Source organism: Actinoplanes sp. NPDC026623, assembly GCF_040638275.1.
Classification (GTDB): domain Bacteria; phylum Actinomycetota; class Actinomycetes; order Mycobacteriales; family Micromonosporaceae; genus Actinoplanes.
Map to the genome: position 1 here is coordinate 1 of NZ_JBEZXZ010000048.1, position 49,436 is coordinate 49,436.

The following is a 49,436-nucleotide window of genomic DNA, read 5'->3' on the forward strand; positions in this document are numbered from 1 at the left end:
GGCCGCCGCAGCCGCGACGACGACTCCACCCCGGCGCCGCGCCGGGCCGCGAGCCTCGACGATGCCGGCGAGGCACCCGGCGGCCGGCGGGCGGCCCGCGCCGCCGACCCCGACCCGGCCGAGACCCCGCTGCGCCCCGGCGACGTGCACGAGACCTCGATCACCTTCTGGGACGAGCCCGCGAGCGAGCAGTTCCGCGCCGAGTGGCACGAGATCAAGGCGCAGTTCGTCGACGACCCGGTTGCCGCGCTGACCAGGGCTCACGACCTGCTCACCGAGGCCGTGCACGAGTTGACCGAGTCGATGCTGGCGGAGCGCGACGATCTCGACCCGCTGCGCGACACCCCGACGCCCGACACCGAGAGCATGCGCATGGCGATGCGCGGCTACCGCGAGTTCCTGGACCGCATCCTCGCCCTCTAACGCCTCGTAACCGCACGGAAGCCGCGATTCCCCGCTCGGGGAGCGCGGCTTCCGTCGTTTCCGGACGCCGCATCGCCGATTGCCGATTGCCTTGCGCGCGTAATTCATCTAGCGTTGAAATCATCATTCGTTGAGTTCATGGAAGGAGGCGGGATGACCAGCGCTATAGAGGTCGACGACCTCGTGGTCGAGCGGGGCAGACGCCGGGTGCTGCACGGGATCAGTTGCTCGATTCCGGCCGGCAGCGTCGTCGGCCTGCTCGGCCCCAGCGGCAGCGGCAAGACGACGCTCATCCGGGCGATCGTCGGCGTGCAGATCGTGAAGTCGGGCACGGTCACCGTGCTCGGCGAGCCGGCCGGGTCGGCCGCCCTGCGGCGCACGGTCGGCTATGTGACACAGGCGCCCAGCGTCTACGCCGACCTCACGGTCCGGGAGAACGCGCGGTACTTCGCGTCCCTCTACGGCCTCTCCGCGGCCGACGCGGACCGGGCGATCGCGGACGTCGGCCTGGCCGACGCGGCCGGGCAACTGGTCGGCAACCTCTCCGGCGGCCAGCGCAGCCGCGCCTCACTCGGCTGCGCGATGATCGGCAAGCCCCGGCTGCTGGTGCTCGACGAGCCCACCGTCGGCCAGGACCCGGTGCTGCGCGCCGACCTGTGGGGCAGGTTCCACGCCCTCGCCGACGAGGGCACCACCCTGCTGGTCTCCAGCCACGTCATGGACGAGGCCGGGCGGTGCGACCGGCTGCTGCTGATCCGCGAGGGCCGGCTGATCGGCGACGACTCCCCCGCCGCGATCCGCACCGCGGCGGGCACCGACGACCTGGAGGCGGCCTTCCTCCACTTGATCCACAACACCGAGCAGGTAGCGGCATGAGTGACTGCACCGAGCGCAGCGAGGGCCAGGAACGCATGCCGAAGGAGGCACCGCATGAGTGACTGCACCGAGCGCAGCGAGGGCCAGGAGCGCATGCCGAGGGGAGGCACCGCATGAGTCTTCGGATCACGTTCTCCACGGCCGCGCGCATCCTGCGGCAGCTGCGCCACGATCGGCGCACCGTCGGCCTGCTGGTCGCGGTCCCGGCCGTCCTGCTCACCCTGCTCTACTACATGTTCGACAACGCGGGCGGCACCTTCGACCGGATCGCCCTGGTCATGCTCGGCGTCTTCCCGTTCGTGATCATGTTCCTGGTGACCAGCATCGCGATGCTGCGCGAACGCACCTCCGGCACGCTGGAGCGGCTGCTCACCACCCCGCTCGGCAAGCTGGACCTGCTCTTCGGCTACGGGCTCGCGTTCGGGCTCGCCGCGGCGGTGCAGGCCACGGTCGCGGTCGCGGCGGCGTACCTGCTGCTCGGGCTCGACACGGTCGGCAACGCCGGGCTGGTCGTGCTGATCGCGGTGGTCAACGCCGTGCTGGGGGTGGCGCTCGGGCTGTTCTGCAGCGCCTTCGCGCGCACCGAGTTCCAGGCCGTACAGTTCCTACCGGTGGTGGTCATTCCCCAGCTGCTGCTCTGCGGGCTGTTCGTGCCGCGGGCTCAGATGGCGGGCTGGCTGCAGGCGGTCGCCGACGTGCTGCCGCTGTCGTATGCGGTCGAGGCGCTGGCCCAGGTCGGTGCGCACCCGGACCCCACCACGACAATGTGGCGCGGCCTCACGGTCGTGGCCGGCGCGGCCGTCGTCGCGCTGGTCCTGGCCGCGGCGACGCTCCGGCGTCGCACCCCCTGATCGAGGAGCATTTTTGGTACGGCGCAGCGGGCGGCGTCCGGGAAACCAGGACACCAAGCAGTCCATCCTGGAATCCGCCCGCAGGGTCTTCGCGGAGCGGGGTTTCGACAAGGCCTCGATCCGGGCGATCGCCGGCGAGGCGCAGGTCGACCCCGCCCTGGTGCACCACTACTTCGGCACCAAGGAAAAGCTCTTCCTGGCAAGCATGAACTCGCCGATCGACCCGGCCGCGGTCATCCCGGAGGCGATGGCCGGGCCGAGCGAGGAGGCCGGCGAGCGGCTGGTGCGGCTGGTCCTCGGCATCTGGGACTCGCCGTCCGGCGCCGCCGCGGTCGCCCTGTTCCGTTCCGCACTGAGCAACGAGTGGACCGCGCGGCTGATGCGCGAGTTCGTGGTCACCCAGGTGCTGCGCCGCGCGATCGCCGAGCTCGGCATCGACGAGGCGGAGGCACCGACCCGGGCGGCCCTGGTCGCGACCCAGATCGGCGGGCTCGCGGTGGTCCGCTACGTGCTCAAGGTCGAACCCGTGGCGTCCGCGCCGACCGAGCAGCTGGTCGCCGCGATCGCCCCGACCGTGCAGCGCTACCTGACGGGTGACCTGCCGGGAGTCTTCGACACTCCTTAGGCCGCCTCGTGCGCGCCGGCGCAGCGGTGGCACAGCACCGGGTGCAGCAGGTGGGCCAGGTCGTGCCGGTCGGCCACCGGGCGCGGGAAGGACAGCCGGGCGAGCCGGGCGCCGAGGCGGACCACGAAGCCGTACCGGTCCAGGCGCACCACCCGGGGCTCGTCGCCGGCGTGGGCGGCCGGGCCCAACCGGCGGCGCAGGTAGTCGGCCATCTCGTCGACGTGGTGGTCGGCGAGGTCGGCGATCAGGTCGAACTCGATCGCCCGCAGCGGGTCCGGGGTGGCCAGCGCGTAGTCGTCGGGGTCGACGTCGACAAGCACGCCGTTGCGCTCGTAGCGCACCTCGGCCACGTCCATCCGGTGCAGGACCTGTGAGTCTCCGACGTCGAGCAGGTCGGACGCCGGGTCGGTGTCGGCGTAGTCGAGCGCGGCCGCGCGGGCCTCGTCGCCGGTGAGGGCGACGGCCCAGCCGGCGATCCAGACCCGGCCCAGCGACGGCGCGCCGGCGACCGGCGGCAGGTCACCGATGTCGAGCACGAGCGCGGTGTCGTCGACGCCCTTCTGCGGCCGCAGCGCGGTGGTCAGCGCGCCGTTGCTGGGCGCGAGGAGCAGCATCCGCCCCTGGCTGTCGGTCACGTGCCGCACCGGGTACGGGCCCTGCCGGCACGCGATGTGCGCGGTGGCGGGCAGGTGGCCGGCGGCGAGAGTGCGGGCGACCTCGGCGTGGGTGGGCTGCATGTCGGGTACCTCCGGGCACCAGTTAGGCTTGCCTTAGTAAGGTGAGGCTAACCATATAGCATCCCGAAAACGAAGTGAGATCGCCCGTGAACAACTCCCGACCCAAGGCCCGGCTGTCGAGGGCTCTCGGAATTCCACTCACGCGTAAGTGCGTCAAGTACTTCGAGCGGCGGCCGTTCCCGCCCGGCGTGCACGGCAGGGGGCGGCGCAAGGCCTCGGACTACCAGGTCCGGTTGCTCGAGAAGCAGCGGCTGCGCCACCAATACAACATCAGCGAGGCCCAGATGCGCCGGGCGTACGACGACGCGCACCGCAAGGAGGGCAAGACCGGCGAGAACATGGTCCAGCTGCTGGAGAGCCGCCTCGACGCCACCGTGCAGCGCGCCGGCCTGGCCCGCACGATCTACCAGGCCCGTCAGCTCGTCGCGCACGGCCACTTCACCGTCGACGGCAGGAAGGTCGACCGTCCGTCCTACCGGCTCAAGCCCGGTCAGGTCGTCGAGGTCCGGGAGAGCAGCCGGCAGAAGCCGCCGTTCCAGGTCGCGGCGACCGGCGCCCACCTCGACGGCCCGACGGCGCCGTATCTGTCCACCGTCGTCGAGGAGCTGCGCACCACGGTGATCCGCACGCCGCTGCGCTCCGAGGTCCCCGTCGTCTGCGACGAGCAGCTGGTCGTCGAGTTCTACGCGAGGTAATTCCTCACCTGGTCTGTTCGAGCCAGGAGGCGTAGAGCTTGGCGTAGATCGAGTCCTCGTCCAGCAGGAGCGTGGCGTGCGGGCCGCGTTGCACGACGCGGCCCGCGTCCACCACGATCACCTCGTCGGCGGACTGCGCGGTGGAGAGCCGGTGTGCGATCGCCACCGTGGTCCGGCCCCGGGTGACGGTCTCCAGGGCCCGCTGCAGGCGCACCTCGGTGGCCGGGTCGACCGCGCTCGTCGCCTCGTCCAGCACCAGCAGGTCGGGATCGGCGACGTACGCCCGTACCAGCGCGACGAGCTGGCGCTCCCCCACGCTGAGCGACTCGCCGCGCTCGCCGACCGGGGTCTGCAGGCCCTGCGGCAGGCCGGCCAGCCAGTCCGCGAGGCCGAGCCCGGCGAAGGCCAGCTCGAGATCGTCGTCGGTCAGCGACGGGTCCGCGAAGCGGACGTTCTCCGCCACTGTCGCGTCGAAGAGGAAGCCGTCCTGCGGGACCATCACCACCCGCGAACGCAGCGACGCGAACCGCACCGAGGTCAGCGGCGTGCCAGAGAGCAGCACCTCGCCGAGCGCCGGGTCCATCAGGCGGGTGAGCAGCTTCGCGAACGTGGTCTTTCCGCTGCCGGTCTCGCCGACCACGGCGACCTTGGTCCGCGCCGCGATCTCGAGGTCGACGTCGGCGAGCACGACCGGGCCGCCAGGATAGCGGTAGGAGACGCCGTCGAAGCGCACGGACAGCGGCCCCGGCGGCAGCGGCACGCCCAGCGCGTCGGGGTCGGCCACGTCGGGCTCGATGTCGAGCACGTCGAGCACCCGGCGCCAGCCCGCCACCGCGTTCTGCGCCTCGTTGAGCACCTCGGTGGCGATCTGCACCGGCTGGATGAAGAGCGTCACCAGGAACAGGAACGCGGTCAGCTCGCCGACGGTCAGGCCGCCGTCGACGCCGAACAGCACGCCGACGATCACCACCGCGGCCAGCGCCACCCCCGCCGCGATCTCGCCGGTGGAGAAGCTGATCACGCTGGTCCGCAGCGCCTTCTGCTGCGCGACCCGCAGGCTGCCGATCGACGTGTCCAGGCGCTTCTCGGTGCGCCCGGCCACGCCGTACGCCCGGATGACGGTGGCGCCGACGACGCTCTCGGCGACCGCGCCGAGCATCGTGCCGGTGCGCTCGCGCACGATCCGGTAGACGCCCGCGAGCCGCTTCTGAAACAGCCGGATGACGATCACGGCCGGCAGGAACGCGGCGAACACCACCAGCGCGAGCTGCCACGAGTAGACCATCATGACGACGGTCGTCACCACCAGCTGACCCGAGCTGAGCAGCAGCATCACGCCGCCGGTCTGCAGGAACTGGGTGATCTGGTCGACGTCGCCGGTGACCCGGGAGACCAGCGATCCGCGCCGCTCGGACTGCTGGTGCAGCATCGACAGGTCGTGGATGTGCCGGAAGGTGCGGGCGCGCAGCGCGGCCAGGGCGGTCTCGCTGACGGTGAAGAGCCGGCGCGTCATCGCGTAGCCGCAGGCGGTGGAGACCACGAGGATCACCAGGGTGAGGCCGACGATCACGGCGACGATGCCGAGGTCCGGGCCGCCGGGGGCGCGGATGCCCCGGTCGATGCCCTGCTGGACGGCGATCGGCACGGCGACCCGGCCGGCCATCGAGAGCACCGCCAGGGCCAGCGTGCCGATCAGGCCGGGACGCAGCTCGGGCGAGAGCGCGACCCCCCGCCGCACGGTCGCGAACGTCCCCGGCTCAGGCCGCTCCAACACAGCGCTGCTCATGCCGCGCTCACCTTCGGCATGCGCTCCCGGCCCTCGCTTCGCTCGGTGCCGTCACTCATGCCGTCACGCTTTCGTCCTCGCGAGCGGCGTCGGCCTGCTCGTACGCGGTGACCAGGTTGAGATAGCCGGGCTCGGTGGCCAGCAGGTCGTGGTGGGTGCCGGTCGCGACGACCCGGCCGTTTTCCAGGTAGACCACCTCGTCGGCGAGCGCGATGGTGGCCCGCCGGTACGCGACGACCAGGATCGACGCGCCGGAGTCGTGGCCGCGCAGCGAGGCCAGGATGGCCGCCTCCACGCGCGGGTCGACCGCGCTGGTGGCGTCGTCGAGCACCAGCAGCCGCGGCCGCCCGGCGAGCGCGCGGGCCAGGGTGAGGCGCTGGCGCTGGCCGCCGGAGAGCGAGGTGCCGCGCTCACCGACCGCCGTCTCCAGGCCGTCCGGCAGCTTCTCGACGAAGCCCTCGGCCTGCGCCGTGCGCAGCGCCGACCAGACCGCGTCCTCGCCGACGCCGTCCCGGTCCAGGGTCACGTTGCCGCGCACGGTGTCGTCGAAGACGAACGGGACCTGGGGCACCAGCGCCGCCGTCCCCGCGAGCGCCGCCACGGTGAGCTCCGGCAGCGGGGTGCCGTCGGCGCAGACGGTCCCCCGGTCCGGGTCGACCAGCCGGACCGCGAGCGAGGCGATCGTCGACTTGCCGGCCCCGGTCGCGCCGACCAGCGCCACGGTGCGCCCGGCCGGGACGGTGAACGAGACGTCGTGCAGCACCTCGGCGCCTTCGCCGTACGAGAAGGAGACCCGGTCGAAGGTGAGCGCCGCCGGGCCGGTGCGCTCGGGCGCGGACGAGCCGTAGGCGAGGTCGCCCTGTGCGCCGAGCACCGCCTGGACCCGCTCCCAGCCCGCCACGCTGCGCGGCAGCTCGGCGACCACCCAGCCGATCGCGCGGATCGGGAAGGCCAGCACGGTGAAGAGGAAGGCGACGCTGACCAGCTCGGCGACGCTGATCGCGCCGGATTGCAGCCGCCAGGAGCCGAGCAGCAGCACGGCGAGGGTGCCGACGCTGGGCAGGCTGTCCATCAGCGGATCGAAGAGGCCGCGCAGCCGGCCGACCGAGATCAGCGCGTCGCGCAGCTCGGACACGTGCACCGAGAAGCGCCGCGACTCGTCGGCCTCGCGGCCCATGGTCTTGACCACCAGCGCGCCGTCGAAGCTCTCGTGGGCGACCGCGCTGACCCGGGCCCGCAGCTGCTGCGCGCGGATCTGCCGCGGCGACATGCGCCGGGAGTAGACCAGGTTGAGGCCGAACAGCGTCGGGAACAGGGCGACGCCGACCAGCGCGAGCACCCAGTCGGTGAAGAAGAGCGAGACGACCGCGGCCGCGATCATGACCACGGTGCCGACCGCGAACGGCAGCGGCGCGATCGGCACGAACGCCGCCTCGACGTCGGAGTTCGCGTTGGACAGCAGGGTGCCGGTGGCGTGCCGCTGGTGCCAGGAGGGCGGCAGGGCCAGGTAGCGGCGGGTGACCGCGCTGCGGTAGCGGGCCTGCAGCCGGAACTGCATGTAGCCGGCGCCGAGGCGGCGGCCGAAGATGCTCGCCACCCGCAGCACCGAGATGCCGATGAACACGGCGGCGATCAGGCCCAGCTCGGCGGCGCCGGCCCGGTGCTCGGCGAACGCCGGCACCACGACCCGGCCGATGACCGCGCCCACCACGTAGGCGTTGGCGATGACCAGCAGGCCGAACAGGCTGCTGCCGACCGTGCCGATGATGAAGAGTCGGGGTTCGGTGCGGATCGCCCGACCGAGCACGCGCAGGCCCCGGCCCAGCACGTCCCTGCTGGCCCTCTTGGTCAAATCCCCGCCCTGACGTAAGTCCGCGCCGACGGTTCCGGCCTTACCGATCCATCCTGCCGATCCGCACGCGAAACGCCACGGGTTTATATTGTGTCCACAATTACATCGGCGCGCAGCCCCGCCACTTGACGGATCTCCCGGGTCTTGACCGATGGCGACTTGGCTCCTCCAGACAGCAGCGAATTGGCCGGGACAAGGTTCCAATCGGACCCCTAGGTTGGGCGCATGACACCCACCGGGGGCCTGACCCGCGCACAAGGCACCGCGCTCAGCGTCGGCGCGGTCCTCGGCACCGGCGTCATCTCGATGCCCGCACTCGCCGCGTCCGTCGCCGGGCCCGCGTCGCTGCTGGCCTGGCTCGCCCTCATCCTGCTCTCCGCGCCCCTGGCCTGGACCTTCGCCGCGCTCGGCGGGCGCTACCCGGACGGCGGCGGCGTGTCGACGTACGTCCGGCTGGCGTTCGGGCCGCGGGCCGCCGCGGCCGTCGGCTGGTGTTTCTACTTCGCCGTGCCGCTGGGCGCCCCGCCCGCGACCGCGTTCGCGGGCGGCTACGTCGCCGACGTCCTCGGCGGCGGCCGGGCCACCGTGATCGGCACATTCGTCTTCGTCATGGCCGTGGTCTTCGTCATGAACTGGTTCGGCCTGCGGGTCTCCGGCCGGGCGCAGCTGTACCTCGCCGCGGCGCTGGCCGCCCTGCTGGTGATCACCGTGGTGGCGGCCCTGCCGCACGCCCGGCCGGCCAACCTGACCCCGTTCGCGCCGCACGGCTGGGCCGGGGTCGGCGCCGCGGCCGCGATGCTGGTCTGGGGCTTCGCCGGCTGGGAGGCGGTGTCGTCGCTCTCCGGCGAATACCGCGATCCCCGCCGCGACGTGCCCCGGGCCACCGCGGCGGCCGTGCTGATCGTCGGCGTGCTCTACCTCGCCGTCGCCGCGACCAGCGTGCTGGTGCTCGGCCCGGCGGCCGGCTCCAGCCCGGCGCCCCTGGCCGACCTGCTCGCCGTCGGCGTCGGGGGTCCGGTCCGGCCGCTCACCGCGATCGTCGCCGTGCTGCTCACCATCGGCGCCGTCAACGCGTACCTGGCCGGGGCGTCGCGGCTCGGCGTGGCGCTGACCCGCGACGGCGCGCTGCCGGCCGGGATGGTCGGCACCCCGCGCCGGTCGCTCGCCTTCATCACGCTCGCCAGCCTGGCATCGGTGCTGCTGCCGCTCGACCTGCGCACCGCGATGCTGCTGGTCACCGGGTGCTTCACCCTGGTCTACGTGCTCGGCACCGCGGCCGCGCTCAAACTGCTGCCGCCCGGCTGGTCCCGGCGGGGTGCCGGGGTCGCGTTCGCCGCGGTGCTCGCCCTGCTGGTGCTCAACGGGCCGCCCGCGCTGCTCAGCCTCGCGGTGGCGGCGGGCGCCGTGCTCTACGTCTCACTCAGGACGGCGCCGAAGATCGACAGCCCCTCGTCGAGCAGCGCCGGGTCTATCGCTCCGAAGCCGAACACGAATCCGGTCGAGTCGCTGCCGTAGGCGCCGAGGTCATTGACCGCCACGCCCCGGCGGGCCGCCGCGGCGACGACCTCGGCGGACCGGGCGCCCAGCGCCGTCACGTGCAGGCCCGCGGCGGACGGCACGACCTCGAGCCGGTCATGGGCGCCGAGCGCGGCGACGATGCGGGCGTGGCGGTCCGCGTACGCCTTGCCGGCCCGGCGCAGGTGCCGGGCCAGCTGGCCCTCGTCGATGAAGCGCGCGAGCGCGGCCTGCACCGCCACCTGGCCGTACCCGTCGCTGAGCTGCCGGGCCGCGACCAGCGCCTCCCGCAGCGCCGCCGGGGCCAGCACGAAACCGGTCCGCATGGCCGGGAGCATGGTCTTGGAGAAGGTGCCGACATACAGCACCCGGCCGACGGTATCCAGGCTGTACAGCGGCTCGAGCGGGCGCGCCGAGAAGCGGAACTCGCTGTCGTAGTCGTCCTCGACGATCGCCGCCTGCCGCCGCCGCGCCCAGTCCAGCAGGGCGTGGCGCCGCGCCAGGCTCATCGAGACGCCGAGCGGAAACTGATGCGACGGCGTCGCATAGACCACCCGCGCGGCGGCGGGCAGGGCGTCGACCACCAGGCCGTTGCCGTCCACGGGTACGCCGACCACGCGCGCGCCCAGCGAAGCGAACAGCCGCCGGGCAGGCGGGTATCCCGGCTCCTCGACGGCGACGACGTCGCCGGGGCGCAGCAGCACCCGGCCGATCAGGTCCAGCGCGTGCTGGGTGCCGTTGGTGACGAGCACGTCCGACTCGGCGGCCCGCACCGACCGGGAGTACCCGACGTAGCGGGCGATCGCCGCGCGCAGCGCGGGATGGCCGGACGGCTCGGCGTAGCCGCCGGGGTCGTTCGCCCGCAGCCGCAACTCCGCGGCGACGAGCCGCCGCCACGAATCGAACGGGAACAGCCGCGCGTCCGGGACACCGGTCCGGAAGTCGTATCGCGGTCGCGGCGCGCTCGCCGCCGTCGGCAGCGGGGTGAAGGTCCAGCCCGCCCGCGGGCGCAGCGGGTCGGCCGGTGCCCGCGGCGGCGCCGGTTCGTCCCGTACGGGTGCGACATACGTCCCCGCGCCGACCCGCGACACCAGGTAACCCTCGGCGACCAGCCGCTCGTACGCGGTCGCGACGCTGTTGCGCGCCAGCCCGAGGTCGGCGGCGAGCGCGCGGGTGGCGGGCAGCCGGTGCCCCACCGGCAGCCGGCCGTCCACGATGGCCGCCCGCAGGGCGCTGTAGACCCGCACCGTCTTCTCACCGGTGCCGTCGAGGCTGATGACCAGGTCCACGACGCTATTCTCGGGTGTCGGACACCCAGTTCGGGTCGCCGTGGTCGGAGCGCGGGCCGATCACCACGCCGGCCAGGTCGTCGAGCAGCTTGCGCTGTCCCGCGTCGAGGGACACGCCGAGGCTCGCCACGTTCTCGTCGACCCGCGCGGCGCGCCGGGTGCCGGGGATGGGCACGACCGGCAGGCCCAGCTCCTCGCCGCGGGCCCGCAGCCACGCGAGCGCGACCTGGGCCGGGGTCGCGCCGATCTCGGCGGCGACGCCCCGCACGCCCTCAACCACCGCCTGGTTGCGGTCGAACGCCTCGCCGGTGAAGCGGGTCAGCCCGGCACGCCAGTCCGCCGCGATCGCGGCCCGGTCCAGGGTCCCGGTGAGAAAGCCGCGGCCCAGCGGCGAGTACGGCACGAAACCCACGCCCAGCTCGGCGGCGGCGGGCACCACCGCGCGCTCGACGTCCCGGCTCCACAGCGACCACTCGCTCTGCACGGCGGCGATCGGATGCACCGCGCACGCCAGGCGCAGCTCCGCCGCGGTCACCTCGGAGAGCCCCAGGTGCCGGACCTTGCCGGCGCGGACCAGCTCCGCCATCGCGCCGACGGTCTCCTCGATCGGCACCGCCACCTGGCGCCGGTGCATGTAGTAGAGGTCGATGACGTCGGTGCCGAGCCGCCCGAGGCTGGCGTCGCACGCCTGCCGGACGTACGCGGCGTCGCCGCGGGTGGTCATGGTGCTCAGGTCGCCGTCGACCGTGGTGATGCCGAACTTGGTGGCGATGGTGACCTCGTCGCGGCGGTCGGCGAGCAGCCGGGCGATCAGCCGCTCGTTGCTGCCGGCGCCGTACAGGTCGGCGGTGTCGATGAAGGTCACCCCGGCATCGACGGCGTGGTGCAGGGTGGCGAGCGACTCGTCGTCCCGCGCCGGCCCGTAGACCTCGGCGAGGCCCATCGCCCCGTAGCCGAGCGCGCTCACGGTCAGTTTGTCGCCCAGTTCGATGCTGTGCACGATGTCTCCCGGGATAGGCCTTTCCCTACTCGTATCACCGGCGCGGGCGGCGGTGCCCGGTGACACTCGTCATAGCGCCGGCGCGATCGCCGCGCGGGCCCTCGGCGGCGACCGGGAAAACGCTTGCCGCCCGCCCGGCCGCTCTGCTGTCCTGTGTGGCATGCCGATGTTCCACTATCGCGGGCACTTCGGCCGGCGCCGGGCGGCGAGTCACGACGCCGGCCGCGACCCGGCGCCCGCCGTGGACTTCCTGGCCGGGCTGGCCGACGGCGGCCCGGTGCTGGAGCTGGCGATCGGCACCGGCCGGGTGGCGCTGCCGCTGGCCGCGCGCGGCCTCGCCGTCGAGGGGGTCGAGGGCTCGCCCGAGCTGGTGCAGAGGCTGCGCGCCAGGCCCGGCGGCGCGGACCTCCCGGTGGTCGTCGGCGACCTGGCCGACGTGGCCGTTCGCGGCCGGTTCCGGCTGGTCTACCTGATCTTCGACACGCTGTTCAACCTGGTCGACGCCGACCGGCAGGCGGACTGCCTCCGCAACGTCGCGCGGGTGCTCACCCCCGGCGGCGCGTTCGTCGTCGAGGCGTTCGTGCCGGATCTCGCCCGCTTCGAACGCGAGGAGCGCCAGGCCCGTATGCCGTCGGTGACCGAGGACTCCGCGGCGCCGCGGCTGCACCGGTACGACCGGGCCGCGCAGACGTTCATCCGGCAGACGCTGACGTACTCGGCGGGCGGCGTACGGCTGTGGCCGTTCGGCATGCACTACCTCTGGCCGGGGCAGATCGACCGGCTCGCGGAGCGGGCCGGCCTGCGGCTCGAGGCCCGCTACGCGGGCTGGCGCGGCGAGGTCTTCGACGCCGCCAGCACCGACCACGTCTCGGTGTACCGCAAACCGGGAGGCGGGAGCCCGGGCCGCGAGGCGCCGGGCTCCCGTGTCCCGTGAGGATCAGCTGCCGACGTAGAGGAGCCGGTTCGGCGAGCCGGTGCCGGGGCTGGTGACCACGCCGGACGTGGCCTTGTTGACCAGGTTGTCGCGCACCTGGGCCGGGGTCAGCGACGGGCTGACCGAGAGCACCAGCGCGGCCGCGCCCGCCACGTGCGGTGACGCCATCGACGTGCCGCTGATCGTGTTGGTTGCGCTGTCGGAGGAGTACCAGTCCGAGGTGATGGACGAGCCCGGCGCGAAGATGTCCAGGCAGGTGCCGTAGTTGGAGTACGACGCCTTGGCGTCGGTGCTCGTGGTGGCGCCGACGGTGATGGCCGAGGCGACCCGCGCCGGCGAGGAGTTGCAGGCGTTGGCGCTCGAGTTGCCCGCCGCGAGGGCGTAGGTGACGCCCGAGCTGATCGAGTTGGCGACCGCGTTGTCGAGTGTGGAACTGGCGCCGCCGCCGAGGCTCATGTTCGCCACCGCCGGCTTGACCGCGTTCTGGGTGACCCAGTTGACGCCGGCGATGACGCCCGCGGTGGTGCCGCTGCCGGAGCAGTTGAGCACCCGGACGCCGACGAGCTTGACCTGCTTCGCGACGCCGTAGGTGGCGCCGCCGACCGTGCCGGCGACGTGGGTGCCGTGGCCGTTGCAGTCCACGCCGCCCGAGCCGACCGCGTCGTAGCCGTAGCGCGCCCGGCCGCCGAAGTCACCGTGCGTGTACTTGATGCCGGTGTCGATGATGTACGCCGTCACATTGCTCGCCGTCGCCGTGTAGGTGTAAGTGGTGCTCAGCGGGCGCGCCCGCTGGTCGATGCGGTCGATGCCCCAGGTCGCGCCGGTCTGCGTGGTGAGCAGCGAGACCCGCTGGTTCTGCTCGACATAGGCGACGCTCGGATCGGCGGCGAGCCGCTTCGCGGCGGCCTCGCTCATGGTGGCCTCGAAGCCGTCGAGGGCGGCGCCGAACGTCCGCCGGACCTTCGCGCCGTAGCCACGGGCGAGCTCCGCCGACTTGTCGCCGACGGCGGCGACGCGGCTCGTCCTCGTCTTCACCGCGGCCGCCTTGAGCACCACGATGTAGCTGCCCGCGACCGCGTCGGCGGTCCCGGCGAGCCGGATCTGCCCGGTGGCCGGAGCCGCCGCCGCCGGGGCGATCGTCGCGGCGGTCGTCGTCGCCGCGACAAGCAGGGTGACGGCCAGGAACCGGCCGCTTCGTAGGGGTCGAATCGCCATGCTCTTCCTCTCTCGCGCCTGCCGGACCCCGATGTGTCCCGGGGCTCGTGGCCCGCGGAGAAATGGGACGACAATCGGTCCGCTGTGTACAGAGATTAGAGCCGAGATGTAGACGAGCCTCTATATCGAATGGGCCATATCGGCGATTGTTAACAATCTTGACCTTCGCGGGAACCGCTTCGGTGACGGCGTCGATCGGCTTCGCGGCACGTCCGCGCCACCCTGGGTGGGCCATCGCGGTCAGGGAGGGGCCCAGCGGGGGTTGTGCGCGAGCGGCCCGGCGGACGACCGATTTACGTCGACACTGTTAACGGCGAGCGGTGCACAAACGGCCGTATTTTCTGCGCGCCCTCAAAGATCGAGACCCTCGGCGCGCAGACTGCCGCGATCCGGCGGACCCGCGTCCCGTAACGGAGGCATCGACGCAGGTAGGATTGTTGCGTAGGTCACTTCGAGGCGATCGGAGATTGACCGGCGGGGTGCTCTGGCCCTCGCGGCCCGCTGGCAATACTCTTCGGTAACTCAGCTGTCACATGAATACACCCCCATAGACGCACAGAGGCGGCGCCCGATGACTCTCGAGGTTCCCTACCGGTCGATTCCGGACATGTTCCTGCAACGTGTGCGGGCGACCCCGAACAATCAGGCGTTCGCCGTACCGACCGCGGACGACACCGCGATCACCTGGCTCACCTGGTCCGAGATCGGCGAGCGCGCCTGCGCGATCGCCGCGGGCCTCGCCGGGCTCGGTGTCGGTCTCGAGGACCGGGTCGCCATCCTCAGCGGCACCCGGCTCGAGTGGGTCCTGGCGGACCTCGGCATCAACTGCGCCGGCGCGGCGACCACGACCGTCTACCCGACCACCGAGCCCGAGGACGCCGCATACATCGTGGCCGACTCGGGGTCGAAGATCCTGGTGGCGGAGAACCCCGAGCAGGCGTTGAAGCTCTCCGGGGCCGACACCGCGATCACGCACACCATCCTGATCGACGGGCTGGCCGATGCCGGCGCGACGCCGCCGCAGCTCACCCTCGCCGAGCTCGAGGAGCGCGGCCGCGCCGCGCTCGCCGAGCAGCCGGACCTGGTCGACCGCATCGTCGAGGGCATCGGCCCCGACAACCTGGCGACGCTGATCTACACCTCCGGCACCACCGGCCGGCCCAAGGGCGTTCAGCTGCTGCACCGCGGCTGGACCTGGGAGGGCGTCGCCCAGCTGGGCACCGGCCTGTTCACGTCGACCGACCTGCAGTACCTGTGGCTGCCGCTGTCGCACTCGTTCGGCAAGACGCTGGTCTGCGGAATAATCCACGTGGGCGTGCCGACCTACATCGACGGCCGCGTCGACAAGCTCGTCGCCATGCTGTCGGTGGTCAAGCCGACGCTGATGTGCGCGGCGCCCCGCATCTTCGAAAAGGTCTACAACAAGACGGTCACGACGGCGCTCGCCGCCGGCGGCGCCAAGGCGAAGATCTTCAGCTGGGCCGTCGGCATCGGCAAGGAGAAGGTCCGGCTCGAGCAGGCCGGCAAGCCGCTCGGCAGCGCGCTCAAGGCCAAGTACGCGGTCGCCGAGAAGCTCGTCTTCAGCAAGCTGCAGGAGCGCCTCGGCGGCCGGCTGCGCGTGCTGGTCTCCGGCTCCGCGCCGCTGAGCCCCGACATCGCGGAGTTCTTCGCGGCGGCGAACCTGCCGATCCGGGAGGGCTACGGCCTCACCGAGTCGTGCGCGGCCAACTTCGTCAACAAGATGGGCAAGCTCAAGCTCGGCACGGTCGGACAGGCCCTCGCCGACCTCGAGTGCCGCATCGACAGCGACGGCGAGATCCTGCTGCGCGGCGCCCCGGTCATGCGCGGCTACCACAACCTGCCCAAGGAGACGGAGGAGGCGTTCACCGAGGACGGCTTCTTCCGCACCGGCGACATCGGCGAAATCGACGCCGACGGCTTCCTCAAGATCACAGACCGGAAGAAGGACCTGGTCAAGACGTCGGGCGGCAAATACATCGCCCCGTCCGCGATCGAGGGCCAGTTCAAGGCGATCTGCCCCTACACCTCGCAGGTGGTCATCGTCGGCCAGGCCCGCAACTTCGTGACCATGCTGATCTCGCTCGACGAGGACGCGATCAAGAGCTGGGCCAACGGCGGGCCGCTGGCCAGCCACAGCTACGCGGAGATCCTGGCGGCCTCGGAGACACAGGCACTGGTCGCGGGCTACGTCGAGGAGCTCAACGGCAAGCTGAACCGGTGGGAGACGGTCAAGAAGTTCGCCATCCTGCCGCGCGACCTCACCATCGAGGACGGCGAGATCACCCCGTCGATGAAGATCAAGCGCCGCAGCGTGGAGACCAACTTCTCCGCCCAGATCGAGCAGATGTACGCGGGCAGCCTCGCCCAGTTGTAGGCACCCCCGCACTGCGTAACGAGCGCCGCGATCCCCTGATCGCGGCGCTCGTCCGCCTTTCGGGACCGGTTGCCTGCCGCGGGCCGGGTGCCCGTCAGGCGATGACGGCCGGCGTACGCCAGGCCGGGCGGGTGGCCCGGTCCAGATCGTGGCGCACGGACGCGATCCGGCGGATGGCCTCGGTGAGGTCGTCGGCGGCGAGCGTGAACGGCAGCCGCATGAACCGTTCGAGGGTGCCGTCGAGGCCGAAGCGCGGCCCGGGCGCGAGCCGCACCCCGACGTCCTCCGCCGCGCGGGCCAGCGCGCTGGAGATCGGGCCGTCGAGCTCGGCCCAGAGCGTCACCCCGCCGGCCGGCACCGTGAACCGCCACTCCGGCAGATGCTCCCCGAGCGCGGCGACGAGCGCGTCCCGGCGGAACGACAGCTGCGCGCGCCGGGCCGCGACGATCGTCTCCGCGTCGCGGAGCAGGTGCACGGCGACGAGTTGTTCGAGCACCGGGCTGGCCATGTCGACGCCGACCCGCAGGGCGGCCAGGCGCTGCACCAGCGGCGCCGACGCGCGCACCCAGCCGATCCGCAGGCCGCCCCAGTAGGCCTTGCTCATGCCGCCGATGGACACGACCCGCGAGTGCCGGTCGAAGAGGGCGACCGGCGGCGGCACCGGCGTGCCGTCCAGCGGCAGATCCACGAAGGACTCGTCGACGACGAGCTCGGTGCCGGCCGCGTGCGCCGTGGCCGCCAGCCGCTCGCGCAGCTCGACGGGCATCAGGTGGCCGGTCGGGTTGTGGAACTCGGGGATCACGTAGGCGAGGCGCGGCCGGGTCTGACGCAGGGCGCCCAGCAGCATCTCGCCGTCCCAGCCGTCGGCGGCGTCCAGCCCGTGCGTGCTGATCCGGGCCCGCCGCGCGGAGAGGGCGGCGAGGGCGTTGGGATAGGTCGGCGACTCCACCAGCACCGAGGCGCCGGCCGGGACGGACAGCCGCAGCACCAGGTCGAGCGCCTGCTGCGTGCCGCTGGTGATGAGGATCTGCTCCGGGCTGGTCGGCACGCCACGGCCGGAGTAACCGGCCGCGACCGTCTCGCGCAGCTCCATGAGGCCGATCGGGTGATAGCCCGCGCTGCCGAGAAAGCGCGGCAGCTCGTCGGCGGCGGCGCGGGCCGCGGGCACGAGCTCGACCGGCGCGGCCGAGGCCGCGACGCCCATGTCGATCATGTCCATGTCGTCGTCCGGCGTCCACAGGCCCGAGGAGGCGACCCGGTGCCCGTTCGGCAGGGTGGTCCAGCTGCCGGCACCGCGCCGGCTGGTGAGATGGCCGGTCTCCCGCAGCGACCGGTACGCGGCGGTGACCGTCGTCCGGCTGACCCCGAGCGACTCGGCGAGCTCGCGTTCGGCGGGCAGGCGCACGCCCAGCGGCAGCCGGCCGTCGGAGAGCAGCCCGCGGATGGCGCCGGCGAGCGCGGCATAGTCGGGGCTGCGATGCCGCCCCGGAAGCGAGTGCCACTGGCCCAGGAGGCGGGCCAATTGGCCTCCCCGAATGGATGTGGTCATGGCCACCTCCCCGAAATTGGCACTTCCGCGCCGTCCAATTGGCCTTCAGAGTGGCACTTATGAGCCGCATGAGCAACCTCGTCCCCGTCGGCTCCCGCCTCCCGCGCCGCACGACCCAGCTGTTCGCGGGCCTGATCCTCTACGGGATCAGCATGGCCTTCATGATGGAGAGCAGCCTCGGCCTGACGTCCTGGGACGTGTTCCACCAGGGCGTGTCGAAGGCCACCGGGCTGACCTTCGGCCAGGTGGTCATCCTGGCGGGCATCCCGATCCTGATGCTGTGGATCCCGCTGCGGCAGAAGCCCGGCTTCGGCACGATCGCGAACCTGGTACTGATCGGCCTCGTCGTCGACCCCGCGCTGGCCCTGCTGGCACCGGGCGAATCGATGGCGATGCGCGTCACGTACCTGCTGGTCGGCATCGCCCTGAACGGCGTGGCGACGGCGATGTACATCGGCGCCCGCTTCGGGCCCGGGCCGCGCGACGGGCTGATGACCGGGCTGGTGAACCGCTTTCCGCGGCTGTCGATCCGGCTGGTGCGCACCAGCATCGAACTTCTGGTGCTGGGGGTCGGCCTCATCCTGGGCGGCACGGTCGGCGTCGGCACCGTCGCGTACGCGCTGGCGATCGGGCCGCTGGTGCAGCTGTTCATGCCGATCTTCGCGACCGCGCCCAGGGAGCCGGCGCAGGACGCCGTGGCGGTGGACGCCGCGGAGGTGGCTCCGGTCCCGTCCACCTGATCCGCTCCCGTCCCGAACCGCCCAGTAATCGCCGCGGCAACCCGGCCGACCGAACCGCCGCTCCATCGCGGCGGCAACCCGGCCGGCCGAACCGCCGCTCAATCGCCGTGGCGGACTCGGCCGGCCGATCCGTCCAGATCGGAGCTCCGGGTATGGCACGGATCCCCCGCGAGGTCGGCCCGCTTCCGGCGATCCCGGTGGGGTGCGGGCGAAATGTCCGGGATGAGGACACGGCTTGGTGATCATCCAGACACATTTGCTTTCCGGTTCGACGGCCGCACGGCATCATGTCGACATGGGGGCTGGCGATTGGCATTGGAACGATGCTTGGATCTTCGTGTCGACAGTCATCGCCGAGCGCCTCGAGCGTGACCGGGCGCTCCACGCGGCGCTGCCGGTAACCGGGGCGAGCCTCGCGGACGTGCTCGCGGCGGCCGACTTCCTGCACCACAGCGTGCCCAGCCGCGCCGAGCTGGAGGATTCCATCCGCCGGCTGGTCGGCGCCGGCCTGCTCACCGTCGACGACGACCTCATCGAGGTGGCCTCCGCGGGCGAGCAACTGTGGCGCACCCGGCCGTTCAGCGGCCTGTCCTCGGCCGTGGTGACCTTGCAGGCCCAGCTGAACCGGGCCGCGACCCCGGGCGAATCGGACTGGTCGCTCGATGAGCAGACCTACAACGCCGCGGTCCGCGAGTATTCGCTCCGGCTCGCCGACGGCCGCTGACCCGGCAGACGCTCCACCGACCGCCGGGTGGCGGGTGGCCTGTTCGCGCAGCCCGTCCGCGCGACACGACCCGAGCCCCGACCCGAACGTCTGGAGCGCCCCGGCGTGCACGGTGCCGCCGACCCGTCGCCGAAACCGCCGCACGGGCACGGCCGACCCTCGCGGGACCTAGCGCCCGAGCAGCGCCGCACCAGACCCTGCCGGACCCACCACGCCTGCACCGCCGCACCTGGTCCCGCGAGGCCTACCGCCCGAGCAACGCCGCGCCGATGGGCGCGGGCGGTGCCGTCAGCGGACCGGGTTGCCCGCGTCGCGCAGCCGCTGCTTGACCTCGCCGATCGTCAGGTCTCCGAAGTGGAAGACGCTCGCGGCAAGCACGGCGTCGGCGCCGGCCGCGACCGCCGGCGGAAAATGATCCACCTCGCCGGCGCCGCCGCTCGCGATCACCGGGATGTCGACCACCGCGCGCACGGCGGCGATCAGATCCAGGTCGAACCCGGCCTTGGTGCCGTCGGCGTCCATCGAGTTGAGCAGGATCTCGCCGGCGCCCAGCTCGGCCACCCGCCGCGCCCACTCGACGGCGTCCAGGCCGGCGCTGCGGCGGCCGCCGTGCGTGGTCACCTCCCAGCCGCTCGGGTGCTCCGGGGACGGCCCGGACGCGACCCGCCGAACGTCAAGCGAGAGCACCAGCACCTGATTGCCGAACCGGTCGGCGATCTCCGCGATCAGCTCGGGCCGGTTGATCGCCGCGGTGTTGACACCGACCTTGTCGGCGCCGGCGCGCAGCAGCGTGTCGACGTTTTCCACCGAACGCACGCCGCCGCCGACGGTCAGCGGGATGAACACCGACTCGGCGGTGCGCCGGACCACGTCGAGCATGGTCCCGCGGTCGTCCGAGGAGGCGGTCACGTCGAGGAAGGTCAGCTCGTCCGCGCCGGCGGCGTCGTAGGCGGCGGCCAGCTCGACCGGATCTCCCGCGTCCCGCAGATCGACGAAGTTGACGCCCTTGACCACTCGCCCCGCGTCAACGTCAAGACAGGGAATCACCCGCACAGCCACCGTCATGTCCCAACCCTATCGAGCCGCACGTCAGCGAGCGCGCGGATATCCACAGGCCGGAACGCGACGCCGCCGGACACCAGGAGTCTCATCGGCACGCCGGCCATGACCGCCTGCACTCCGAACTCCCCCACCGCAACCGGCCCTCACGGCGGGCGGAACCATCCCTGCCCGCGCGGCGTGAGACCTCGACAGCCCGGCCCGCGGCTGCACGAGACGCGGCAGCGCAACCGCAGTGCCCTGACCACTCGGGCGCGCCTCCCTATGGAAGGGTGGCCGCATGCTGGGCGGACGGTCGGAGAACCCGGAACTCTGGGCCTTCCTGCAATCGCTGCACCCTGGCGAGATCCTTTCCGGCACCGTCACCGCGATCGAGCGGTTCGGCGTGTTCGTGGCGCTGGACGACGGCCCGGACCACCCGATCTTCCCGGGCGTCGGGTTCATCACGCTCCCCGAACTGTCCTGGCGGACCGGCGGCGAACCCGCCGACGACGTGGTGCGGGTCGGGCAGCGCATCTCCGCCGAGTTCCTGCAGTTCGACACGCACAACCTGGAGGCGAGGCTGTCGCTGCGGGCGATGTGGCCGGACCCCTTCCAGGCGTTCGCCGACCGCACGGCGGTGGGGCAGGAACTGCACGGACGGGTCACCGCGCTGATCTCGTTCGGCGTCTTCGTCGAGGTCGCCGACGGGATCGAGGGACTGCTCCACCGGCAAGAGCTCACATCGACGCCCGCGGAAAGGCCACCTGACGTCGACAGGACCGACGGACCCGCCCACCACCACAAGCACACACCGACGCCCACGCAAGAGCCCCCAGACGTCGACAAGACCGACGGACCCGCCCACCACCACAAGCACACACCGACGCCCACGCAAGAGCCGCCAGACATCGACAAGACCGACGGACCCGCCCACCACCACGAGCTCACGCCGGCGCCCACGGCAGGGCCGCCGGACGGCTTCCAGGTCGGCGACGAGGTCGCGGTCGTCGTCCTGGACGTCGATCGGGAGCGGCGGAGGCTGTCGCTGACGCTCCCCGCCTAGCGCGTCAGGCCCCGGATGCGTTCCGCCTGGGCGAGTCGCAGGGCTATGCCGCGGTGGAGAAGGCCGGTGATCAGCTCGAGCTCGGCGGCCGAACAGCCGGCCAGTTCGCGACGCCCGCCTTTTCGATCGGGCCGTAGACGCGTTCGATCAGGCCCACCGCGTCCCGGCGTGGGGGCGACGACGGCCCGCCCGCGGTCGGCGGCGTCCACCGCACGGGTGAGGTGGCCCGCCGCGACCAGCCGCTGGACGGCCTGATCGCGGCCGGGCTGAGCTTGGCGGCGCCGGCAAGTGCCGCGGCCGACATCGTGCCGGCCTCGATGACCAGCCCGAGGGGAACCGCGACGCCCACGCCAGACCGCGACGATCCGCGCGCGACCTCAGGCCGGGATGATCCGTGGGCGGCCGCCCACGTACGCCTCGACCTCGATCTCCATCAGGTGCTCGGGGTCCAGCAGCCCGGCCACCACCACCAGCGTCGACACGGGCCGCACCTCGCCGAAGACCTCGCCGTGCGCCCCCGCCACCGCGTCCGCGTGCGCCGCGTCCGTGATGTACATCCGGGTCCGGATGACGTCCGCGAGGCCCGCGCCCGCCCCCGCGAGGGCGTCGAGCGCGATCCCGATCGCCGTCAGCGCCTGCGCGCGCGGATCACCGACTCCGGTCACCGCGCCGTCGACGGTCGCCGTGCACCCGGCCGTGATCAGCAGGTCGCCGGCCCGGACCACGCGGGAGTAGCCGTACCGGGCCTCCCAGGGGCCGCCGGACCCGAAGCGCTCGATCTCGGTCATGCCCGCGCCAGCACCTCGATCGCCTCCGCCACCGTGAACGCGCCCGCGTAGAGCGCCTTGCCCGCGATCACGCCCTCCACCCCGAGGTGTTCCAGGGTCGCGAGCGCGCGCAGGTCGTCCAGCTTGGACACGCCGCCGCTGGCGATCACGGGCTTGTCGGTGCGGTCGCAGACCTCCCGCAGCAGGTCCAGGTTCGGGCCGCGCATCGTGCCGTCCTTGGTGATGTCGGTGACCACATATCGTGCGGCGCCGGCCTTGTCGAGGCGCTCCAGCACCTCGAACAGGTCGCCGCCGTCGCGGGTCCAGCCGCGGGCCGCCAGGGTGCGGCCGCGCACGTCGAGGCCGATCGCCACCCGGTCGCCGTACTCGCCGCAGATCCGGTCGCACCACTGCGGGTCCTCGAGGGCCGCGGTGCCGATGTTGACCCGGGCGGCGCCGGTGGCGAGCGCGGCGCGCAGGGACGCGTCGTCGCGGATGCCGCCGGAGAGTTCGACCTTCACGTCGAGGCGGCCGACCACCTCGGCGAGCAGCGCGGCGTTGGAGCCCCGGCCGAACGCCGCGTCGAGGTCGACGAGGTGCACCCAGTCTGCGCCGTCGTTCTGCCAGGCGAGGGCGGCCTCGAGCGGGTCGCCGTAGCTGGTCTCCGAGCCCGCGGCGCCCTGTACGAGGCGGACCGCCTGGCCGTCGGCGACATCAACCGCGGGCAGCAGCGTCAGGGTCACGAGGAAGCTCCTATCAGAATTCAACGAGCGAACGGAACGAGGGAGAACCGAGGGGTCAGGAGCGGCGGCCGAGGACGACGACGACCAGCGCGGGCAGGACAAGAACGATCATGGCGATCAGCACGAGGCGAAGCGCGAGCTCCGGCACGAGGAACCACACCGCCGACGCCGCGAGCAGCGGCACGACGACGATGCCCGTGCGCTGGGCGCGGCTGCGCCGGTAGAGCCGGCCGGGGCTCGAGCGCCGGCCGGGCCTCAACGAGCCGACCAGGGCGCGGCGACTCTGCCGCCGGGCCGAGCGGCGGGCCCGGGCGGCCTTTTCCTTCTCCGCGACGACGAGCCGTTCGGCGCGCCGTTTCGCGCGTTCCTTGCTCACCGCGCGGCGGAGGAGGGCAGACCCGCCACCCAGTTGTTCAGCAGCGCGAACCCGGCGTCGGACGATTTCTCCGGGTGGAACTGGGCCGCGGACAGCGGTCCGTGCTCCACGGCGGCGGCGAACGGCAGGTCGTGCGCGGCCGTGGTGACCCGGGCGCCGGCGGCACGCAGCGCACCCAGGTCGCCGGCCGCGTAGGAGTGGACGAAGTAGAACCGCGCGTCGGACGGCACGCCGTCGAGCAGCACCGACCCGGCGGGCACGGTCACCGTGTTCCAGCCCATGTGCGGGATGCGCCGCGCGGTCAGCCGGGTCACGGCCCCCGGCAGCAGCCCGAGCCCGCGGGTCTCGACGCCGTGCTCGACGCCCGACTCGAAGAGGATCTGCATGCCGACGCAGATGCCGAGCACCGGCCGGCCGGCCGCGACCCGCTCGGCGATGACCGGGCCGGCGCCGAGCTTCTCGATGCCGGCCATGCACGCCGCGTAGGCGCCCACGCCGGGCACGACCAGGCCGTCCGCGGCGGCCGCGACCGCCAGGTCGTCGGTCACCGTCACGGCCGCCCCGGTACGCGCGAGGGCGCGCTCGGCCGACCGCAGGTTGCCGGAGCCGTAGTCCAGGATCACCACCTCGGTCATCAGCTGTCCCCCGGCAGCATCCAGGCGACCCCGCCGGCGAGCGCCAGCAGGGCGAGCGTGGCGACCAGGCCGATGCTGAACTTCGTGGCGCCCTGCCGGACCAGCGTGATCACGCCGCCGACCAGGATGCCGCACAGGCCGAGCAGCAGGACCGGGACGAGGCTCACAGCACGCCCTTCGTGGACGGGAGCGCACCCGCGTTGCGCGGGTCGATCTCGACGGCCGCGCGCAACGCCCGGGAGAACGCCTTGAACTGCGTCTCCACGACGTGGTGCGCGTCCGGCCTGCCGCCGTCGCGGGCCGCGCGCAGCACGCTCACGTGCAGCGTCACCTTGGCGGCGTGGCCGAACGACTCGAAGATGTGCCGGGTCATGCTGGTCGGGTAGACGGGCCCGATGTACGGCGCCAGCTCGGGCTCGTCGTGCACCACGTAGGGCCGGCCAGACAGGTCGACGGCGGCCCGCACGAGCACCTCGTCCATGGGGATCGTCGCCGAGCCGTAGCGCCGGATGCCGGCCTTGTCGCCGAGTGCCCGCGCGAACGCCTCGCCCAGCGCGATGGCCGTGTCCTCCATGGTGTGGTGCGCGTCGATCTCGAGGTCGCCCTCGGTGCGCACGGTCAGGTCGAAGCCGCCGTGCTTGGCCAGCTGGTTGAGCATGTGGTCGTAGAAACCCACGCCCGTCGACAGCTCGCCCTTGCCGGTGCCGTCGAGGTCGATCTCGACCAGCACCTTGGTCTCATTGGTTACGCGCTCGACGCGCGCGGTGCGAGTCACTGCAGGGCCTCCAGGAAGGCGTCGGTTTCGGATTCTGTTCCCGCGGTCACCCGCAGCCAGCCGGCCAGGCCGACGTCGCGGACGAGCACACCGCGGTCGAGCAGGCGCTGCCACGCGACGTGCTGGTCGCCGCCGACCTCGAAGAGCACGAAGTTGGCGTCGCTGTCGGCCACCCGCAGGCCGCGGGCGCGCAGGGTGGTGACGATGCGGTCGCGCTGCTCCTTGATGGCGTCCACAGTCGAGAGCAGCGCGTCGCGCCGGCCGAGCGCCGCCCGGGCCGCGGCCTGCGTCAGCGCCGACAGGTGGTAGGGCAGGCGGACGAGCTGGACGGCGTCGACCACGGCGGGGTCGGCGGCGAGATAGCCGAGCCGGCCGCCGGCGAAGCCGAACGCCTTGCTCATGGTGCGGGTGACGACGAGCCGCGGGTGCCCCGGCAGCAACGACAGCGCGCTGGGCGTGCCGGCCCGGGCGAACTCGGCGTAGGCCTCGTCGACCACGACCATGCCCGGCGCCGCCCGCAGCACCGCGTCGACCACCTCGGGGTCGAGCGCGGTGCCGGTCGGATTGTTGGGCGAGCAGAGGAACACCAGATCCGGCGCGTGCCGGGAGATCTGTGCCACCGCGGAGGCGGGGGTGAGGCCGAAGCCGGGGTCGCGCAGCGCACCGATCCACCGCGTGCCGGTGCCGGCGGCGAGCAGCGGGTGCATCGAGTAGGACGGGCCGAAGCCCAGCGCGGAGCGCCCCGGGCCCGCGAACGCCTGCAGCAGCTGCTGCTGCACCTCGTTGGAGCCGTTGGCCGCCCACAGGTGCGCCGCGGTGAGGCCGTGGCCCAGGTAGTCGGCGAGGTCGGCGCGCAGGGCCACCGCGTCCCGGTCGGGGTAGCGGTTGAGGTCGCGCAGCTCGGCGTGCACCGCCTTGCCGATCGCGTCCACCACGGCGTCGGGAACCGGGTAGGAATTCTCGTTGGTGTTGAGCCGCACGGCCACGTCGAGCTGGGGCGCGCCGTATGGCGACCGGCCGCGCAGGTCGTCACGGACGGGCAGGTCGTCGATCGTGGTCACGAACCGAACCTCGCCATCACGGCCTGGCCGTGCGCCGGCAGGTTTTCCGCGTTGGCCAGCGCCACCACGTGCTGGGCGACGTCGCGCAGCGCCGCCTCGTCGTACTCGATGACGTGGATGCCGCGCAGGAACGACTGGACCGACAGGCCGGACGAGTGGCGGGCGCAGCCCGCCGTCGGCAGCACGTGGTTGGAGCCGGCGGCGTAGTCGCCGAGCGAGACGGGCGAGTAGGCGCCGACGAAGATCGCGCCGGCGTTGCGCACCCGCATCGCCAGCGCGCGCGCGTCCCGGGTCTGGATCTCGAGGTGCTCGGCCGCGTAGGCGTCGACGACGCGCAGGCCCTGCTCGATGTCGTCCACCAGGACGACGCCGGACTGTGCACCGCCGAGCGACTCGCGCACCCGCGCCTCGTGCTTGGTGGCCGGCACCTGGATGGCCAGCTGGGCGTCGACCGCGTCCGCCAGCGCCGGCGAGTCGGTGACCAGCACGCTCGCGGCGAGCGGGTCGTGCTCGGCCTGGCTGATCAGGTCGGCCGCGACGTGCGCCGGCGAGGCGGAGTCGTCGGCCAGGATGGCGATCTCGGTGGGGCCGGCCTCCGCGTCGATGCCGACCGTGCCCTGCAGCAGGCGCTTGGCGGCGGTCACCCAGATGTTGCCGGGGCCGGTGATGACGTCGACCGGTTCGCAGCGGTCGGCCTCGTCGGCGCCGTCCGACCCGTAGCCGAGCATGGCGATGGCCTGGGCGCCGCCGACCGCGTAGACCTCGTCGACGCCGAGCAGCGCGCACGCGGCGAGCACCCGGGCGTCGGGCAGGCCGCCGTTGTCCCGCTGCGGCGGGCTGGCCACCACCAGCGACTCGACGCCGGCCACCTGGGCTGGCACCACGTTCATGACCACGGTGGACGGATAGACGGCCAGGCCGCCGGGAACGTAGAGGCCGACGCGGGCGACCGGCACGTGCCGCTCGGTGACGCTGCCGCCGGGCACCACCTGGGTGGTGACGTCGGCGCGCCGCTGGTCGCCGTGCACCTTGCGGGCCCGCTCGATGACGACGAGCAGGGCGGCCCGCACGTCCGGGTCGAGCTCGCCGGCGGCCGCGGCGATCGCCTCCCGCGGCACCCGCAGGCGCTCGATCACGAGGCCGTCGAACCGATGCGTCGTCTCCCGGATCGCCGAGAAGCCATGCTCGCGCACCGCCGCCACGACGGGACGCATCTTCTCGACCGCCGCTGAGACGTCGAGCTGGGCACGGGGCAGCAGGCCGCGGGGGTCCCGGCGGGAGCCGCGCAGGTCAATCCGGTTCAGCACGGGGCCAAGTCTAGGCGGCGCCTCCGACAGGCCTCCGTTGCCGTTCCAGGCAGTGGGAACGGAGGTTTCGCCGCTTTTGCGCGTACCGGATCCGAAGATCGCCGGGGCGGGAGGCGCGCGGACGGCGACCGGGCCGATACGCTCGCACCGTGGGCGCGATTATCCCGGTCTTCCCGCTGGGCACGGTGCTCTTTCCCGGCCTGGTGCTGCCCCTGCACATCTTCGAGGAGCGATATCGCACGCTGGTGCGCGACCTGGTCGCCACCACGGACGACGAGCCGCACGAGTTCGGCGTGGTGACGCTGAAATACGGCTGGGAGGTCGCGGCGCCGGACGCCGACGCCGAGCGCCCGGCGGACGAGCTGGCGGTCACCGTCGACCAGTTGTACGACGTCGGCTGCACGGCCGAGCTGCGGCAGGTGACCGAGCTGCCCGACGGCCGCTTCGACATCGTCACGGTCGGCCGGCGGCGCTTCCGGGTGGTCGCGATAGCGGCGCAGACCCAGCCGTACGTGACCGCCGAGGTGGAGTGGCTGCCCGACGAGGAGGGCAGCGGCCCGGCCGCGACGCTGCTCGCGCCGCGGGTGCTGGCCGCGTTCCGCACCTACCTGGATCTGCTGCGCCCCGACTCCGAGGTGCTGGACCAGGTGCCGGACGACCCGACCGTGCTGTCCCACCTGGTCGCGGCGACCGCGCAGCTCACCACCGACGAGCGGCACGAGTTGCTGGCGTCGCCCGACACGGCCACCCGGCTGCGCACCGAGCTGCGGCTGCTCAACCGCGAGGCGGGTCTGCTGGCCAAGGTGCGGGCGGTGCCGGTGCCGCTGTCGGATCTGGCCCGGCCGGTGAGTCCGAACTAGCGCCCGTCAGGTCGTCCGTCAGGTCGCCCGTGAGGTCGTGGCCGTAGCCCGGCTTGGCGCCCGGCAGGTCCAGGTCCGGATCGTTGGACCAGCCGGCCAGCAGCGTGGTGACGATCACCGCGGCGAAGGCGATCACCAGCAGGGCGCCGTGCGCGTGCAGGTCCGGCGGCCGGGCGTAGGTCGCGCCGACGGCCGAGGTGTCCTGCCAGTGGTTCCAGTCGCTCAGCCCGACCAGCCGGCCGACCTGCCAGGTGACCAGGGCGCAGGCGAGGCCGCCGAAGGTCACCCCGAGCACCAGGGCGGGGCCGCGGTCGCGGCGCAGCAGCAGCCAGATCAGGACCGCGGCGATCAGGCCGAAGCCGAAGCCGATCAGGGTGAACCACGCGTCCGCCGCGATGTACTCCTCCGGCGAGGGGTCGTTGACCACGATGCCGTTCTGCCCCGCGTTGATCACCGGCACCGACGGGGCGAGCCACGACCAGAGCAGGCCGAGCGGCGCGCCGGCGGCCGCCAGCCCCAGCGTCACCACCGCCACCACGGACACCGTGCGCAGCACCGTCCGGTGCTGCGGGCGCGGCTGCTCCCAGGGCATCGCCTCGGAGGGCGGGCCGAACGGGTAGGTCGGCTGCTGCGAGTCGTAGGGCGGCGGCACCTGCCCGTAGTGCTGCGGGGCCGACTCCTGGCTGGGGTTCACGCCCCGATCCTGCCAGGTCCGCCGGCGGCGACCGTGAGGAGCATCAGAGCACCGCCGACGGGCCGAGGATCGTCTTCAGGTCGGCGCGCAACGCGGGCGTCGGCGCGACCCGCACGGCACCCAGCCGGAAGATCGTCGTACGGCTGCCGTTCTGCAGGTGCACGTGCACCTCGGCGTCGCCGGGATGGCTGACCAGGATCTCCTTGAGCTCGTCGACAAGCGGCGGCGTGCACCGGGTGATCGGCATGGTCAGGGTGATCGGCTTGCTGTCCGGGTTGTGGGTCACGTCGGGCATCGACATGTCCATCGCCATGATCCGCGGGGTGTCGTCGCGGCGGTCCACCCGGCCCTTGACCACGACGATGGCGTCCTCGGCGATGTACTGCCCGATCACCTCGTAGGTGTTGGGGAAGAAGAGCGCCTCGACGCCGCCGGCCAGGTCCTCCAGGGTGGCCGAGGCCCAGGCGCGGCCCTGCTTGGTGATGCGGCGCTGCACGCCGGTGAGGATGCCGGCGAGCGTGACGATCTGCCCGTCCGGCACCGAACCGTCCTCGTTGAGCGCCGCGATGGTCGTGTCGGCCGAGTTGTGCAGGAGTTGCTCGAGGCCCGCGAGCGGGTGGTCGGAGACGTAGAGGCCGAGCATCTCCCGCTCGAAGGCGAGCTTGTCGCGCTTGTCCCACTCGCTGTCGCCGATGGTCGGCATGGCGACCGTCGCCGCGCTGCCCGCGCCGGAGTCCTCGCCGAACGATGCGAACAGGTCGAACTGGCCGGCCGCCTCGTTCTTCTTGACGTCCGCGTACGCGTCGATCGCCTCGGCGTGCACGGCGAGCAGGCCCTTGCGGGTGTGCCCCATCGAGTCGAAGGCGCCGGCCTTGATCAGGGATTCCACGGTCTTCTTGTTGCAGGCGACGGCGTCGACCTTGGACAGGAAGTCGTAGAAGTCCTGATACTCGCCCTTCTCCTTGCGGCACCGGGCGACCGCCTCGACCACGTTGTTGCCGACGTTGCGGACCGCGGCCAGGCCGAAGCGGATGTCCGTGCCGACCGGCGTGAACGGGCCGGCGGACTGGTTGACGTCCGGCGGCAGCACCTGGATGCCCATGCGCCGGCACTCCGCCAGGTACATCGCCATCTTGTCCTTGTCGTCGCCGACGCTGGTCAGCAGGCCCGCCATGTATTCGGCCGGGTAGTTCGCCTTGAGATAGCCGGTCCAGTAGGACACCAGGCCGTAGCCCGCCGTGTGCGCCTTGTTGAAGGCGTAGTCGGCGAACGGCACCAGGATGTCCCAGATGGCCTTGATCGCCGCCGGCGAGTAGCCGTTGGCCTTCATGCCGTCGCTGAACGGCACGAACTCCTTGTCCAGGACCTCTTTCTTCTTCTTGCCCATGGCCCGGCGCAGCAGGTCGGCCTGGCCCAGCGAATAGCCGGCCAGCTTCTGCGCGGCGCGCTGCACCTGCTCCTGGTAGACGATCAGGCCGTAGGTCGGGCCGAGGATCTCCTCCAGGGGCTTCTCCAGCTCCGGGTGGATGGGGATGATCTCCTGCTGCTTGTTCTTGCGCAGCGCGTAGTTGGTGTGCGAATTCGCGCCCATCGGCCCGGGCCGGTACAGCGCGAGCACCGCGGAGATGTCCTCGAAGTTGTCGGGCTTCATCAGCCGCAGCAGGGAGCGCATCGGCCCGCCGTCGAGCTGGAACACGCCCAGGGTGTCGCCGCGGGCGAGCAGGTCGTATGTCGGCTTGTCGTCAAGCGCCAGCGCCAGCAGGTCGAGCTTGCGGCCGTGGTTGAGCTCGATGTTCTTGACCGCGTCGTCGATGATCGTCAGGTTCCGCAGGCCCAGGAAGTCCATCTTGAGCAGGCCGAGCGTCTCGCAGGTCGGGTAGTCGAACTGCGTGATGATCGCCCCGTCGGCGTCGCGGCGCATCAACGGGATGTGGTCGATGATCGGCTCGGCGGACATGATGACGCCCGCGGCGTGCACGCCCGTCTGCCGGATCAGGCCCTCGATGCCCCGGGCCGTGTCGATGACCTTCTTGACGTCGGGGTCGGTCTCGTACAGCGTGCGCATCTCGCCGGCCTCGCCGTAGCGCTTGTGGTCGGGGTCGAAGATGCCGGCGAGCGGGATGTCCTTGCCCATCACGGCCGGCGGCATCGCCTTGGTGATGCGGTCGCCCACCGCGTACGGGTAACCGAGCACCCGGGCCGAGTCCTTGATCGCGGCCTTTGCCTTGATCGTGCCGAAGGTCGCGATCTGCGCGACCTTGTCCTCGCCCCACCGGTCGGTGACGTAGCGGATGACCTCGCCGCGCCGGCGCTCGTCGAAGTCGATGTCGACGTCGGGCATCGAGACGCGCTCGGGGTTGAGGAACCGCTCGAAGATCAGGCCGTGCGGTAGCGGATCAAGGTCGGTGATCCCCATCGCGTACGCGACCAGCGAGCCCGCCGCCGAGCCGCGGCCCGGCCCCACCGCGATGCCCTGCCGCTTCGACCACTGGATGAAGTCCGCGACCACGAGGAAGTAGGACGGGAAGCCCATCTGGTTGATGATCCCGAGCTCATACTCCGCCTGCTTGACGTGCGTCTCCGGGACCCCGTCCGGGAAGCGCCGCTTGAGCCCCTCGAACGCCTCCTTGCGGAACCAGGACTCCTCGGTCTCGCCCTCGGGAACCGGGAACCGGGGCATCAGGTTCTTGAAGGTGAACATGCCCTCGGTGTCGACCTTCTCCGCCACCAGCAGGGTGTTGCGGCAGCCCTCCTGCCAGGCGTCGGAGGAGTCGACGGCACGCATCTGGTCGGCGGACTTGACGAAGTAGCCGCTGCCGCCGAACTTGAACCGGTTGGGGTCGGCGATGTTGCTGCCGGTCTGCACGCAGAGCAGCACGTCGTGCGCCTCGGCCTGCGCCTCGTGCGTGTAGTGCGAGTCGTTGGTCACCAGCGGCGGGATGTTGAGCTTCCGGCCGATCTCCAGCAGGCCGTCGCGGACCTTGCGCTCGATCTCGAGCCCGTGGTCCATGATCTCCAGGAAGTAGTGCTCCTTGCCGAGGATGTCCTGGTAGGCCGCGGCGGACTTGAGCGCCTCGTCGAACTGGCCGAGCCGCAGCCGGGTCTGCACCGCGCCGGACGGGCAGCCGGTGGTGCCCATGATGCCCTCGCCGTGCTCGGCGATGATGTCCATGTCCATCCGGGGCCACTTGCCGAGCTGGCCCTCGATGGAGGCCCGGGAGTTGAGGCGGAACAGGTTCTTGAGCCCGGCCGCGTTGCGCGCCCACATGGTCATGTGGGTGTAGCCGCCGGAGCCGGAGACGTCGTCGCTCTTCTGCTCGGGGCGGCCCCACTTGATCCGCTGCTTGGTCAGCCGCGACTCGGGGGCGACGTAGGCCTCGACGCCGATGACCGGCGTGATGCCGGCCGCGGTCGCCTGCCGGTAGAAGTCGTAGGCGCCGTGCATGTTGCCGTGGTCGGTGATCGCCACCGCGGGCATGCCGAGGCGCTGGGCCTCGGCGAACAGATCCTTCAGCCGGGCGGCGCCGTCGAGCATCGAATACTCGGTGTGCACGTGGAGATGCACGAACGAGTCAGACACCCAGGCCCCCTTTTCCCGCTGGCGAATCCAGCCTTCGAGAGCCTAGCCCCGACCCGGGGTGTGCGGCACCGGGGACACCCGCCCTAATCGGCGAATGGCTCGATCATCGCGGCGGCGGCGCGCATCCAGGCCTGGCGCGTCTCCGGCTGCAGCACGCTGTATTCGATCGAGGATCCGACCTCGAGCGCCGGGTCGTACGGAACGACCGCTACGGCCCGGGTGCGGGTGGCGAAGTGCTTGGCCAGATCGTCGAGCAGCGGCAGCTTGCCCGGCGACGGGCAGGAGATCAACGTCACCGCGTTGGAGACGAGATCCTCCATGCCGGTCTCGTTGAGCACGTCCAGCATCCAGTCGGCGGTGAACGCCGCGTCCTCGCGCGGGACCGTCGTGACGACCAGTTGGTCGGCGCTGCGCATGACCGTCTGCCAGTTGACGCTCTCGACGTTGTTGCCGGTGTCGACGCAGACCACGTCGTGGGTGCGGCGCAGCAGGTCCATGACGCGGCGCACCGTGCTCTGGTCGAGCCGCTGGGCGAAGCGCGGGTTCTCCTCGCCGGCGAGCACGTCGTAGGAGCCGTCGGAGGCGTGCCGCAGGAAGTCGTCGAGGTGCGACATGAGGCCCTCGCCGTGCAGATTCTCGATCTCGAGAAGCTCGCTGACGAGGTGCCTTATCGTCCGGGCGTGCCGGGCGCTGCCGGCGCGCAGGCCCAGCGTGCCGCGCAGCTCGTTGTCGTCCCAGGCCAGCACGCCGCGGCCGCGGACGCTGCCGATGGTCGCGGCGGCCAGCACGGTGGCGGTGGTCTTGTGCACGCCGCCCTTGGGGTTGGCGAACGCCAGCACCCGCGGTTTGCCCAGCTTGCGGCGCAGCAGCGCGACCGAGCGGTCGTCCTGCTCCGGACGGGCCTGGCGCCACTCGATCCGGGCCGGCGCGGGCGAGGTCGGCACCGGCGCGGCCGGCGCCTGCTGCCGCGGCGCGAGGGCCGGCGGCGGCAGCACCGAGGCCGAGACGACCGAGGCGGCGCCGCGGCTGGTCGGCGGCGCGGGATCGGGCGCGACCCGGCCGATCGACGACGGCACGGAACGGGTCGCGGGGTTGAAGAAGCTGTGCGGCTCCTCGGCCGCCGGCCGGGCCTGGAAGCCCTCGCCGATGCGGGACTGGCGGCGCGCCTCGGCGAGCGGGTTGACCGGGCGGGCGTCGGGTTGCCGGGGCTCGGGCTGCGCGGGCGGGTTGAGCGGCTCGGTCAGGCCCAGCCGCTCGCCCAGGCCGGCCCGGCCGGGCCGGCGGTCGAACGGGTTGACCGGCCGGCGCTCCGGCCCGGGCGACTGGCGCTGGTCGTGGCCGCGGTCGCTCTGCCGGGGGTCGAGGGGGTTGAACGGACGGCCGGACGGACGGGGCGACGGTGGGCCGCTCGCCTGGCGGCGGGCCTCGGCCTCCGCGCTCTCGGCGTCGGACTGCTCGTCGGCCGCCCGGGAACCATGCCGGGCACGGTCGAGCAGCGCCCGCCAACGCGGGGCAGGTTCCGCAGGCCGGCCCCAGCCGGTCTCGGTCCCATCCACGGCTCGTTCCTCCCAGCGATTGCTCGATGTGCGTGCTGACTTTCCCATGGGCCCCCGCTGCCCTAGACAGGCTACGGAGGCGAACCCCGTTCAGGCCACACCCAATGCCCGCGAGTGTGCGGCAGTCTTGCACCCACACTCCATCCCGTACCGGCGGCGTGCGCCACCGGGGAATTCAACGCCCGGAGGCGCCCCGAGATGCTCCTGAAGCTGTGAACGGCACATCGGGGTCCGCGCCCCGGCGCCGTGCGGAGGGAACGGCAGCGCTCTCCTGAACTGCCGTGGCTGAAGGACCGGACCCCACTGCGGGGCCATCGGGTGAGGCAGATGTCACAGCCGCCCCGGTGGATGAGGGTAGTGGCGCGGGGGTTACCGGGGCAACAGTCCTGGACCGCGATGGCACTCCCGCCAGGTCCGAGTCGTCGTCGGGCACCAGAACGGTCTGCTCCGGCAGCACGGGGCGAAACTCGGTGCGATCGAGGCGCCGGACCTCCGGCGCGGGATCGACGGCCCGCACCTCCGCGCGGTCCGCGAGCCCCTCGAGCACGGCCGGGGCGGCGCGCACCACGGCCGCGAAGACACAGGCGCAGTGCGCCCGGTACGCGGCGGCCTCCGACGCCGCGGTGCGTGCCGCGGTGTCGTACGCCCCGCGCAGCCGGATCTCGTTGACGCCGTCGCCGTGCAACTCCGCGCCGAGCTTGAGGTAGTCGGCCTGCTCCTGATCACGGGCCAGCGCGGCGTTGAGCATCCCGGTGACCACGTCCTGCGGCATCCGGTAGACCGGGATCTTGACGACCTGGGTGCGTACGCCGTCGAGCGGGGCACGCGCGTAGACCTGGGCGACCGGGACGCCCGCGAGCACGGCCTGCAGCCGGTCCGGCGCGAGATAGTCCGTCAGGCTCACCAGGGCCCAGGTCTCCCCCGCCACCGGGGAACCCGACGAGGGCAGCAGCGCGGCCAGCTCACCGCGGCTCGAGCGCAGGTAGCCGGCGACCGACTGTCCCTCGACGACACCGACGCGGACCATGTCGCCGGCCGGATCCTCCAGCTCGGGACCGCGGTCGGCCACCCACACCACCGTGACGAGGAGCGCGGCCGCCGAGGCCAGCGCCAGGCCGGTCATGACCCGCAGCCGCGCCGGGGCCATGCCGATGCGGGTCAGGCCGCGGTTGAGCGGCGGCAGCATCCGGTCCCCGGGCCTCATGAGGTGATCCCCCTCGCAAGGTCGATGTCAGCTGGCGTCGCGGAGCACGCCCAGTGCGTACCCCAGGTCCTCAGGGTAGTCGCTGACAAACCGGACCTCGTCCTGCGTACGCGGATGCACGAAGGCGAGTTCGCGCGCGTGCAGCCACTGACGGTGCAGGCCGAGCCGGGCGGAAAGGGTCGGGTCCGCGCCATAGGTGATGTCGCCGACGCACGGGTGCCGCATGGCGGAGAAGTGCACCCGGATCTGGTGTGTCCGGCCGGTTTCCAGCTTGACGTCGATGAGGCTCGCCGAGCGGAACGCCTCGAGCGTGTCGTAGTGGGTGACGCTCGGCTTGCCGTCGGACATCACCGCGAACCGGTAGTCGGCGGTGGGGTGCCTGTCGATCGGCGCGTCGATGGTGCCGCGCAGCGGGTCGAGGTGTCCCTGCACGATCGCGTGGTAGCGCTTGTCGACCTCGCGCTCCTTGAAGGCCCGCTTCAGCGCGCTGTAGGCCATCTCGCTCTTGGCGACCGCCATCAGCCCGGTGGTGCCGACGTCGAGGCGGTGCACGACGCCCTGGCGCTCGGCGGCACCGCTGGTCGCGACGTTCTGCCCCATCGCGGCGAGCCCGCCGATCACGGTCGGGCCGGTCCAGCCCGGACTCGGGTGCGCGGCAACGCCGACCGGCTTGTCCACCACCACGATGTCGTCGTCGCTGTAGACGATCTTCATGCCGTGCACCGGCGTCGGCTCCAGCGCCTGCGCGGTCACCGGAGCCGGCAGGGTGACCTCGAGCCACGCGCCGGCACTGACCTTGTCGGACTTCGGGCGGGGGAAGCCGTCGACGAGCGCGTCGCCGGCCTCGACGAGGGTCGCGGCCGCCGTGCGGGACAAGCCGAAGAGCCGTGACACCGCCTGGTCCAGGCGCATCCCGTCGAGGCCGTCGGGTACGGGCAGGGAGCGCGCGGTCATGCGGTCTTCTCGTTTTTCTCGGTCTTGCCGGGCTTGCCGGCCTTGGTCATCCGCGAGCCGTCGCGCTGGCGGCCGGTCAGCTCCAGCAGCACGGCGAGGACCACGCCGACGGAGAGACAGGCGTCCGCGACGTTGAACACCGCGAAGTATTCGGCGTAGGGGCCGAACAGGCTGAACATGTCGACCACGTGCCCCTGGAACGGGCTCGGCGCCCGGAACACCCGGTCGCCCAGGTTGCCGAGCGCGCCGCCGAGGACCAGGCCGAGGGCGATCGCCCACGGCACCGAGCGCAGCCTGGTGGCCATCCAGGTGATCCAGCCGATCACGGTGAGCGTGACCAGCGGGAACACCCAGGTGAAGCCGCTGCCGAGGCTGAAGGCGGCCCCGCTGTTACGCAGCAGCGAGAGGTAGACCAGCCCGCCCAGGACCCGCACCGGCCGGCCCTCGGTCAGGCCGTTGGTGCTGAGCTCTTTGACAAGCTGGTCGACCCCGACGGCAACCAGGGCGGTGATGGCGAGCACGACCACGGCACGGACCGAGAAACCGGGGCGCCGCCCGAGTTCCGGCTCCGTGGCCGTGGTGCCGTCCGCGGCCTTGTCGGCGTTCAGCGTCGTTCCTCCAACTGCTTACAGGACACACAAAGAGTTGCGACCGGGAACGCCGCCAGCCGCTCGACGGGGATGGCGTTACCGCACCGCTCACACCAACCGTAGTGGCCCTCGCCGAGGCGCTCGATGGCGCGCTCCACCTGGGTGACGCGCTCGAGCAGATTGTTGGCAAGAGTGATCTCCTGCTCCCGCTCGAACGTCTTCGTCCCGGTGTCGGCCTGATCGTCCCCGGCGGAGTCGGCGAGACGCTCGCGCTGAAGCTCGGTGATCTCGGTGAGCGACTGGTCGTACTCCGCCTGCAGTTCCCCGCGGCGCTCCTCGAGCGCGACACGGATCTTCTCGGTCTCCGCGGAGCTGCGCGCCTTACGCGGCGCAGCCTTCGCGGCCGACGCGGACCGGGTCTCGGTTGCCTTGGCCATCGTCGCTCCCCTGAGCCGCGCTGAGCGCGGCGAAATCGGCTGTCTTCCAGCGGTCATGAAGGGGCGCGGTCGCCCACCCGCCCCTGTCGATCTCCGGCCACGCCCCCACGCGACCTGCGCACCGTCCCCCACGTGCACAAACGGCGCGGCCAGCCATCGCCGCGCACCCCAGAGGGTGGCAAGGATACGGAACGTGAAGAGCGGCGACAACACGGCGCACCGGCCCGGGTGACCACTAACCCGGATGAATCATCCCGAAAACCACGGTCGGATACCCGACCCTGAACGCCGTCATCGCTGTTCGTGACCGTCCTCACCGTGCCAGCGGGCCAGCCGGCCGCGCCGGCTCACCGCCCGCAGCCGCCGCTCGGCGACGTCACGGGCCGCGGCCGTGGTGACGATCAGCAGATCGTCACCGGTACGCAGCCGGGTGTCCGGCCCCGGCACGAAGCCCGAGCCGTCCCGCACCACCAGCGTCACCACCGCGCCGACGGGCAGCCGAAGCTCGTCGATGTGCACCCCGGCCAGCCGCGAGCCCGGCTCGATCTCGATCTGCAGCACGTCGGCGCGCATCCGCTCCAGCGGTGCGGCCTCCACGTGGATCTCCACGGCCTCGGCCGGCGCGGTGATCCCGAGCCGGCGCGCCACCGGCGCGAGCGTCCCGGCCTGCAGCAGCGTGAAGATGATCACCAGCACGAAGACCGCGTCGAACAACCCCTCGGCGCCGGGCGTGTGGCCGGAGAGCGGGATCGTCGCGAGCACGATCGGCACCGCCCCGCGCAGCCCCGCCCAGGACAGGAAGGCCCGGCTGCGCCAGGCGAGCCGGCGGCCGCTGCGGGTGATCAGCGCCGAGACCCAGACCGAGAGCGGCCGGGCGAGCAGCACCAGCGCGAAGCCGACGACCAGGGCCGGCACCAGCGCCCGGCCCAGCCGCTCGGGCGAGACCAGCAGCCCGAGCAGCACGAAGAGCCCGATCTGGGCGACCCACGCCAGCCCGTCGGCGAAGCCCAGGATCGCCCGGCGGTGCGGCAGGCGGCCGTTGCCGAGCACGACGCCGGCGACGTAGACGGCGAGGAAGCCGGACGCGTGCGCGGCCGCGCCCGCGGCGTACGCGAGGAAGGCCAGCGCCACCGCGGCGATCGGATAGAGCCCCGCGGCGGGCAGCGCGGCGTGGCGCAGCAGCCAGCGCCCGACCACGCCGACGGTGAGCCCGATCGCCGTGCCCGCGGCAAGCTCGTAGCCGACCAGGGACAGCTCGTACCACCAGGGGTGGGCCGACCCCTCGGCGACCGAGAGCAGCAGCACCAGCAGGACCACCGGGGCGTCGTTCATGCCGGACTCGGCCTCGAGCGTGGCGACCAGCCGCGGCGGCAGCCGCAGCACCCGCAGGGTCGCGAAGACCGCGGCGGCGTCGGTCGAGGAGAGCACCGCGCCGTAGAGCAGCGACAGCCGCCAGTCGAGGTTGAGGACGACATGCACGACGACGCCGACGACGGCGACACTCACCGCCACCCCGAGGGTGGCCAGCACCCCGGAAAGCCCGAGCACGGGACGCAGCGTGCTCCAGCGCGCGGTCAGCCCACCCTCGGCGATGATCATGATCAGGGCGCAGAAGCCGAGGGTACGGGTGAGATCGGCGTCGTCGAAGCGGATGCCGAAGCCGGCCTCGCCGAGGACCATGCCGAGGAGCAGGTATACCAGGAGGCTGGGGAGCCCGAGCCGGGTGGAGAGCCGCACGGCGGCCACGGCGACGAGCAGCACGGCGGCACCGACGAGCAGCGCGAGATCGAGCCTGCCGGTCATGTGCTGCCGTCGCGCAGCGCCGCCAGCCGTTCGCCGACGTCTCCGGCCACGGTGAAGACCTTGTCCCGGCTGGTGGCGCCGAGCTTCAGTTCGACGGCCCCGGGCCGGAGCCCGAGCGCGTCGGCCAGGGCACGCCGCACCGCCTCGGTCGCCTTGCCGTCGACGGCCGGCGCCCCGACCGCGACGATCAGCGCCGGCCCGTGCGGCCCGTCGTAGCGTCCGCCGACCCGGGTCCGCCCGGCGCCCGGCCGAACCCGCACCGCAATGGATTGGACCCCGCCGGACCGGCCGGTCTGTGCCGCGCTGGGCGGGATGGCCGGATCGGGTGAGGAGGCGCGCCGCTTGGCCATGCCCCATTGTGCCGATCTTCGGTCCCGCGCCTCACCGGGGTCGCCCCGCAACGCCCGGTGATCACCGCCGCGCTACGACGACCGGCGCCGGCCACAGCCGACGCCGGTCCATCCGTTGGCCGATCCGCGTGCGGGCCGGCGGTCCCCCGGGCCGGGCCGAGAGCGCCAGGGGTGTGGTCAGTACCGGGCGGCCGCGGCGACCAGGCGGTCCACCGGGCGGCACAGGCCGCACGGGCTGAAGCCCAGCTCGACCGCCTCCGCCACCGGCAGGCCCTCGGTCATGCGCCCGATCAGGTGCGGGCAGTCCGGCAGGTGATAACGCGGCCGGCCGTCCACCACCAGCACCTCGGCGTCCAGCCGGGCCACCTTGACCGCGTCCGCCGGGCGGACGGACTGCGGCAACGGCTCGTCGTCCGGGTCGTCCGGGTCCGGCTCGTCGAACTCGTCCGCCGACCCGGCGTGGTCCGGCCCGGCGTTCTGCCCGGCGTTCTGCCCGGCGTTCTGCCCGGCGGTCTGCCCGGCGGTCTGCCCGGCGTAGTCGGGTCCGGCGTTGCCCGGCCCCGCGCCCTGCGGCCCGGCGTAGTCCGGTCCGGCACTCTGCGGACCGGCATACTCCGGCCCGGCGTCGAACGCATACTCCGATCCGGCGTCGAACGACGGGTCGTGATCGGGGTGGGCGCCGGCGAAGGCCGGGCCGCCGCCCGCCGGCATGGTGCCCGCGGGTGCCGGCTCGTGGCCCCACCCGGGCTCCTCCGGCGCGCCGGCGCGGGCTCCGCCGATGGCCGAGGCCGCCCGGTCGTAGTCAGGGTCCGGATCCTCCGCGCGGGCGGCCGCGCCGGCGGCCTGACCCGAGACAGCCCGGCCGGCGGCGGCATCGTCGTAGAGGTCCACGTCCGGGTGCACCCGCTGGGTCACGTCCGGGGTCGCGAGGTTTTCGTCCGCGTCGCGGCCGCCGGCGGAGTAGGCGGCCTCGTCGTCGTAGAGATCGTCGGATGCGGGTAACGGCTCGTCTGCCGGATCGGCCGCCCGGTAGGGCGGGGCCAAGCTCGCGCCGTCCGGCTCGCCGGCCGGGTCGTCGCCCGGCATCGGCCTCGCCCGGCGGGCGGCCGAGGCCTGGCGGGCGCCGATGACCAGTGCCACCGCGGCCAGCAGGCTGGCGACGATGGAACTGATCAGCAGGGAGCTCGATCCGCCGGCGAGGCCGAGGACGAGGAGCGTCACGGCGACGAGGATGAGCAGCAAACTAGCAACGATCATGGCTCATCCCCGCCGCAGTGGAACCGTTCCGCAAGCCGAGGGCTCAGCGGCCGGTCTCGATGGAACCGGCACGGCTGCCGCCGTACGAGCCGGCGAGGCCCGCAGCGGCGAGGCCGCCCGAGCCGCCGACCGAACGGTTGGCGTCGGCGCGGGACATCTCCGCCTCCAACCCCTGACCGCGGCCGTCGAGGTCGCGCAGCTGGCTCTCGAGGTAGGCCTTGAGCCGAGTGCGGTATTCGCGCTCGAACTGCTTGAGCTCCTCGATGTGCTTCTGCAGCGCGGAGCGCTTGGCGTCCAGGCCGCCCATGGCCTCCTGGTGCCGCTGGCGCGCGTCCCGCTCGAGGGCGTCCGCCTTGGCACGGGCCTCGCGGGTGACCTCCTCCGCCTTGGAACGGGCGTCGGAGAGAAGCTTGTCGGCCTCCCGCCGGGCGTCGGACACGTGGTCGTCGGCCGTGCGCTGGGCCATCATGAGGACGCGCAGTGCCTGCTGCTCGCCGTCGGCACCCGCGGACGCGCCCGCTCCGGCGCCGACCGGGCCCTGTGCCCGGACCTGCTCGAGCTCGGCCTGCATCTGACGGGCGGCCTGCTCGGCGGCAGACTTGTCGCGCTGCACCCGGTCGAGCTGGGCCTTCATGTCGTTGAGCTCCGCCGCCATCCGCGGGTCGGCGCTCGGACCGGCTGGTGCGCCACCCCGACCGCCGCGCTCCACCTGGGCGCGCAGCTCGTTGTTCTCCTCGATCAGACGGGCGAGTTCGCGCTCAACCTCGTCCAGGAAGGCGTCGACCTCCTCCTCGTCATACCCCCGCTTGCCGATAGGGGGTTTCTTGAAGGCGACGTTGTGCACGTCGGCCGGGGTCAGCGGCATCGAAACTCCTCGGGTCAGTTGCGGCCGCGTGGGGCGCAGTCGATCAGGGCGGACGCTGTCACGCGAACGCGATGATCAGACGCGCTAACACGAAGTTCAAAAGCACGAACAGGATAACCAGCAGGACCAGGGACGCCAGGTCCAAACTCACGGTACCAATTCGAAGCGGTGGGATCACACGCCTCAACGCCTTGAGGGGTGGATCAGTGACGCTCCACACCGATTCAAGTGCCGCCGACGCCCCCCGCCCCGGTTGCCACCGACGCCCGTACTGCAGCACCGCACCCAGGACGAACCGGGCCAACAAGGTCAAGAAGAACACGTAGAGAAGCAGATAAATGATCTGAAACACGATCGACAGCACGTCAGGCGGATCCCTCGTTAGGGTCAACTCTGGTTGAAGAAACCGCCCTCAGCGATCTTGGCCTTGTCCTCGGCGGTGACCTGGACGTTGGCCGGTGAGAGCAGGAATACCCGGTTGGTCACGCGCTCGATCGTACCGCGCAGACCGAAAGCCAGCCCGGCCGCGAAGTCGACCAGTCTGCGGGCATCGCTCTCGTCCATCTCGGTGAGATTGATGATCACCGGAACACCGTCGCGGAAGTGCTCGCCGATCGTGCGCGCCTCGCGGTAGGTCGTCGGGTGCAGCGTGGTGATCTGGTAACGCTGGTCCTCCTCGACGATCCGCTGGTGCGACTGCGTCTGCGTCTGCGCCTGCGGTGCGAGGGCCAGGTTCTCCCGGGTGCCGTAACCCAGTGCGCCGGACGTCTCGGCGACGGGCGCCGACGGCCGGGTGATCGAACGGACGCTGGCCCGCTCCTGGCGCTCGGGACGGTCACGCTCGTCACGCTCGAGGTCGATGCGGGCGGCGGCGCGCTCGAGGCGGCCGCTGCGCTCCTGACGGGCGCGCGGCAGCGCCGGCGCCTCATCGACGTCGTCCTCGTCGTCGGCGAACTCGTCGGCGTAGCGGTAGCCGGAGTCACGGTCGCGGTCCCGGTCACGATCGCGGTAGCCGCCGTCGCGGTAACGATCGTCGTACTGGTCGTCCTCCTCGACGAGGCCGAGCCAGACACCGGCCTTACGCAGCGCGCTCATGTGATCACCAGACCCTGCTCGGCGCCGAACCGCTCGTCCATGCCCCCACCTCCCGTCCGCTGTGCGGCCCGCGCCCCCTCGGCGTGCCGCGTCCCCCCTTGCACGAATCCCCGATCGTCGAACATCGACCGAGGCCCGCTGCGACGCTGCGTCGTCGGGCGCGTCGGCCGAGGCACGTCGCGCGTAAACAACACCTATGTAGTTTGCTGCCCGCCGCAAGGCTACCGCAGCGTGTTTCGCATCCCGAGTAAAGAAGTGCCGATCCGTACGTGTGTCGCGCCGTGCCGGACGGCCTGCTCGAGGTCGCCGCTCATGCCCGCCGAGACGACCGTCGCATCCGGATATTCCGAGCACAGCCGCGCGGTCAGAACGGCAAGTTCCGCGAAGGCACGCTCCGGCTCCCAGCCCCGGGGCGCCACCGCCATCACGCCGCCGAGCCGCAGGCCCTCGGCCTCGTTCACCGCCGCCGCCACCCGCCACAGATCCCGGTCGGCGTCCGCGGCCCCGGCGATCGCGCCGCCCCGGGCCGGATCGCCGTCGATGCTCACCTGCACGAGCACGTCGAGGGGCCGCTCCCGCAGCCGCGCGGCGGCGGTGGACAGCGCCCCGGCCAGGCGCATCGAGTCCACCGACTCGACGACATCGGCGTACGTGACGACCGACTTGGCCTTGTTGCGCTGCAACTGGCCGACGAAATGCCAGCGCAGCGCGACGCCCTCGGCCCGGACGGCCGCCGACTTCGCGGCCGCCTCCTGGTCCTTGTTCTCACCGACGTCGGTGACGCCGAGCCCGGCGAGCAGCACCACATCGCTCGCCGGGTAGGTCTTGGTCACCGCGACCAGGGCCACCGAGCCCGGGTCGCGGTCCGCTGCCGCGCAGGCACGCCCGATCCGCCGGCGCACCTCGTCCAACGAGGCCGCCAGTAGGTCGCGGCGTGCCTCCGGCGTCAACCGCTCAGGAGCCGTTCTTCAGGAAGTCCGGCACGTCCACGTCGTCGAAGAGCACCCGGCGCGGCGGCGGCGCGGCCGCGGCGGGCGGCGCGGCCGGGATGACCGGCACCGGCGAGGTCGGCGCGGCCACGGGCGGCGATGAGGGCTGCGGCACCTTGCGCGCCGTCTCGACCGGCTTGTAGGAGGGCGTACCCCCGTCGAAGCCGGCGGCGATCACGGTGACCCGGACCTCGTCGCCCAGGGCGTCGTCGATGACGGCGCCGAAGATGATGTTGGCGTCGGGGTGTGCCGCGTCGGTGACCAGTTGCGCGGCGTCGTTGATCTCGAACAGGCCGAGGTCGGACCCGCCGGCGATGGAGAGCAGCACGCCGCGCGCGCCGTCCATGCTCTGCTCCAGCAGCGGGCTGGAGATGGCCTTCTCGGCGGCCTCGACGGCGCGGTTGTCGCCGCGCGCGCTGCCGATGCCCATGAGGGCGCTGCCCGCGCCGCTCATCACGCTCTTGACGTCGGCGAAGTCCAGGTTGATCAGACCCGGCGTGGTGATCAGGTCGGTGATGCCCTGCACGCCGGAGAGCAGCACCTGATCGGCCTGGCGGAACGCGTCCATCATGCTGATGCCGCGGTCGCCGAGCGCCAGCAGCCGGTCGTTCGGGATGACGATGAGCGTGTCGCACTGGTTGCGCAGCTCGTCGATGCCCGCCTCGGCCTGCACCTGACGGCGCTTGCCCTCGAAGGAGAACGGCCGGGTGACCACGCCGATGGTCAGGGCGCCCAGCTTGCGGGCGATGTTCGCGACGACGGGCGCGCCGCCCGTACCGGTGCCGCCGCCCTCGCCGCAGGTCACGAAGACCATGTCGGCGCCCTTGAGCACCTCTTCGATCTCGTCGCGGTGGTCCTCGGCGGCGTTCTTGCCGACATCCGGCTGCGCGCCGGCGCCGAGGCCCCGGGTCAGCTCGCGGCCGACGTCGAGCTTGACGTCGGCGTCGCTCATCAGCAGCGCTTGGGCATCGGTGTTGATCGCGATGAATTCGACTCCCTTGAGCCCAACCTCGATCATGCGGTTCACGGCGTTGACGCCGCCGCCACCGATGCCGACGACCTTGATGACAGCAAGGTAGTTGTGCGGAGGTGTCATCGGGCTCAGCCTTCCCTTCCAGGGTTTTCGGTGTCGAGGGCCCCAGCGGCCCGGCCAAGAACCGCCATCGACATCCGCTCCGTACAAGGGAGGGCGAGGAAACCCTCACCCTCTACTAGAGGCTTAGTGTTATGTCAACTACTCAACCTCTCGTGGGCAACGTAAGCGGACCTCAGGCGACAACCAAGGACCGACGCGGCGTGTCGGAGTCCGCTTACGTGGCGAGTATCCGACTCAGCCGTAACCTGTGACGGAATGCGCCGTTCGGTCCTTTTCGTCCGGTTACTTGATCGTGACCACGCCCGGGGCGCTGACGTCGATCGTGTCGCCCTTGCGCTCGAGCAGCGCGGTGGCCACCCGGGCCTTGGTGTCGCTCTGGGTGTCGTCGCCCCAGACCACCGTCCGGCCCCGGCGCAAACCCAGGCTGACCTGCGCCGGAGCCAGCACCGAGATGGAGACCAGCTGATCGCGCAGCTCCGCCGTCAGCGCCGACAGCACCGTCAGCGCCGAACGGGTGTTGACGTCCTCCGGTCCCGGCGCGGCGAGCCTTGCCACCGGCACCCCGGCCGGCCGGGTCGGCACCGTCCGGTAGGCGACACCCTCGGCGTCGATCAGCGTGAACCCCTCGCCGGCCGGCACCGCCAGGACCGGCGTGCGCTCCACCACCTCGACGACGACCGTCGACGGCCAGCTACGCGAGACGATCGCGCGTTCCACGGCGGGCAGGGCCTCGACCCGGCCCCGGATCCGGTCCAGGTCGACCCCGGCGAGCGGCTGATTCATCCGTACGGCCGCGGCCTGCTCGACCTGCACCGGCGCGAGCGAGTCCGTGCCGACGACGTCGACGGAGCGGACCCCGAGCACCGAGGTGCCGTACACGGTCCAGACGAGCGCGCCCACCACCAGCGAGATGCCCGCGGCGACCGCCCACGGCAGCGCCGCCTGGAGCCGGCGCCGGCGGGCGCGGGCCATGAACCGCCGCACCGAGGCCGGCACGGCATCCGTGTCCGCCCGCACCAGCCGCCAGCTACGACCACCCCCGCCGTCGCTCACGCTCTGCCTGCCTCAGGCATGCGCTCCTGGCCCCCGCTGCGCTCGGTGCGGTCGCTCATGCCGCGCCGCGCTCAGGCCTCGGCCAGCGCGGCCAACAGCTCGTCGCCCATCAGTGAGATCGGCGGCGCGCCCATGGTGACCACGACGTCGCCGGGGCGGCTGCGCCGCACGACCTCGGCGGGCACGTCCTCCCACGACGGCACGAAGATCTTGTGCTCGGCGGGGAGATCGACGGCCGCGGTCAGCGCCACGCCGCCCTCGCCGGGCCCGCGCTGCTCGCCGGGCCCGAAGACCTCCATGACGATCACCTCGTCGGCGATGGCCAGGCCCTCGGCAAGCTCGGCCTCCAGGTCCCGGGTCCGGTAGACCCGGTACGGCTGGAACACCACGACGAGCCGGCCGTCACCGGCCACCTCGCGCAGCGTGCGCAGCGCCGCCTTCACCGAGGTCGGGTGGTAGGCGTACTCGTCGTAGACCCGGACCCCGGCGACCGTGCCCTTGCGCTCGAAGCGGCGCCGGACGCCGGGGAACGACGCCAGCGCCTCGGTGATCTTCTGCAGCGGGAGCCCGAGCCGCATCGCGGTCAGCACGGCCGCCGCGCTGTTGAGCCCCATGTGCCGCCCCGGCAGCGCCAGCGCGATCTCGCCGAGCGGCTTGCCGTCGAGCGTGGCCTGGTAGCGCACGCCCTGCGCGGACGAGACCACGTCGGCGATCCGCAGGTCGGCGCCCTCGGACTCGCCGTAGGTGTACACCGTGCGGCCCGCGGCGCGCAGCCCGGAGATCAGCTCCTGTACGCCCTCGTCGTCGGCGCAGGTCACCACGAAGCCGTCCGCGTCGGTGAGCTCGGCGAACTCGAGGAAGCCCGCCTTGAGCCCGGTGAGGTCACCCCAGTTGTTGAGGTGGTCACCCTCGATGTTGGTGATGATCGCGACATGCGGGCGGTAGATGAGGAACGACTTGTCGCTCTCGTCCGCCTCGGCCACGAAGTAGTTGCCGGAGCCGTGGTGGCCATTCGAGCCCGCCGCGGAGATCTCGCCGCCGATCACGAACGACGGGTCCTCGCCGGCGTGCTGCAGGATCACCGTCATTATCGAGGTCGTGGTCGTCTTGCCGTGGGTGCCGGCGACCGCGATCGTGCGGCGCCCGGTCATCGCGGCGGCGAGGGCCTCGGAGCGGTGCAGCACCCGCAGGCCGCGGCGGCGCGCCTCGACGATCTCCACGTGGTCCTGCGGGATCGCGGTCGAGTAGACGACGGTGTCGACGCCGTCCAGGTTGGACGCCTCGTGCGCCATGTGCACGGTGCCGCCCAGCGCGCGCAGCGCGGCCAGCGCCGGCCACTCCCGCAGCTCGCTGCCGGTGACCGGCACGCCTCGGGTGAGCAGCAGCCGGGCCAGGCCGCCCATGCCCACCCCACCGATGCCGATGAGGTGCACGGTGCCCAGGTCCTCGGCGGTCAACTCACCGGCGGGCGTCAGCTCAGCGGTGTTCACAGCGGCACTCCAGCGGTCGTGGGTGAAAGGGTCATCGGGCCGCAACCGCTTCGCAGACGAAGTCCAGCAGCGCCTCGTCGCCGTCGCGCCGGCCGTAGCCGCCGGCCGCCGCGCCCATGGCGTGCAGCCGCCGCCGGTCGCGGGCCAGCGGTATGACCGTACGCTCGATCCACTCGGGCGTGAGCTCGGCGTTGTCGACCAGCAGGCCGCCGCCGGCCTCGACGACGGGCAGCGCGTTGCGCTTCTGCTCCTGGTTGCTGTGCGGGTAGGGCACGTAGATCGCGGGCATGCCGATCGCGGTCGTCTCGGCCACGGTGATCGCGCCGCCGCGGCACAGCATCAGGTCGGCCGCCGCGTAGCCGAGCTGCATGTCGGACAGGTACGGCACGACCACGTACGGCGCCGGCAGGTCGCTGGGCACCTCGAACGGGTCGTTGCGCCCGCCCTGCACGTGCAGCACCTGTACGCCGGCGTGCGCCAGCTTCTTCGCGGCACCGGCCACCGCGACGTTGATCGTGCGGGCGCCGGAGGAACCGCCGGAGACGAAGAGCACCGGCAGGTCGGGGCGCAGCCCGAAGTGGGCCAGCGCGTGCGGGCGCAGCGCCTCGCGGTCCATCCGGGCGATGGCCGTGCGCAGCGGCACCCCGACGACCCGGGCATCGCGCAGCGACTCGGCCTGCTGCGGCTGGGTCGGGAAGCCGACCGCGATGTTCTTGGTGAACTTCATGCCCATCCGGTTGGCCACGCCCGGCGGCACGTTGACCTCGTGGATGACGATCGGCAGCTCGCGCCGCCAGGCCGCCAGGTAGGCCGGCACCGAGACGTATCCGCCGAAGCCGACCACGACGTCGGCCTCCACCTCGTCGATGATCTTTCCGGCGGCGTGCGCGGACTTGTACATCCGGTCCGGGGTGCGCAGCAGGTTCAGGTTGACCGACCGCGGCAGCTGGAACGCCGGTATGACCCGCAGGTCGTAGCCGGCCGGCGGGATCAGCTCGTTCTCCATGCCCTTCGGGCTGCCCAGGGTGGTGATCCGCACCTCGGGGAAGTGGCGACGCAGGGCGTCGGCGAAGGCGAGCAGCGGGTAGATGTGACCACCGGTGCCTCCTCCGGCGAGCACGACCGACCGCAGCAAACCCATCGCCTTCTCCTTTTCCCATCCGACCGCCCCGCCCGCAACCCTAAACCGGTCTAAAGACGCGCCTTCCCGGGTGCCCGAGCGCCCGTCTTCTGGGCTTTCGGACGGGTTGGACCCGGCCGCCGCGGCGGGGGAAGCGGCGGCAGCGGGGCCCAGACTAGCCGTACCCACCGAGCGGGCGGACGGGCATGCAGGGCACGGGCGGCGTCGGGCTCCGCGCGGGCGAAGGAGGCGAGCATGCCGATGGCGGCGAGCGTCACCACGAGCGCGCTGCCGCCGGCGGAGATGAACGGCAGCGGCAGGCCGGTGATCGGCAGCAGCCCGACCACGCCGCCGATGTTGATGACGGCCTGCGCCACCAGCCACGTGGTGATCGCGGTGGCGGCCAGCCGGCGGAACGGGTCCTGCACCCGGCGCGCGATCCGGAAGCCGGTGTACGCCAGCACCGCGAACAGCGCCAGGATGACCATGCAGCCGATGACGCCGAGCTCCTCGGCGACGACGGCGTAGATGAAGTCGTTGTCGGCGGCGGGCAGCCAGTTCCATTTCAGCGCGCCCTTGCCCAGCCCGACGCCGAACCAGCCGCCCTCGTAGATCGCCGACCGCCCCTGCAGCAACTGGTAGCAGGTGCCGAGGTTGCACTTCTCCGGCGGGTTCAGGAAGGTGGTCAGGCGCAGCAGCCGGTAGTTGTCCGCCCCCTCGGTGCCGGATCCGGCGCCGCGGGACGCGGCGGCGATGAGCAGCCCGATGCCGGAGAAGCCGAGCACGCCCAGGGCCGCGAAGACCCGCATCCGCACCCCGGCCGCCCAGAGCAGGCCGATGATCAGGGCGAGCACCACCAGCATGGTGCCGAGGTCGTTGTAGCCGACCAGCACGAAGAGCAGGCCGACGGCCGGGAACAGCGGCATGGCAAGCTCGCGCCAGTAGCCCAGCGACGCGCCCTTGCGGGCGATGATGTCGGAGCCCCAGAGCACCACGCCGAGCTTGGCGAACTCCGACGGCTGCACGCCGACCGGGCCGATGTAGAGCCAGAGAAATTCGGCGTGCAGCGGACCGAGCCGCGGCTTGTCGACCAGCTTGACCGCCTTGAGCGCCATCAGCAGGTCGAGGACGGCCAGCAGCACGATAGCCAGTCCGAGGATGTATTTGCCGAGGAAGCGCAGGGTGCTGGCGGGCAGGCGGTGGCAGACCCAGAAGCCGAACAGCCCGAGGAGGGCGAAGAGCAGCTGGTTGCGGATCGCCGAGTAGGCGTTGCCGTTCGCCGCGTACGCCTGGACGCTGGTCGCCGAGAACACCATGGTGAGGCCGATCAACAGCAGCAGGCCGGAGCTGGCGAGCAGCAGGTAGTACGACGACAGCGGCCGGGCCAGCAGCCCGTGCACCGCCGGCAGCAGCTGCTGGCTGAGCGACCTGGGCCGGGCCGCGGGCGTGCTCGGCTGCGCGGTCGCGGC

At 72.3% G+C, this 49,436-nt stretch carries 46 protein-coding genes and 2 pseudogenes; 12 read left to right on the plus strand and 36 right to left on the minus strand.

The annotated features are described in order from the left end of the window. The 4 genes and pseudogenes from AB0F10_RS16785 to AB0F10_RS16800 form a co-directional block, all read left to right on the plus strand. A pseudogene (locus tag AB0F10_RS16785) lies at positions 1 to 423 on the plus strand (hypothetical protein); the annotation flags it as partial. Positions 424 to 576: 153 nt separating this feature from the next. Then, positions 577 to 1,299 carry an ABC transporter ATP-binding protein gene (locus AB0F10_RS16790; protein WP_360624934.1) on the plus strand — a complete coding sequence of 241 codons (723 nt, stop codon included), beginning with the start codon at positions 577 to 579 and terminating at the stop codon, positions 1,297 to 1,299. Positions 1,300 to 1,412: 113 nt separating this feature from the next. Further along, positions 1,413 to 2,150 carry an ABC transporter permease gene (locus tag AB0F10_RS16795; protein ID WP_360624936.1) on the plus strand — a complete coding sequence of 246 codons (738 nt, stop codon included), beginning with the start codon at positions 1,413 to 1,415 and terminating at the stop codon, positions 2,148 to 2,150. Positions 2,151 to 2,163: 13 nt separating this feature from the next. Next, the gene (locus tag AB0F10_RS16800; RefSeq protein ID WP_360624938.1) at positions 2,164 to 2,775 is read left to right on the plus strand and encodes a TetR family transcriptional regulator; all 612 of its coding nucleotides are present in this window, start codon (positions 2,164 to 2,166) and stop codon (positions 2,773 to 2,775) included. On the opposite strand, the gene AB0F10_RS16805 is transcribed toward AB0F10_RS16800, so the two are convergent. Next, positions 2,772 to 3,512 (minus strand): DUF2470 domain-containing protein, encoded by a 741-nt coding sequence (locus AB0F10_RS16805; protein ID WP_360624941.1) that lies wholly within the window; start codon positions 3,510 to 3,512, stop codon positions 2,772 to 2,774. The genes AB0F10_RS16800 and AB0F10_RS16805 overlap by 4 nt on opposite strands. Before the next feature lie 86 nt (positions 3,513 to 3,598). On the opposite strand from AB0F10_RS16805, the gene rpsD reads away from it, so the two are divergent. Next, a complete protein-coding gene (rpsD, locus tag AB0F10_RS16810; protein WP_360624944.1) occupies positions 3,599 to 4,207 on the plus strand; it encodes a 30S ribosomal protein S4 in 609 nt (202 codons plus the stop codon). 4 nt (positions 4,208 to 4,211) lie between these two features. Here rpsD and AB0F10_RS16815 read toward each other — a convergent pair whose 3' ends face one another. Together AB0F10_RS16815 and AB0F10_RS16820 are read right to left on the minus strand one after the other, a co-directional pair. Then, a complete protein-coding gene (locus AB0F10_RS16815) occupies positions 4,212 to 5,993 on the minus strand; it encodes an ABC transporter ATP-binding protein (RefSeq protein WP_360624947.1) in 1,782 nt (593 codons plus the stop codon). 55 nt (positions 5,994 to 6,048) lie between these two features. Beyond that, a complete protein-coding gene (locus tag AB0F10_RS16820) occupies positions 6,049 to 7,821 on the minus strand; it encodes an ABC transporter ATP-binding protein (RefSeq protein ID WP_360625052.1) in 1,773 nt (590 codons plus the stop codon). A gap of 249 nt (positions 7,822 to 8,070) precedes the next feature. On the opposite strand from AB0F10_RS16820, the gene AB0F10_RS16825 reads away from it, so the two are divergent. Beyond that, the gene (locus AB0F10_RS16825) at positions 8,071 to 9,360 is read left to right on the plus strand and encodes an amino acid permease (RefSeq protein WP_360624949.1); all 1,290 of its coding nucleotides are present in this window, start codon (positions 8,071 to 8,073) and stop codon (positions 9,358 to 9,360) included. On the opposite strand, the gene AB0F10_RS16830 is transcribed toward AB0F10_RS16825, so the two are convergent. Then, positions 9,255 to 10,649: a PLP-dependent aminotransferase family protein gene (locus AB0F10_RS16830; protein WP_360624952.1), complete on the minus strand. Its 1,395-nt coding sequence runs from the start codon at positions 10,647 to 10,649 to the stop codon at positions 9,255 to 9,257. The two genes, AB0F10_RS16825 and AB0F10_RS16830, sit on opposite strands and share 106 nt — an antisense overlap. 4 nt (positions 10,650 to 10,653) lie before the next feature. Next, on the minus strand, positions 10,654 to 11,649 hold the full coding sequence (locus tag AB0F10_RS16835; RefSeq protein WP_360624954.1) for an aldo/keto reductase: 996 nt from the start codon (positions 11,647 to 11,649) through the stop codon (positions 10,654 to 10,656). A 160-nt stretch (positions 11,650 to 11,809) separates the two neighbouring features. Between AB0F10_RS16835 and AB0F10_RS16840 the strand changes: the two genes are divergently transcribed. Continuing rightward, entirely contained in the window at positions 11,810 to 12,583 is a 774-nt protein-coding gene (locus AB0F10_RS16840) for a class I SAM-dependent methyltransferase (protein WP_360624957.1), read from the plus strand. A 3-nt stretch (positions 12,584 to 12,586) separates the two neighbouring features. On the opposite strand, the gene AB0F10_RS16845 is transcribed toward AB0F10_RS16840, so the two are convergent. After that, the gene (locus AB0F10_RS16845) at positions 12,587 to 13,798 is read right to left on the minus strand and encodes a S8 family peptidase (protein ID WP_360624960.1); all 1,212 of its coding nucleotides are present in this window, start codon (positions 13,796 to 13,798) and stop codon (positions 12,587 to 12,589) included. Positions 13,799 to 14,369: 571 nt separating this feature from the next. On the opposite strand from AB0F10_RS16845, the gene AB0F10_RS16850 reads away from it, so the two are divergent. Continuing rightward, positions 14,370 to 16,193: a long-chain fatty acid--CoA ligase gene (locus AB0F10_RS16850; RefSeq protein WP_360624963.1), complete on the plus strand. Its 1,824-nt coding sequence runs from the start codon at positions 14,370 to 14,372 to the stop codon at positions 16,191 to 16,193. A 94-nt stretch (positions 16,194 to 16,287) separates the two neighbouring features. Here the strand turns inward: AB0F10_RS16850 and AB0F10_RS16855 are convergent, their stop codons facing one another. After that, complete coding sequence (locus AB0F10_RS16855; RefSeq protein ID WP_360624966.1) at positions 16,288 to 17,742, minus strand: PLP-dependent aminotransferase family protein; 1,455 nt, start codon at positions 17,740 to 17,742, stop codon at positions 16,288 to 16,290. A gap of 59 nt (positions 17,743 to 17,801) precedes the next feature. Between AB0F10_RS16855 and AB0F10_RS16860 the strand changes: the two genes are divergently transcribed. Together AB0F10_RS16860 and AB0F10_RS16865 are read left to right on the plus strand one after the other, a co-directional pair. Next, a complete protein-coding gene (locus tag AB0F10_RS16860) occupies positions 17,802 to 18,482 on the plus strand; it encodes a hypothetical protein (RefSeq protein ID WP_360624969.1) in 681 nt (226 codons plus the stop codon). Between the two features lie 295 nt (positions 18,483 to 18,777). Continuing rightward, a complete protein-coding gene (locus AB0F10_RS16865) occupies positions 18,778 to 19,206 on the plus strand; it encodes a hypothetical protein (protein ID WP_360624972.1) in 429 nt (142 codons plus the stop codon). A gap of 288 nt (positions 19,207 to 19,494) precedes the next feature. Here the strand turns inward: AB0F10_RS16865 and hisF are convergent, their stop codons facing one another. Then, positions 19,495 to 20,271: an imidazole glycerol phosphate synthase subunit HisF gene (gene hisF / locus AB0F10_RS16870; protein ID WP_360624975.1), complete on the minus strand. Its 777-nt coding sequence runs from the start codon at positions 20,269 to 20,271 to the stop codon at positions 19,495 to 19,497. A 274-nt stretch (positions 20,272 to 20,545) separates the two neighbouring features. On the opposite strand from hisF, the gene AB0F10_RS16875 reads away from it, so the two are divergent. Beyond that, positions 20,546 to 21,310 carry a S1 RNA-binding domain-containing protein gene (locus AB0F10_RS16875; RefSeq protein ID WP_360624978.1) on the plus strand — a complete coding sequence of 255 codons (765 nt, stop codon included), beginning with the start codon at positions 20,546 to 20,548 and terminating at the stop codon, positions 21,308 to 21,310. A gap of 70 nt (positions 21,311 to 21,380) precedes the next feature. Here the strand turns inward: AB0F10_RS16875 and AB0F10_RS16880 are convergent, their stop codons facing one another. The 9 genes from AB0F10_RS16880 to hisD are packed head-to-tail and all read right to left on the minus strand — an operon-like array spanning position 21,381 to position 26,974. Further along, complete coding sequence (locus AB0F10_RS16880; protein ID WP_360624980.1) at positions 21,381 to 21,659, minus strand: hypothetical protein; 279 nt, start codon at positions 21,657 to 21,659, stop codon at positions 21,381 to 21,383. A gap of 28 nt (positions 21,660 to 21,687) precedes the next feature. Beyond that, entirely contained in the window at positions 21,688 to 22,098 is a 411-nt protein-coding gene (locus tag AB0F10_RS16885; RefSeq protein ID WP_360624983.1) for a Rid family hydrolase, read from the minus strand. Continuing rightward, entirely contained in the window at positions 22,095 to 22,820 is a 726-nt protein-coding gene (gene priA / locus AB0F10_RS16890; RefSeq protein WP_360624986.1) for a bifunctional 1-(5-phosphoribosyl)-5-((5-phosphoribosylamino)methylideneamino)imidazole-4-carboxamide isomerase/phosphoribosylanthranilate isomerase PriA, read from the minus strand. Before priA ends, AB0F10_RS16885 begins: the two co-directional genes overlap by 4 nt. Positions 22,821 to 22,875: 55 nt before the next feature. Continuing rightward, on the minus strand, positions 22,876 to 23,196 hold the full coding sequence (locus AB0F10_RS16895) for a hypothetical protein (RefSeq protein WP_360624989.1): 321 nt from the start codon (positions 23,194 to 23,196) through the stop codon (positions 22,876 to 22,878). Next, positions 23,193 to 23,831: an imidazole glycerol phosphate synthase subunit HisH gene (gene hisH, locus AB0F10_RS16900; RefSeq protein ID WP_360624992.1), complete on the minus strand. Its 639-nt coding sequence runs from the start codon at positions 23,829 to 23,831 to the stop codon at positions 23,193 to 23,195. Before hisH ends, AB0F10_RS16895 begins: the two co-directional genes overlap by 4 nt. Beyond that, on the minus strand, positions 23,831 to 23,998 hold the full coding sequence (locus tag AB0F10_RS16905) for a hypothetical protein (protein WP_360624995.1): 168 nt from the start codon (positions 23,996 to 23,998) through the stop codon (positions 23,831 to 23,833). Before AB0F10_RS16905 ends, hisH begins: the two co-directional genes overlap by 1 nt. Then, complete coding sequence (hisB, locus tag AB0F10_RS16910; protein WP_360624998.1) at positions 23,995 to 24,606, minus strand: imidazoleglycerol-phosphate dehydratase HisB; 612 nt, start codon at positions 24,604 to 24,606, stop codon at positions 23,995 to 23,997. Before hisB ends, AB0F10_RS16905 begins: the two co-directional genes overlap by 4 nt. Further along, complete coding sequence (locus tag AB0F10_RS16915; protein WP_360625001.1) at positions 24,603 to 25,667, minus strand: histidinol-phosphate transaminase; 1,065 nt, start codon at positions 25,665 to 25,667, stop codon at positions 24,603 to 24,605. The genes hisB and AB0F10_RS16915 overlap by 4 nt, the downstream gene beginning before the upstream one ends. Next, positions 25,664 to 26,974, minus strand: a complete 1,311-nt coding sequence (gene hisD / locus AB0F10_RS16920) for a histidinol dehydrogenase (RefSeq protein ID WP_360625004.1) — start codon at positions 26,972 to 26,974, stop codon at positions 25,664 to 25,666. The genes AB0F10_RS16915 and hisD overlap by 4 nt, the downstream gene beginning before the upstream one ends. A gap of 149 nt (positions 26,975 to 27,123) precedes the next feature. Between hisD and AB0F10_RS16925 the strand changes: the two genes are divergently transcribed. Next, complete coding sequence (locus AB0F10_RS16925) at positions 27,124 to 27,834, plus strand: LON peptidase substrate-binding domain-containing protein (RefSeq protein ID WP_360625007.1); 711 nt, start codon at positions 27,124 to 27,126, stop codon at positions 27,832 to 27,834. Here AB0F10_RS16925 and AB0F10_RS16930 read toward each other — a convergent pair. The 19 genes and pseudogenes from AB0F10_RS16930 to AB0F10_RS17020 all read right to left on the minus strand — a co-directional run bounded on the left by AB0F10_RS16930 (position 27,749) and on the right by AB0F10_RS17020 (position 49,379). Next, the gene (locus AB0F10_RS16930; RefSeq protein WP_360625010.1) at positions 27,749 to 28,528 is read right to left on the minus strand and encodes a hypothetical protein; all 780 of its coding nucleotides are present in this window, start codon (positions 28,526 to 28,528) and stop codon (positions 27,749 to 27,751) included. The two genes, AB0F10_RS16925 and AB0F10_RS16930, sit on opposite strands and share 86 nt — an antisense overlap. A 43-nt stretch (positions 28,529 to 28,571) precedes the next feature. Then, complete coding sequence (dnaE, locus tag AB0F10_RS16935) at positions 28,572 to 32,108, minus strand: DNA polymerase III subunit alpha (protein ID WP_360625013.1); 3,537 nt, start codon at positions 32,106 to 32,108, stop codon at positions 28,572 to 28,574. 83 nt (positions 32,109 to 32,191) lie between these two features. After that, positions 32,192 to 33,712, minus strand: coding sequence for an AAA family ATPase (locus tag AB0F10_RS16940; RefSeq protein ID WP_360625016.1), 1,521 nt, complete (start codon positions 33,710 to 33,712; stop codon positions 32,192 to 32,194). 127 nt (positions 33,713 to 33,839) lie between these two features. Further along, complete coding sequence (locus tag AB0F10_RS16945; RefSeq protein ID WP_360625018.1) at positions 33,840 to 34,868, minus strand: hypothetical protein; 1,029 nt, start codon at positions 34,866 to 34,868, stop codon at positions 33,840 to 33,842. A gap of 27 nt (positions 34,869 to 34,895) precedes the next feature. After that, on the minus strand, positions 34,896 to 35,822 hold the full coding sequence (locus tag AB0F10_RS16950; protein ID WP_360625021.1) for an RluA family pseudouridine synthase: 927 nt from the start codon (positions 35,820 to 35,822) through the stop codon (positions 34,896 to 34,898). Then, positions 35,819 to 36,430, minus strand: a complete 612-nt coding sequence (lspA, locus tag AB0F10_RS16955) for a signal peptidase II (protein ID WP_360625054.1) — start codon at positions 36,428 to 36,430, stop codon at positions 35,819 to 35,821. The genes AB0F10_RS16950 and lspA overlap by 4 nt, the downstream gene beginning before the upstream one ends. Then, complete coding sequence (locus AB0F10_RS16960; protein WP_360625024.1) at positions 36,427 to 36,849, minus strand: TraR/DksA family transcriptional regulator; 423 nt, start codon at positions 36,847 to 36,849, stop codon at positions 36,427 to 36,429. Before AB0F10_RS16960 ends, lspA begins: the two co-directional genes overlap by 4 nt. Before the next feature lie 291 nt (positions 36,850 to 37,140). Next, complete coding sequence (locus AB0F10_RS16965; RefSeq protein ID WP_360625027.1) at positions 37,141 to 38,652, minus strand: potassium/proton antiporter; 1,512 nt, start codon at positions 38,650 to 38,652, stop codon at positions 37,141 to 37,143. Then, positions 38,649 to 38,966, minus strand: coding sequence for a DUF167 domain-containing protein (locus tag AB0F10_RS16970; protein ID WP_360625057.1), 318 nt, complete (start codon positions 38,964 to 38,966; stop codon positions 38,649 to 38,651). The genes AB0F10_RS16965 and AB0F10_RS16970 overlap by 4 nt, the downstream gene beginning before the upstream one ends. A gap of 213 nt (positions 38,967 to 39,179) precedes the next feature. Further along, a pseudogene (locus AB0F10_RS16975) lies at positions 39,180 to 39,416 on the minus strand (hypothetical protein); the annotation flags it as partial. Between the two features lie 886 nt (positions 39,417 to 40,302). Continuing rightward, entirely contained in the window at positions 40,303 to 41,124 is an 822-nt protein-coding gene (locus tag AB0F10_RS16980; RefSeq protein ID WP_360625030.1) for a DivIVA domain-containing protein, read from the minus strand. Between the two features lie 58 nt (positions 41,125 to 41,182). Beyond that, complete coding sequence (locus AB0F10_RS16985; RefSeq protein WP_203762600.1) at positions 41,183 to 41,488, minus strand: YggT family protein; 306 nt, start codon at positions 41,486 to 41,488, stop codon at positions 41,183 to 41,185. A 23-nt stretch (positions 41,489 to 41,511) separates the two neighbouring features. Then, complete coding sequence (gene sepF, locus AB0F10_RS16990) at positions 41,512 to 42,219, minus strand: cell division protein SepF (RefSeq protein WP_360625034.1); 708 nt, start codon at positions 42,217 to 42,219, stop codon at positions 41,512 to 41,514. A 221-nt stretch (positions 42,220 to 42,440) separates the two neighbouring features. Next, complete coding sequence (locus AB0F10_RS16995) at positions 42,441 to 43,169, minus strand: YggS family pyridoxal phosphate-dependent enzyme (protein WP_360625037.1); 729 nt, start codon at positions 43,167 to 43,169, stop codon at positions 42,441 to 42,443. A 4-nt stretch (positions 43,170 to 43,173) separates the two neighbouring features. Then, entirely contained in the window at positions 43,174 to 44,304 is a 1,131-nt protein-coding gene (ftsZ, locus tag AB0F10_RS17000; RefSeq protein WP_360625040.1) for a cell division protein FtsZ, read from the minus strand. A gap of 282 nt (positions 44,305 to 44,586) precedes the next feature. Beyond that, the gene (locus AB0F10_RS17005; RefSeq protein WP_360625043.1) at positions 44,587 to 45,357 is read right to left on the minus strand and encodes an FtsQ-type POTRA domain-containing protein; all 771 of its coding nucleotides are present in this window, start codon (positions 45,355 to 45,357) and stop codon (positions 44,587 to 44,589) included. 71 nt (positions 45,358 to 45,428) lie between these two features. Further along, entirely contained in the window at positions 45,429 to 46,847 is a 1,419-nt protein-coding gene (gene murC / locus AB0F10_RS17010) for a UDP-N-acetylmuramate--L-alanine ligase (protein WP_360625046.1), read from the minus strand. 31 nt (positions 46,848 to 46,878) lie between these two features. Beyond that, positions 46,879 to 47,988: an undecaprenyldiphospho-muramoylpentapeptide beta-N-acetylglucosaminyltransferase gene (murG, locus tag AB0F10_RS17015; protein ID WP_360625049.1), complete on the minus strand. Its 1,110-nt coding sequence runs from the start codon at positions 47,986 to 47,988 to the stop codon at positions 46,879 to 46,881. A gap of 50 nt (positions 47,989 to 48,038) precedes the next feature. Further along, positions 48,039 to 49,379: a putative peptidoglycan glycosyltransferase FtsW gene (locus tag AB0F10_RS17020; protein ID WP_360625060.1), complete on the minus strand. Its 1,341-nt coding sequence runs from the start codon at positions 49,377 to 49,379 to the stop codon at positions 48,039 to 48,041. Positions 49,380 to 49,436 lie beyond the last annotated feature (57 nt).

Coding starts and splice junctions, on each gene's coding strand:
- AB0F10_RS16790 (WP_360624934.1), top strand. CDS start 577: ATGACCAGCGCTATAGAGGTCGACGACCTCGTGGTCGAGCGGGGCAGA.
- AB0F10_RS16795 (WP_360624936.1), top strand. CDS start 1,413: ATGAGTCTTCGGATCACGTTCTCCACGGCCGCGCGCATCCTGCGGCAG.
- AB0F10_RS16805 (WP_360624941.1), bottom strand. CDS start 3,512: ATGCAGCCCACCCACGCCGAGGTCGCCCGCACTCTCGCCGCCGGCCAC.
- AB0F10_RS16815 (WP_360624947.1), bottom strand. CDS start 5,993: ATGAGCAGCGCTGTGTTGGAGCGGCCTGAGCCGGGGACGTTCGCGACC.
- AB0F10_RS16825 (WP_360624949.1), top strand. CDS start 8,071: ATGACACCCACCGGGGGCCTGACCCGCGCACAAGGCACCGCGCTCAGC.
- AB0F10_RS16840 (WP_360624957.1), top strand. CDS start 11,810: ATGCCGATGTTCCACTATCGCGGGCACTTCGGCCGGCGCCGGGCGGCG.
- AB0F10_RS16845 (WP_360624960.1), bottom strand. CDS start 13,798: ATGGCGATTCGACCCCTACGAAGCGGCCGGTTCCTGGCCGTCACCCTG.
- AB0F10_RS16850 (WP_360624963.1), top strand. CDS start 14,370: ATGACTCTCGAGGTTCCCTACCGGTCGATTCCGGACATGTTCCTGCAA.
- AB0F10_RS16855 (WP_360624966.1), bottom strand. CDS start 17,742: ATGACCACATCCATTCGGGGAGGCCAATTGGCCCGCCTCCTGGGCCAG.
- AB0F10_RS16860 (WP_360624969.1), top strand. CDS start 17,802: ATGAGCCGCATGAGCAACCTCGTCCCCGTCGGCTCCCGCCTCCCGCGC.
- AB0F10_RS16865 (WP_360624972.1), top strand. CDS start 18,778: ATGGGGGCTGGCGATTGGCATTGGAACGATGCTTGGATCTTCGTGTCG.
- hisF (WP_360624975.1), bottom strand. CDS start 20,271: ATGACGGTGGCTGTGCGGGTGATTCCCTGTCTTGACGTTGACGCGGGG.
- AB0F10_RS16875 (WP_360624978.1), top strand. CDS start 20,546: ATGCTGGGCGGACGGTCGGAGAACCCGGAACTCTGGGCCTTCCTGCAA.
- AB0F10_RS16885 (WP_360624983.1), bottom strand. CDS start 22,098: ATGACCGAGATCGAGCGCTTCGGGTCCGGCGGCCCCTGGGAGGCCCGG.
- hisH (WP_360624992.1), bottom strand. CDS start 23,831: ATGACCGAGGTGGTGATCCTGGACTACGGCTCCGGCAACCTGCGGTCG.
- AB0F10_RS16940 (WP_360625016.1), bottom strand. CDS start 33,712: ATGGGAAAGTCAGCACGCACATCGAGCAATCGCTGGGAGGAACGAGCC.
- AB0F10_RS16945 (WP_360625018.1), bottom strand. CDS start 34,868: ATGAGGCCCGGGGACCGGATGCTGCCGCCGCTCAACCGCGGCCTGACC.
- AB0F10_RS16950 (WP_360625021.1), bottom strand. CDS start 35,822: ATGACCGCGCGCTCCCTGCCCGTACCCGACGGCCTCGACGGGATGCGC.
- AB0F10_RS16960 (WP_360625024.1), bottom strand. CDS start 36,849: ATGGCCAAGGCAACCGAGACCCGGTCCGCGTCGGCCGCGAAGGCTGCG.
- AB0F10_RS16965 (WP_360625027.1), bottom strand. CDS start 38,652: ATGACCGGCAGGCTCGATCTCGCGCTGCTCGTCGGTGCCGCCGTGCTG.
- AB0F10_RS16980 (WP_360625030.1), bottom strand. CDS start 41,124: ATGCCGCTGACCCCGGCCGACGTGCACAACGTCGCCTTCAAGAAACCC.
- sepF (WP_360625034.1), bottom strand. CDS start 42,219: ATGAGCGCGCTGCGTAAGGCCGGTGTCTGGCTCGGCCTCGTCGAGGAG.
- ftsZ (WP_360625040.1), bottom strand. CDS start 44,304: ATGACACCTCCGCACAACTACCTTGCTGTCATCAAGGTCGTCGGCATC.
- murG (WP_360625049.1), bottom strand. CDS start 47,988: ATGGGTTTGCTGCGGTCGGTCGTGCTCGCCGGAGGAGGCACCGGTGGT.